The organism is Streptomyces sp. NPDC025793 (assembly GCF_055558375.1).
Window position 1 is genome coordinate 1 of sequence record NZ_JBVHMR010000048.1, and the last position, 45,430, is coordinate 45,430.

Annotated in this window: 43 protein-coding genes and 5 pseudogenes; 15 read left to right on the forward strand and 33 right to left on the reverse strand. The window is 72.0% G+C overall.

Going from position 1 to position 45,430, the window contains the following annotated elements:
* Nucleotides 1-141: pseudogene (locus ACZ4MF_RS41985) on the reverse strand (IS701 family transposase); the annotation flags it as partial.
* 518 nt (nucleotides 142-659) lie between these two features.
* On the opposite strand from ACZ4MF_RS41985, the gene ACZ4MF_RS41990 reads away from it, so the two are divergent.
* From ACZ4MF_RS41990 to ACZ4MF_RS42000, 3 genes are all read left to right on the forward strand, one after another.
* Nucleotides 660-1,109, forward strand: coding sequence for a DUF4395 domain-containing protein (locus ACZ4MF_RS41990; RefSeq protein ID WP_467498717.1), 450 nt, complete (start codon nucleotides 660-662; stop codon nucleotides 1,107-1,109).
* A 7-nt stretch (nucleotides 1,110-1,116) separates the two neighbouring features.
* Nucleotides 1,117-1,545: a thioredoxin family protein gene (locus ACZ4MF_RS41995; RefSeq protein WP_467498719.1), complete on the forward strand. Its 429-nt coding sequence runs from the start codon at nucleotides 1,117-1,119 to the stop codon at nucleotides 1,543-1,545.
* A 372-nt stretch (nucleotides 1,546-1,917) separates the two neighbouring features.
* On the forward strand, nucleotides 1,918-2,124 hold the full coding sequence (locus ACZ4MF_RS42000) for a hypothetical protein (protein WP_467498721.1): 207 nt from the start codon (nucleotides 1,918-1,920) through the stop codon (nucleotides 2,122-2,124).
* Nucleotides 2,125-2,176: 52 nt separating this feature from the next.
* Here the strand turns inward: ACZ4MF_RS42000 and ACZ4MF_RS42005 are convergent, their stop codons facing one another.
* Entirely contained in the window at nucleotides 2,177-2,701 is a 525-nt protein-coding gene (locus tag ACZ4MF_RS42005; protein ID WP_467498723.1) for a MarR family winged helix-turn-helix transcriptional regulator, read from the reverse strand.
* A gap of 52 nt (nucleotides 2,702-2,753) precedes the next feature.
* On the opposite strand from ACZ4MF_RS42005, the gene ACZ4MF_RS42010 reads away from it, so the two are divergent.
* The gene (locus tag ACZ4MF_RS42010) at nucleotides 2,754-3,674 is read left to right on the forward strand and encodes an EamA family transporter (protein WP_467498792.1); all 921 of its coding nucleotides are present in this window, start codon (nucleotides 2,754-2,756) and stop codon (nucleotides 3,672-3,674) included.
* A gap of 739 nt (nucleotides 3,675-4,413) precedes the next feature.
* Here the strand turns inward: ACZ4MF_RS42010 and sigJ are convergent.
* Nucleotides 4,414-5,367 (reverse strand): RNA polymerase sigma factor SigJ, encoded by a 954-nt coding sequence (gene sigJ, locus ACZ4MF_RS42015; RefSeq protein WP_467498724.1) that lies wholly within the window; start codon nucleotides 5,365-5,367, stop codon nucleotides 4,414-4,416.
* Between the two features lie 151 nt (nucleotides 5,368-5,518).
* Here sigJ and ACZ4MF_RS42020 point away from each other — a divergent pair, with 151 nt between their 5' ends.
* On the forward strand, nucleotides 5,519-6,655 hold the full coding sequence (locus tag ACZ4MF_RS42020) for an LUD domain-containing protein (protein ID WP_467498726.1): 1,137 nt from the start codon (nucleotides 5,519-5,521) through the stop codon (nucleotides 6,653-6,655).
* A gap of 877 nt (nucleotides 6,656-7,532) precedes the next feature.
* Here the strand turns inward: ACZ4MF_RS42020 and ACZ4MF_RS42025 are convergent.
* The 3 genes from ACZ4MF_RS42025 to ACZ4MF_RS42035 all read right to left on the reverse strand — a co-directional run bounded on the left by ACZ4MF_RS42025 (nucleotide 7,533) and on the right by ACZ4MF_RS42035 (nucleotide 11,932).
* A complete protein-coding gene (locus ACZ4MF_RS42025) occupies nucleotides 7,533-9,941 on the reverse strand; it encodes a glycoside hydrolase family 65 protein (protein WP_467498728.1) in 2,409 nt (802 codons plus the stop codon).
* A 59-nt stretch (nucleotides 9,942-10,000) separates the two neighbouring features.
* A complete protein-coding gene (locus ACZ4MF_RS42030; protein WP_467498730.1) occupies nucleotides 10,001-10,876 on the reverse strand; it encodes a universal stress protein in 876 nt (291 codons plus the stop codon).
* Nucleotides 10,877-11,011: 135 nt separating this feature from the next.
* Nucleotides 11,012-11,932, reverse strand: coding sequence for a DUF1918 domain-containing protein (locus ACZ4MF_RS42035; RefSeq protein ID WP_467498732.1), 921 nt, complete (start codon nucleotides 11,930-11,932; stop codon nucleotides 11,012-11,014).
* A 118-nt stretch (nucleotides 11,933-12,050) separates the two neighbouring features.
* Here ACZ4MF_RS42035 and ACZ4MF_RS42040 point away from each other — a divergent pair, with 118 nt between their 5' ends.
* Nucleotides 12,051-12,725: a CBS domain-containing protein gene (locus ACZ4MF_RS42040; RefSeq protein ID WP_467498734.1), complete on the forward strand. Its 675-nt coding sequence runs from the start codon at nucleotides 12,051-12,053 to the stop codon at nucleotides 12,723-12,725.
* 125 nt (nucleotides 12,726-12,850) lie between these two features.
* Here ACZ4MF_RS42040 and ACZ4MF_RS42045 read toward each other — a convergent pair whose 3' ends face one another.
* Nucleotides 12,851-13,669, reverse strand: coding sequence for a universal stress protein (locus ACZ4MF_RS42045; RefSeq protein ID WP_467498736.1), 819 nt, complete (start codon nucleotides 13,667-13,669; stop codon nucleotides 12,851-12,853).
* A 336-nt stretch (nucleotides 13,670-14,005) separates the two neighbouring features.
* Between ACZ4MF_RS42045 and ACZ4MF_RS42050 the strand changes: the two genes are divergently transcribed.
* Complete coding sequence (locus ACZ4MF_RS42050) at nucleotides 14,006-15,076, forward strand: alcohol dehydrogenase catalytic domain-containing protein (protein WP_467498794.1); 1,071 nt, start codon at nucleotides 14,006-14,008, stop codon at nucleotides 15,074-15,076.
* On the opposite strand, the gene ACZ4MF_RS42055 is transcribed toward ACZ4MF_RS42050, so the two are convergent.
* The 7 genes from ACZ4MF_RS42055 to acsA all read right to left on the reverse strand — a co-directional run bounded on the left by ACZ4MF_RS42055 (nucleotide 15,048) and on the right by acsA (nucleotide 23,430).
* Nucleotides 15,048-16,088 (reverse strand): lysylphosphatidylglycerol synthase transmembrane domain-containing protein, encoded by a 1,041-nt coding sequence (locus ACZ4MF_RS42055; protein WP_467498738.1) that lies wholly within the window; start codon nucleotides 16,086-16,088, stop codon nucleotides 15,048-15,050. The genes ACZ4MF_RS42050 and ACZ4MF_RS42055 overlap by 29 nt on opposite strands.
* A gap of 103 nt (nucleotides 16,089-16,191) precedes the next feature.
* Nucleotides 16,192-17,685: an AAA family ATPase gene (locus tag ACZ4MF_RS42060; RefSeq protein ID WP_467498740.1), complete on the reverse strand. Its 1,494-nt coding sequence runs from the start codon at nucleotides 17,683-17,685 to the stop codon at nucleotides 16,192-16,194.
* Nucleotides 17,686-17,729: 44 nt separating this feature from the next.
* The gene (locus tag ACZ4MF_RS42065) at nucleotides 17,730-18,005 is read right to left on the reverse strand and encodes an acyl carrier protein (RefSeq protein ID WP_467498742.1); all 276 of its coding nucleotides are present in this window, start codon (nucleotides 18,003-18,005) and stop codon (nucleotides 17,730-17,732) included.
* 5 nt (nucleotides 18,006-18,010) lie between these two features.
* Nucleotides 18,011-19,498, reverse strand: coding sequence for a 2-oxo acid dehydrogenase subunit E2 (locus ACZ4MF_RS42070; protein ID WP_467498744.1), 1,488 nt, complete (start codon nucleotides 19,496-19,498; stop codon nucleotides 18,011-18,013).
* 1 nt (nucleotide 19,499) lies between these two features.
* A complete protein-coding gene (locus tag ACZ4MF_RS42075) occupies nucleotides 19,500-20,579 on the reverse strand; it encodes an alpha-ketoacid dehydrogenase subunit beta (RefSeq protein WP_467498746.1) in 1,080 nt (359 codons plus the stop codon).
* Complete coding sequence (gene pdhA / locus ACZ4MF_RS42080) at nucleotides 20,576-21,601, reverse strand: pyruvate dehydrogenase (acetyl-transferring) E1 component subunit alpha (protein ID WP_467498748.1); 1,026 nt, start codon at nucleotides 21,599-21,601, stop codon at nucleotides 20,576-20,578. Before pdhA ends, ACZ4MF_RS42075 begins: the two co-directional genes overlap by 4 nt.
* Complete coding sequence (gene acsA / locus ACZ4MF_RS42085; protein ID WP_467498750.1) at nucleotides 21,598-23,430, reverse strand: acetate--CoA ligase; 1,833 nt, start codon at nucleotides 23,428-23,430, stop codon at nucleotides 21,598-21,600. Before acsA ends, pdhA begins: the two co-directional genes overlap by 4 nt.
* A gap of 596 nt (nucleotides 23,431-24,026) precedes the next feature.
* Between acsA and ACZ4MF_RS42090 the strand changes: the two genes are divergently transcribed.
* Together ACZ4MF_RS42090 and ACZ4MF_RS42095 are read left to right on the forward strand one after the other, a co-directional pair.
* Nucleotides 24,027-24,653 carry an Rv1733c family protein gene (locus ACZ4MF_RS42090; RefSeq protein WP_467498752.1) on the forward strand — a complete coding sequence of 209 codons (627 nt, stop codon included), beginning with the start codon at nucleotides 24,027-24,029 and terminating at the stop codon, nucleotides 24,651-24,653.
* A gap of 125 nt (nucleotides 24,654-24,778) precedes the next feature.
* Nucleotides 24,779-25,222 (forward strand): universal stress protein, encoded by a 444-nt coding sequence (locus tag ACZ4MF_RS42095; protein WP_467498796.1) that lies wholly within the window; start codon nucleotides 24,779-24,781, stop codon nucleotides 25,220-25,222.
* Nucleotides 25,223-25,632: 410 nt separating this feature from the next.
* On the opposite strand, the pseudogene ACZ4MF_RS42100 reads toward ACZ4MF_RS42095, so the two are convergent.
* Nucleotides 25,633-26,400: pseudogene (locus tag ACZ4MF_RS42100) on the reverse strand (hypothetical protein); the annotation flags it as partial.
* On the opposite strand from ACZ4MF_RS42100, the gene ACZ4MF_RS42105 reads away from it, so the two are divergent.
* The gene (locus ACZ4MF_RS42105) at nucleotides 26,366-26,524 is read left to right on the forward strand and encodes a hypothetical protein (protein ID WP_467498798.1); all 159 of its coding nucleotides are present in this window, start codon (nucleotides 26,366-26,368) and stop codon (nucleotides 26,522-26,524) included. The pseudogene ACZ4MF_RS42100 and the gene ACZ4MF_RS42105 sit on opposite strands and share 35 nt — an antisense overlap.
* 223 nt (nucleotides 26,525-26,747) lie before the next feature.
* On the opposite strand, the gene ACZ4MF_RS42110 is transcribed toward ACZ4MF_RS42105, so the two are convergent.
* The 6 genes and pseudogenes from ACZ4MF_RS42110 to ACZ4MF_RS42135 all read right to left on the reverse strand — a co-directional run bounded on the left by ACZ4MF_RS42110 (nucleotide 26,748) and on the right by ACZ4MF_RS42135 (nucleotide 28,995).
* Nucleotides 26,748-26,900: a hypothetical protein gene (locus ACZ4MF_RS42110; protein ID WP_467498754.1), complete on the reverse strand. Its 153-nt coding sequence runs from the start codon at nucleotides 26,898-26,900 to the stop codon at nucleotides 26,748-26,750.
* 33 nt (nucleotides 26,901-26,933) lie between these two features.
* Nucleotides 26,934-27,107 (reverse strand): annotated as a pseudogene (locus tag ACZ4MF_RS42115) (cation-transporting P-type ATPase); the annotation flags it as partial.
* Between the two features lie 72 nt (nucleotides 27,108-27,179).
* On the reverse strand, nucleotides 27,180-27,638 hold the full coding sequence (locus ACZ4MF_RS42120) for a CBS domain-containing protein (RefSeq protein WP_467498756.1): 459 nt from the start codon (nucleotides 27,636-27,638) through the stop codon (nucleotides 27,180-27,182).
* Nucleotides 27,635-28,318, reverse strand: coding sequence for a hypothetical protein (locus tag ACZ4MF_RS42125; protein WP_467498800.1), 684 nt, complete (start codon nucleotides 28,316-28,318; stop codon nucleotides 27,635-27,637). The genes ACZ4MF_RS42120 and ACZ4MF_RS42125 overlap by 4 nt, the downstream gene beginning before the upstream one ends.
* Before the next feature lie 318 nt (nucleotides 28,319-28,636).
* Nucleotides 28,637-28,800, reverse strand: a pseudogene (locus tag ACZ4MF_RS42130) (IS256 family transposase); the annotation flags it as partial.
* 51 nt (nucleotides 28,801-28,851) lie between these two features.
* On the reverse strand, nucleotides 28,852-28,995 hold the full coding sequence (locus ACZ4MF_RS42135; RefSeq protein ID WP_467498758.1) for a hypothetical protein: 144 nt from the start codon (nucleotides 28,993-28,995) through the stop codon (nucleotides 28,852-28,854).
* Nucleotides 28,996-29,340: 345 nt separating this feature from the next.
* Here ACZ4MF_RS42135 and ACZ4MF_RS42140 point away from each other — a divergent pair, with 345 nt between their 5' ends.
* Entirely contained in the window at nucleotides 29,341-30,147 is an 807-nt protein-coding gene (locus ACZ4MF_RS42140) for a DUF3050 domain-containing protein (RefSeq protein WP_467498760.1), read from the forward strand.
* Between the two features lie 117 nt (nucleotides 30,148-30,264).
* Here the strand turns inward: ACZ4MF_RS42140 and ACZ4MF_RS42145 are convergent, their stop codons facing one another.
* Nucleotides 30,265-31,644 (reverse strand): nicotinate phosphoribosyltransferase, encoded by a 1,380-nt coding sequence (locus ACZ4MF_RS42145; protein WP_467498762.1) that lies wholly within the window; start codon nucleotides 31,642-31,644, stop codon nucleotides 30,265-30,267.
* 171 nt (nucleotides 31,645-31,815) lie between these two features.
* Between ACZ4MF_RS42145 and ACZ4MF_RS42150 the strand changes: the two genes are divergently transcribed.
* Nucleotides 31,816-32,238 (forward strand): Hsp20/alpha crystallin family protein, encoded by a 423-nt coding sequence (locus tag ACZ4MF_RS42150; protein WP_467498764.1) that lies wholly within the window; start codon nucleotides 31,816-31,818, stop codon nucleotides 32,236-32,238.
* Between the two features lie 61 nt (nucleotides 32,239-32,299).
* Here the strand turns inward: ACZ4MF_RS42150 and ACZ4MF_RS42155 are convergent, their stop codons facing one another.
* From ACZ4MF_RS42155 to ACZ4MF_RS42195, 9 genes are all read right to left on the reverse strand, one after another.
* On the reverse strand, nucleotides 32,300-32,920 hold the full coding sequence (locus ACZ4MF_RS42155; RefSeq protein ID WP_467498766.1) for a V-type ATP synthase subunit D: 621 nt from the start codon (nucleotides 32,918-32,920) through the stop codon (nucleotides 32,300-32,302).
* Entirely contained in the window at nucleotides 32,917-34,320 is a 1,404-nt protein-coding gene (locus ACZ4MF_RS42160) for a V-type ATP synthase subunit B (RefSeq protein ID WP_467498768.1), read from the reverse strand. The genes ACZ4MF_RS42155 and ACZ4MF_RS42160 overlap by 4 nt, the downstream gene beginning before the upstream one ends.
* Nucleotides 34,317-36,113: a V-type ATP synthase subunit A gene (locus ACZ4MF_RS42165; RefSeq protein ID WP_467498770.1), complete on the reverse strand. Its 1,797-nt coding sequence runs from the start codon at nucleotides 36,111-36,113 to the stop codon at nucleotides 34,317-34,319. The genes ACZ4MF_RS42160 and ACZ4MF_RS42165 overlap by 4 nt, the downstream gene beginning before the upstream one ends.
* Nucleotides 36,098-36,607, reverse strand: a complete 510-nt coding sequence (locus ACZ4MF_RS42170; RefSeq protein ID WP_467498772.1) for a hypothetical protein — start codon at nucleotides 36,605-36,607, stop codon at nucleotides 36,098-36,100. Before ACZ4MF_RS42170 ends, ACZ4MF_RS42165 begins: the two co-directional genes overlap by 16 nt.
* Nucleotides 36,604-36,831, reverse strand: coding sequence for a hypothetical protein (locus ACZ4MF_RS42175; protein ID WP_467498774.1), 228 nt, complete (start codon nucleotides 36,829-36,831; stop codon nucleotides 36,604-36,606). The genes ACZ4MF_RS42170 and ACZ4MF_RS42175 overlap by 4 nt, the downstream gene beginning before the upstream one ends.
* Before the next feature lie 2 nt (nucleotides 36,832-36,833).
* A complete protein-coding gene (locus ACZ4MF_RS42180) occupies nucleotides 36,834-37,247 on the reverse strand; it encodes an ATP synthase subunit C (RefSeq protein WP_467498776.1) in 414 nt (137 codons plus the stop codon).
* The gene (locus ACZ4MF_RS42185; RefSeq protein ID WP_467498778.1) at nucleotides 37,232-38,674 is read right to left on the reverse strand and encodes a V-type ATPase 116kDa subunit family protein; all 1,443 of its coding nucleotides are present in this window, start codon (nucleotides 38,672-38,674) and stop codon (nucleotides 37,232-37,234) included. Before ACZ4MF_RS42185 ends, ACZ4MF_RS42180 begins: the two co-directional genes overlap by 16 nt.
* Nucleotides 38,661-39,470 carry a hypothetical protein gene (locus ACZ4MF_RS42190; protein WP_467498780.1) on the reverse strand — a complete coding sequence of 270 codons (810 nt, stop codon included), beginning with the start codon at nucleotides 39,468-39,470 and terminating at the stop codon, nucleotides 38,661-38,663. Before ACZ4MF_RS42190 ends, ACZ4MF_RS42185 begins: the two co-directional genes overlap by 14 nt.
* 116 nt (nucleotides 39,471-39,586) lie before the next feature.
* The gene (locus ACZ4MF_RS42195; protein ID WP_467498782.1) at nucleotides 39,587-40,030 is read right to left on the reverse strand and encodes a hypothetical protein; all 444 of its coding nucleotides are present in this window, start codon (nucleotides 40,028-40,030) and stop codon (nucleotides 39,587-39,589) included.
* A 166-nt stretch (nucleotides 40,031-40,196) separates the two neighbouring features.
* Between ACZ4MF_RS42195 and ACZ4MF_RS42200 the strand changes: the two genes are divergently transcribed.
* A complete protein-coding gene (locus ACZ4MF_RS42200; protein ID WP_467498784.1) occupies nucleotides 40,197-41,069 on the forward strand; it encodes a CBS domain-containing protein in 873 nt (290 codons plus the stop codon).
* Nucleotides 41,070-41,293: 224 nt separating this feature from the next.
* Here the strand turns inward: ACZ4MF_RS42200 and ACZ4MF_RS42205 are convergent, their stop codons facing one another.
* The gene (locus tag ACZ4MF_RS42205) at nucleotides 41,294-41,971 is read right to left on the reverse strand and encodes a CBS domain-containing protein (RefSeq protein ID WP_467498786.1); all 678 of its coding nucleotides are present in this window, start codon (nucleotides 41,969-41,971) and stop codon (nucleotides 41,294-41,296) included.
* 133 nt (nucleotides 41,972-42,104) lie between these two features.
* Nucleotides 42,105-43,817: a SulP family inorganic anion transporter gene (locus ACZ4MF_RS42210; RefSeq protein WP_467498788.1), complete on the reverse strand. Its 1,713-nt coding sequence runs from the start codon at nucleotides 43,815-43,817 to the stop codon at nucleotides 42,105-42,107.
* A gap of 180 nt (nucleotides 43,818-43,997) precedes the next feature.
* Between ACZ4MF_RS42210 and ACZ4MF_RS42215 the strand changes: the two genes are divergently transcribed.
* Nucleotides 43,998-44,903: a universal stress protein gene (locus ACZ4MF_RS42215; RefSeq protein WP_467498790.1), complete on the forward strand. Its 906-nt coding sequence runs from the start codon at nucleotides 43,998-44,000 to the stop codon at nucleotides 44,901-44,903.
* 26 nt (nucleotides 44,904-44,929) lie between these two features.
* Nucleotides 44,930-45,347 (forward strand): annotated as a pseudogene (locus tag ACZ4MF_RS42220) (universal stress protein); the annotation flags it as partial.
* Between the last annotated feature and the right edge of the window lie 83 nt (nucleotides 45,348-45,430).

The following is a 45,430-nucleotide window of genomic DNA, read 5'->3' on the forward strand; positions in this document are numbered from 1 at the left end:
CTTCCGGCGGCCGTCCAGCATCAGACCCCGCAGATAACACTCGCCCCACCGCCGCTGATCCCGCCGCGGCACCGACCCGAAAACATCAGCTACGAACTCCGCCAACTCACCCCGGAGCCGTTCCACTTCCCCCAGCCTCACACCACAAAGATGCCCGCCACCAGGTGAGATCACTCGACGTAATGAAGCAATACTTGGAGCTGTCCGGGCGATCACGCTGGAACTCGCATGACTGCGGACGCAACGGCAGCCGTGACCATGGTGGGTTGGCGGACCGAGGGCTCTCCTCCGCGGCTGCTGGACGAATGGTGCGGGGGCAGGAGTGGCCGAGGGCGTCATCAGGTGAATTCCTTTCGCTGAACGATCGGATACCGGCTTATTCCAATTCGGAAACGACTGCTGCTCGGGCACGCGTACCGGTTACAGCTCACCCCGGTGCTGTGAGGGCCGTTCCCGACCCCCGTCGGTCGGCCCCCGTGTGTCCGGCAGGTGGGCGGTGATTGACCGCGGCGCGGGTGACTGCTGCAATGACGGCATGTTCTCCGCGACGTTCCTGGTGATCAGGGCGCACATCGATTTCGGTCGCGTGTGGTCCGCCGCGTGTCGCTGACCGCGCGCCCCACCTACCAGAATCCGTCCCTACCGTCCCGGAGTTCTTCATGCCCGACCGCACCCCCGGTGTGCCTGTCCGCGTCGACCCGCGTGCGCCGCGCTTCGCCGCCGCTCTCACGACCCTCGTTCTGCTTCTGGTCCTGGTCACCGGCAGCGGTGTGCTGCTCGCCGCGCAGGCTGTCGTCTTCGCCGTCGGCGCGGCTCTGGGCTTGCGCTGGTCCCCGTACGGCTGGCTCTACCGTCGGTTGGTGCGCCCCCGACTCGGGCCGCCGCAGGAGCTTGAGGACGAGCGGCCGCCGCGGTTCGCGCAGGCCGTCGGCCTGGGCTTCGCGGTGGTCGGGGCGGCGGGTTACCTGTCCGGTGCCGCCTGGCTCGGCATCGCCGCGAGTGCGGCGGCACTCGCGGCGGCCTTCCTGAACGCCGCCTTCGGCTACTGCCTGGGCTGCGAGCTCTACCTGCTCGCGGTCCGCAGCCGGGCCCGGCTGAGCCAGGGGTGAGGCGGCCGTGAGCGATCCGACCGGGCTGATCGTGGCCGCCGTCGTGCTGGTGGCCGCGACCGTCTTCGGGCTGGTCCGCGTCCGTCGCGACGGCAGGCTGCGCGACGGTGGCCGGGGCGACGCGCTGCGTTTGTCCGCCGGTGAGCTGGGAGCGGCGCTCGGCGAGAGGGCGACGCTGGTGCAGTTCTCGACAGCCCTTTGCGCCACCTGCCCCGGCACCCGGCGACTGCTGGCCGGCGTGGCCGCCGAGACGCCCGGCGTGCGCCTGGTGGAGATCGACGCCGAGGCACGGCTCGACCTGGTCCGTCGCGTCGAGGTGATGCGCACGCCGACGGTGCTCGTCCTCGACCGCGCCGGTCGGGTCGTGCGCCGCGCCTCCGGTGCGCCGACCCGGGCCGATGTGGTGTCGGCGGTGGAGCTGGCCACGGCGAACTGATCACCGTGTCCGGCGGGTCCGGGCTGTGATGAGAGCTTGAGTGGCCGGCTCGGGTCCGGGGCCGAGGTCGCTGAGGTGTCGTGCCAGGCGGGTGCGGGTGTGCCGGGCCGCGTCGTCGCGCCCGCAGGAGACCTGGTAGAGGCGGATGGCACGCTGGGCCGGGCGTTCGTGGCCGGGTGGATGGTGCCCAGGTTTCCAGCAGTGCCAGGACCGCGTCCCGCTCTCGTGGTGTGGCCTCGGCGCACTCGGCCGTGCGGGGCAGGCGGAGGGCGTGGTCGGTGGCCCTCATGGTGAGGTGTTGGCGGACCGTGTCGGCCCAGAGGTAGTCGCCGCTCTGGGCGAAAGGGCCGCGGGAATGGCCCAGGGCGGCACGTGTACGGCGTCCAGGGCATCGCTCAGGCTCTGCTCGCCGCCGGAGGCGAGGAATGCTTCTCTCAGGTAGCGGCTGAGATCCGCGAGGTCGGTGTCCACGAGTTCCGGGTGAAGTTTGTGGACTTCTCCTCGGAGATGGTCAAGCGGGAGATTTTCGGCCGCGCCGGCTCCGGTCTCCTGCGCAAGCGGGTCCTGCTCTGCTCCTGAGGGCTTCCGTCAGAGCCGACAAGGCGCTGGTCGCAGACCCCGGGCGGGCGGGTCACTCGCCGCGGGAAGGACGCGGATGCTCCATGCGGGAGAGCCAGTTCGTGAGCAGCCCTTCGAGTGCCTCGGTCTCGGCGGGTGTCAGTAGATCCAGCAGACGGCGTTCGTTGCGCATGTGGTCGGTGAACGCTCGGTCGATCAGTTCACGTCCGGGTTTGGTGAGGGCGACGATCCGGCCGCGCTGGTCGTCGTCGGAACGGCGGCGGGTGACGAGTCCGGCTCGCTCCAGGCGGTCGATCCGTTTCGTCATCGCGCCGGTGGTGACCATGGTGTGCGCGGCGAGCTCACCGGGCGCCCGCTCGTAGGGATCCCCGGCGCGGCGCAGTGCGCACAGGACGTCGAACTCTCCCTCGCTGAGGCCGTAGCGGCCGTAGACGAGGCAGAGTTCCTCGGTGAGTCGGTCGGCCAGGCGGTGCAGCCGTCCGATCACTCCCTGTGGGGTGATGTCGACGTCGGGGCGCTCGCGGCGCCAGTCCGCCTGGATGCGGGCCACGCGGTCCATCGGTTCGCCGTGCTCCATGCACCCCATGATAACTTCCCAGGAAGTTATATTAACTTCCATGGAAGCTAATATGCGCTGGGTGGCACTGACCGCAGTCGCACCGGTGGCCTGGGGAACCAACTACTTCGTCACGCACGAGTTCCTCCCGGCCGACCGCCCGCTCTACGGGGCTGCCCTGCGGGCGCTGCCCGCCGGCCTGGTACTGCTCGCCCTGCGCAGACAGCGGCCGCGCGGCGCGTGGTGGTGGCGGTCGGCGGTGCTCGGGCTGCTCAACATGAGCGTGTTCTTCGTCCTCGTCTACGCAGCCTCCCAGCTGCTCCCGACAAGCGTCGCCTCGACCGTCATGGCGGTGTCCCCGCTGACGATGATGCTCATGGCCTGGCCCCTGGTGTCCGAACGGCCCCGGACCGCCCACCTGGCCTGCGCCGCGATCGGACTCGCCGGGGTCTGCCTCATGCTGCTCACCGGGACGCAGGGGGTGAGCGTGCCGGGAGTCCTCGCCTCGACCGCCGCCATGCTGGTGTCGTCCTTCGGGCACATCCTGGCCAAACGGTGGAGTGCCGGTGTCGATGTGCTCGCCTCGACCGCCTGGCAGCTGACCGCCGGTGGTCTGTTCCTGCTCCCGGTCGCCGCCGCGGTGGAAGGCCCTCCGCCCGCGCTCTCGACGCCGACGCTCCTCGCGTTCGGCTACGTCGCCCTGGTCGCCACCGCGCTGGCCTTCACCGCCTGGTTCACCGGACTGCGGCACCTGCCGGCGGGCACCGTCGGGCTGATCGGACTGCTCAACCCCGTCACGGGCGTCCTGCTCGGCACAGCTGTCGCCGGAGAGTCGCTGACTGTTCAGCAACTGTGCGGACTGGTCCTGGTCCTGGCCGGAGTTGTCCTCGGTCAACCCAAGCGCGCGGGCCGACGAGACAGCGGCCAGGTGCCTCCGCATCCGGTAGCCGACGAAGGTCCCGCGCAAGCACCCTCTACGCGCAATGTCCCGTGACGATCAGGGACGCGGGTAGAGGCGCGGGCGGAGCCCGGGCATGGACACGTGCGAGGACGAGTGAAGTAACGCCGTCTCACCACACATCGCCGATATCACGGGCAGTGATCGACTGATCGCCTCACGGCACTCGTGCGGCCGGCCGGGGGCTTGCCCGCGGGAAACACGGCCCGCCTGCGGTGAGTGGGGAGGTCAGCGGCATCTCCTCGGCCGGCAGAGCCCCGACGACTTCGGCCGGGTCCCGCCTGCGGGCCTTGGCGGTGGGGACCGGGTCGGTCAATGCCTGCCGGATGTGGCGGAAGCCGTGTTCGGCACCGTGGGCCTGTTGAACTGCGATCCTGCCGAAGCCCAGCGAGGCATTCTTCAGCGTTCCGTGCCGTGACGCCGAAATCCGGTTCCACAAGGACGACTTGGGCCTGCTCGCCAAGAACGCAGCCGACGACGCCTGGGAGCAGGCGGAGCCTTGACCAAGCCATGGAGACTCCGCCGCCACTTCGGTCACGTGACGCTGCGCTCGACCGGTGTGCCCGCCGTGGACAGCGTGCAGTTGACGGATGGCCGGGTCGGGGTGAGGCCGCGGCCCTGCGGACCTCTGAAGGGTGTCGTCACCCAAGGACAGGCGCCCATGGAGGCGAGGTCGGCGAAGGCCGGGAGGCTTCGGCGTTCGTAGATCCGGATGACGGGGTTATTGACCTGTCGCCGCTGAACCCTGAACACCGTCGTCGGCCCGTGGGCACGGTCAGGACAGCTGCCAGGGGTGGAGCTTGTCCGGGTTGCGTACTGCCCAGATGCGAGTGATCCGGTCGTCGTCGGAGACCTCGAACGCGAACACCGTCTCGATCCGGCCCTCGGACTCGACCACTAGGCCCGGCAGCCCGTTGACCGTGCGCTCCAGGACCGTGCGGGGCGGCGCGTACCGGGCGATCGTGCGGTAGAGGTGGGCGATCTGTTCCGCGCCCTCGATCGGCAGCAGGTGGGCGATGGCGCGGCCACCGCCGTCGGAGATCGCGGTGGCGCCCGGGTCGAGCAGGTTGAGCAGGGCCTCGATGTCCTGTGCCTCCCAGGCCGCCCTGAACCGCCGGACGACGCTCGCCTGCCGGGCCGCGTTCGGGCTCGCCCCGGCCCGCGCGGCGGCGATGCGACGGCGGGCCGAGGACGCCAGCTGACGGCACGCCGCCGGGCTGCGGCCGACGATCCCGGCCACCTCGGCGAACGGGTAGCGGAAGACGTCGTGCAGCACGAACGCGACGCGCTCGGCCGGGGTCATCGACTCGAACACGACCAGGAAGGCCATGGTCACCGACTCGTCGAGGGTGATCCGGTCGGCCGGGTCCACGCCGGCGGCGCCCGCCGCCCCGGCGATCCACTCGGCCGGGTCGGGCAGCGGCTCCGGGATCCATTCTCCGACGTAGGTCTCCCGCCGGGCGCGCGCAGAGCCGAGCAGGGTCAGGCAGATGCGGCCGGCCACCTTCGTCAGCCAGGCACCCGGCGACTCGATGGCCTCCTGCTGCGCCCGGGACATCGCGTACCAGCGGGTGTAGGTCTCCTGGACGACGTCCTCCGCGTCGGCCAGGGAACCGAGCAGCCGGTAGGCGAGATTGAGCAGCTGTCGCCGCTCGCTCATGATCGTGCTCGACCCCGGGTCCTGTTGCTCGTCCGTCTGCCGCTGTGTCTGTTCCGACGGGGTGGTCATACGCTCTCCGGCTCCCTCGTTCACGGTCCCTCTCCCTTACGACGAATCAGAGCGGCGGAATGTGAGGTCGGCGGTGCGCCTCACATTCGGCGGGGCTGCGTCGTCGGACTGGTCAAGAGGAGCGCACCAGCCACAGGACAGGACGCTGAGTATGAACGACTTCCAGGAGATCGCCGACCGCGTCGAGATCGAGGCGCTGCGCGGGGAGTTCACCGACGCGGCGATGATGCGCGACCGTGCCCGCCTCGCCGCGCTGTTCACCCCCGACGGCGTTCTGCGCATGCCCAACGTCCCGGTCGAGCTCATCGGCCGGGAGGAGATCCGGACGGGAGGCGAACGCCTGCAGAGCCAGTGGGACTTCTTCGTGCAGAACAGCCACCCGGGCACGATCCGCATCGACGGCGACACCGCCACCGGGCGCACCTACATGCAGGAGATCGCGCGGGTGCTCGACGGCCGCTCGGGCCTGAACTTCGCCGTCTACCACGACACCTACCGGCGTACACCGGAGGGATGGAAGTTCACCGAGCGGGTCTACGAGGTCAGGTACGTCGACACCACCCCGCTCCGGGGTTCGGCGCCCGGCCCCGACGCTCAGGGGCATGGCTCCGGTGAGCCCGAGGATGCAGGCCGGGCGCCGGGCGCTGGTGAGGCGGACGCGTCGGCCACGGGTGCGGCCGACGACTTCGACGCACCGGCGTCCGCCGAGCGGCTGGACCGGGCGGTCGCGGCGCTGCGGGCGAACGGCTTCACCACCGAACTGCTCGACGACGCCGCGGCGGCCCGCGCCCGCGTCAAGGATCTGATACCGGAGGGCGCGGGCGTGTTCACCGGGGCCAGCGAGACGCTTCGGCTCTCCGGTATCGCGCAGGACATCGAGACGGGCGACCGTTACCAGGCCATCCGGCCGCGCGTGCTGACGATGGACCGCGCCACCGAGTTCGACCAGATCCGCAGGCTGGTGGCCACCCCCGACGTCTTCGTCGCCAGCGTCGCGGCCGTCACTGAGACCGGCTCGCTCGTCATCGCCTCGGGCAGCGGCAGCCAGCTGCCCGCCTCCGCCGGCGGCGCCGCAAGGGCGATCTGGGTCGTCGGGGCGCAGAAGGTGGTGCCCGACCTGAGCAGCGCTCTGCGCCGGGTCGAGGAGCACGCCCTTCCGCTGGAGACCGCGCGCGCCCAGGCGGTCTACGGCCAGCCGAGCGCGGTCAACCGTCTGCTCGTCCTCAACACGGAGCCGCAGCCCGGGCGTGGCACCGTCCTGCTGCTGCGCGAAGCCATCGGATTCTGAACCACCAGGAGTCGTCTGAGGGCTGGTCCCCGTATGGCGTACTTCCAGTGCGGTGCCGTGCCGACGACGAATCGATGCCCGGCCGGGCCCGGCCACGCCGGGGCGGAGAGGACCCGCGTGTCACTCGCTCTTGAAGATCGCAGCCTCGATCGGTGGAAGGTGTTGTTCACCTCCGACGTTGTCCACGATCCGTTCCGGCAAGGCCATGGGCCTGGCAGGTCTGCCGCTCACAGCGGTGGCAGATCAACACGGGCTGGATGCTCGCCGCGAACCTCGCCGCCGATGGACACCTGGCTGCGGCTGCTCACCCTGCATGACCAGGACGGCCCCGAAGACGCCGGGCCGGACACGATCGCCTGTGCCTCTGTCACCTTCCGGCCCGCCTCGCAGCCCACGCACGCCGCCTCCGACTCGCCGTCTCCCCCTGCTCCACCACGTGTTTGTGGAAGGCATACCCGTCGGCGCCCGCGAGTTCCTCGGCGGCCGCCGTACTGCCACCGTCGGCAAGCGGCGCCGGAGTGCTCACCGGTGCCTTCCGTGAGGAGTGCCAGGCGGTGCTGAGACTCCGCCGTGTCGATCTCCCTTCAGCCGTGCCAGGGAGCGGTGAAGGAGGACTCCCAAGGTGATGAGCAGAGCCAACAAGACGATCACGCCGATGGACGTACCGAGCCATCCCCACCAGCCGGGATCGTGGTCGTACCAGAACATCACGACCGTTCACTTCCTCGACGCGCCAGAGGCGGGACCATCGGGCGCACTCGGGCTTTCCTGACCGTCTCCGACTGTCCCCCCGCTCCGTGGAGCCCGTCTTGAGCCGACAGGGCCAAGGAGCAGGTCCATTGGGACCATCAAGGGCGGACGGGAGCTCGTCGTCGTGTCAGGTCTCCGGTAGGACGAGCGTGCACGTCTCTCCTGGGGCGATGGTCACCGCGCGGTCGGCCAGCACGACGCGGATCGGTGACTCCTCCGAGTCGGGTACGGCGATTTCCAGATGCCCGCTCCGGCGTCGTACGCCGACGCCCCAGTGACCGCGATAGTGCAGGGTGAAGCCGTACTCGGAGAGCGCCGGAAGAGGGACCGGGTCCAGCCACAGGGCGTCCTCGCGGGTCTCCAGGCCCGTCAGCCCGCGCTGGACGAGGCCGAGGGTTCCGGCCATGGCTCCCAGGTGGATGCCCTCGCCGGTGGTGCCGCCCTGGATGTCGGCGATGTCGGCCTCCAGGGCCTCATGAACGTACTGCCATGCGTCCGCCCGTCTGGCTCTGGCGAGGACGAGGCCGTGCACAAGCTCGCTGAGGGTGGAGCCGTGGCTGGTACGCCGCAGGTAGTAGTCCACGGTCCTGCGCCACACGTCGTCGTCCAGGCCGTACCCGAGACGCCGGAACAGAGCCCGCAGCTCGGCGGGGGAGAACAGGTAGCCGAGCATCAGGACATCGGCCTGCTTGGACGCCTTGTAGCGGTTGACCGTGTCGCCCTCGGCCTCAAGGATCCGGTCCAGGCGGCGGATGGTGCCGTAGTGCCTTCGGTAGCCGTCCCAGTCGAGTTCGGCCAGGTCGTCGTAGCCTGCGAACTGGCTGATGACGCCCTGGTGGAAGGGGATCCGCAAGCGGCGGGAGACCTCCTCCCACTCGGGCAGTTCGCCGGCGTCCAGGCCGGTTCGCCGGAGCAGTTCTTCGCGGCGCCAGGCAGGAAGGCGCCGCAGGAGTTCCAGGGTGCGGGCAAGGACCCAGGCGGCGGTGACGTTCGTGTACGCGTTGTCGTCCAGCCCGGGCCGATCGCCGCCGGGGTACCTGTCGTGGTACTCGTCGGGACCCACGACACCGCGGATCCGGTAGCGGCCCAGGCCGGGGTCGAAGTCGGCGCGGTCCGCCCAGAAGCGGGAGATCTGGAGCAGCATCTCCGCGCCCCTGGTGTGCAGGTACTCCGTGTCGCCGGTGGCTTCGCAGTACTGCCACACGTTGTAGGCGATCGCCGAGCCCACGTGGTGCTGGAGGCGGGAGTGATCCGGCAGCCAGCGGCCCGAGGCGGGGTTGAGATGCCACTCCTGGGACTCCTCGCGGCCGTCGCTGCCGCTCTGCCACGGATACATCGCCCCGTTCCGGCCGTCTGCTCTCGCCGCTCTGCGAGCACGTGGGAGGCGCCGGTAGCGGTAGTTGAGCAGCGCCCGGGAGACGTCCGGGAAGTGCAGATTGAGATACGGCAGGACGAAGAGCTCGTCCCAGAAGACGTGACCTCGGTACGCCTCGCCGTGCAGCCCCCGTGCGGGCACGCCCACGTCCAGGTCCGCGGTGTGCGGTGACAGTGTCTGCAGGACGTGGAAGAGGTGGAAGCGCAGGATGCGGCCGGCCTCGCCGGGCACCTGTATGTCCGTGCGCCGCCACAGACGTTCCCACGCGGCGGCGTGGGACTCCAGAAGGGCCGGGAAGTCCCCTGCCGTGCTCACTCGGTCGATCGCTGCGCCGAGTGGGTCACTGATTGCCGTGTCGCGCGAGGTGTGCAGTGCCACGATCTTCTCCACGGCGACGGGGTGGTCCGGCGAGATCGGGACGACCACGCGGTGGACGGCACGGTGACGAGCCGGACGCAGCTCCGAGGAGGTCGGAACCCGTGCGGTGACCACCTTCGTCCGCGCGGCCAGGGCGACGGCGATGTCGGATGTGCTGGTGCGGCAGCTGAGCCAGACCGTCCGGGGCTCGTGTGTCCCGGTCCGGACGTGGGTCACATGGCGGCGGTTGAGGGTGCGGTAACGGTGCACGTTGCCGTTGATCACCTCCCCGTCGAGGCAGCTCTCGATCTCGATCTCTCCTGACCAGTTCTCAGCGGTGAAGCGCGTCCGCAGCGCGGCCAGGTGGGCATCCTCCATGTGCACCAGGCGGGTCTGCTCGACGCCGAGCACGCCCGTCTCGTCGGTGCGGTGACGGGAGGCGCGGGTGAGCGTGGCGTGGCGCAGATCCAGGGTGTGGCGGTGGTCGAGGAGGGCGTGCGTTTGGGGGGAGAGCCATGGACCCCAGTCCCCCTCGGCACGGCGCGGCCGGAATCGGAGGAGCAGCCAGTTGGGGAGGTTGACCAGGTCCTCGTTCACCACGTGCCGTCCCGCGACGGTCGACTCCAGGCGGTTGTAGCACCCGGCCGCGTAGGTTCCCGGGTAGTGCACCAGGCCGGCCCGGCACTCGGGCAACGCTCCTCGTGTGGCGAAGTAGCCGTTGCCGAGCGTACAGAGCGATTCACGCAGTCGTTCGCCGGCGGGGTCGTAACCCGTCCACTCCCACGTCCACTCCGACTCTGACATCCGCCACCCTTCCCTCTCCTCCGGAGAGGACGTGGAGGTTCAGCCCCGCTCGGTCGGCCTCAGACCGGCTGGGGCACGATGGCGACCGGGCACTGCGAGTGATGAAGCAGAGTGTGGGCGACTCTGCCGAGCTGCAGACCGAAGCGGCCGTGTCGGCGAACCGCGCCGACGACGATGAGGTCGGCCTCTGCCGTCGCGTCCAGCAGGACGCGGTGGGCTGGGCCCTCGACCGTCTGGCGACGGATGACGACCTGAGAGTCTGCCCGTACGGCCGCGCGCAGTGCCTCCTCAAGGCCGGCCGAGGCCCGCTCCTCGCGCAGCCGGGCGGCGTCGTCGGCGATCAGCATGTGGTCCACGGGCTCGGCGGCAGGGGTGCGCCAGGACCGTACGGCGGTCAGGCCGCAGCGGCGTGCCTCGGCCTCGCGGACGGCGAACCGCACGGCACCCGCGCTGCCTGTCGAATCCCCGACCCCCACCACGATCCGGCCGAGCATCCCCTCGCGGTTGCGCTCCGCGCCACGGACCACGACGACCGGGCACACGGCGCGGGCCGCGACAGCGAGGCTGACCGAACCCAGCAGCATTCCGGCGATCTGGCCACGCCCACGAACGCCGGTGACCACGGCGGACGCGTCGGCTCCCGCCCGCAGCAGCACCGGGACGGCGTCATCGGCCAGTACCTCGCCCGACACCTTGACCTCGGGGTTGCGAAGTCGGGCACGTTCCAGGCAGGAAGCGATGATGTGCTGCGCCATGACCTCCTCGGCGGGACGGCCGGTGCTGAAGGAGGGCCGGACGGCCTCGTAGCGCTCCCACAAGGAGGCGTGGACCAGACGCAGCGGCAGCCCATGGCGTGCCGCCTCGTCCACCGCCCAGTCGACGGCCAGCAGACTGGAGTCCGATCCGTCGACGCCCACGACCAGCGGGAGTTCCATCGCCGCCACCGCCTTCCCCGTCGGGCTGCAGAGAGACCACCTGTGAATACCGTCGCACGGTCCGCGCACCCCTGCGACACACCGACCGGCTGTCGGCGCGGGTGGCGTGGCCGGTGCCCCATGGCTGGGGGCGGGCTACTGATCGGCCGGTGTGATCCGACGGCCCGTGAGGGTCGCGGGGCGGATCGACACCCACATCTCGCGCTCGCCGCCCGCCCACGGCCTGGTGTGTGCATGGTGAGTGAGCCGGCGTACGGCCTCGGGTTCTGTCACGACGTTCGCGGGGCCGACGGCGAGTACGCTCCAGCCCTGGCTCATGTCCTCGTCCACATGGTCCACCTCGAAGGCCACCTCCCTGCCTGCGGCTGATGCGGCCACGGAGCCGGGCGCGGTCCGGAAGGCGATGGCGTCGTCGACGATCTCGTAGTTGACCGGGACGACGGCAGGGCGACCGCCGGATGCCGACACCGCGACGCGCCCCACGCCGTGCGTCGAGAGCAGGGTGCGGCATTCCTCCGGGCTGAGATCCCGCAGCCGAGGGTGCAAGAGCGCGTGTCCCTGGCCTGGCGGGAGATCCATGCCGCCGCCGCGCAGAGCGGCCACGGAGGTGCCCAGCGCGTCGGCCAGCCTGATGAGAGTCGCGAAGGTCGGATCTGCGGGACGTTCCTCAAGGTAGGCGAGGTAGTCGGGGGACATCCGGGCGCGGCCGGCCGTCTCCTCCCGGCTGAGCCCCTGCCTGCGGCGCTCGACGGCCACGCGCCGGCCGATGTCGCCGGGGCCCGCCGTCCCGGTCGGCGGGGCGACCGCGGACGCGATCTGCGCCTCACCCGCGTCCGGCGGTGACTCGCGCCTGGACCGGGGCTCGGCGGACTCAAGGTGGTGGATGTGTGCGTCGGGCCCGGGGAACACAAGGGTCACCTCGTCGGTGTCCGACCAGCGCACGTCGTAGGGCGGTGTTCCGTCCTCGTGGTGGAGGCCGACGATCTCGCCGTCGCGCCTGGCCGTGCCGGTCTTCGTACTGTCGATGACGAGTTGGTCGCCGAGGTGAGCTCGCATGATCGCCGCCCTCTGCTCAGAATGGTGCTGTATCCAACCTGCCACGCGGGACACACCGTCGCACGGGGGCCGCGAGCCCCGTGTCCGCGAGGCGGGCGGCCCGCATCCGGGAGGCACCATGCACCACCGAACGGTCGAGGAGCTCATGTCCCGGGACGTCGTCCGAGCCCGGCGCGACACGCCGTTCAAGGAACTCGTCAGACTCCTGGCGGACAACGACGTCACCGCCCTGCCCGTGGTGGACGACCTGGACCGCCCCGTGGGGGTGGTGTCCGAGGCCGACCTGTTGCGCAAGAGCGCCGATCAGACAGACCCGTCGGGCAGGACTCCCGTGCCGAATCTGGAGGCGTGGGAGCGGGCCAAGGCAGAGGGCTCCCGCGCCGAGGAGCTGATGTCGGCTCCCGCGGTGTGCGCGCGTCCGGAGTGGAGTGTGGTCGAGGCCGCGCGGCTCATGGAGACCCAGCACGTCAAACGGTTGCCCGTGGTCGACGAGGCGGACCGGCTCCTGGGCATCGTCAGCCGGGGTGATCTCCTGCGGGTCTTCCTGCGTCGTGATGATGCCATCCGTGAGGAGATCACCGGCGATCTCCTGCGCCGAACCATGGGACTCGATCCACGAGAGGTGTCGGTCGAGGTGCGTGACGGACGGGTCACCCTCGGCGGCACCGTGGAGTACAAGAGCCTGATTCCCGTCATCGAACAGCTGTGCCGTGGCGTCGACGGCGTTGTCTCGGTCGGCGGCCGCATCGCGTGTCGCACGGACGACGCGCGGAGTTCCGTCGATGACACCTGAGGTGTCGCGCGCGGTCGGTGGTGGGACCGGCGGACTTCGCGGACCCGGCCGACGGCCATGGGCGTCATCCCCTCGGGAGTGGGCGTGCCGACGCTAGAGCGCCAGGTGCCTCTTTCCCGTGGCCGTCACAGCTGGGGCACGACCACGACCGGACACGGCGCGTGATGGAGTACGGCGTGATTGATCAAGCCCAACTGCAGACCCGGATGCCCGAGCCGACGACGGCCGCCCACGATCAGGAGATCCGCCCCGGACGCGGCCTCCAGCAGCGCCTGGCGAGCCGGGCCCTCGATCACCTCCCTGCTCACCAGGGTGTCGGCGTACTGTCTGGCAGGGCCGCGCAGCGCGTCGTCGAGCACCTGTGCGGGCGGGCGCCGGTGGGCCTCCAGCGGCCACGACGGGGCCTGAGCCGTCGTACACGCCCCGGACGGTGCGCTCCAGGCGTGTACCGCCACGAGCCGGCACCGCCGAGCCCGGGCCTCGCGGAACGCGACGTGCACGGCAGTGCCGCTGGTCTTCTCATCCTTGACACCCACGACGATGCTCCCGAACCGGGCCTCGCGGTGCTCGGCCGCGCCGCGGATCACGAAGACCGGACAGTCGGCCCGTGCCGCGACCGCGAGACTCACCGAGCCGAGGAGCAGGCCGGTGAGGTCCCCGAGCCCGCGGGATCCCAACACCAGCGCGAAGGCGTTGCGCCCGACGCCGACCAGGGCCGTGGCCGCGTCCTCGTACGACACCTCGCTGGACAGCCGTACCGCGGGTGATCTCTGCTCGGCACGTGCGGTGGCGGCGCTGATCACCTGGGACGCGTCACGCTCCCCGCCCGCCGCGTGCAGGAGGTGGAGCGGCACGCCGTGCCGGACCGCCTCGTCAGCCGCCCAGCCGACCGCATCGAGACTCGCCTCGGATCCGTCGACGCCGACCACCAGGGGTATCGTCACCGCACCCCTCTCCTCTCGCCCGGGATACAGGCCTCCGGCTCCTCCGCCCCAGGACCTGTGCGCCGCGGCCGGGAGCAGGACCATCCCCGAGGCGGAGACCGCAACACGCCCGGGACGCGGGCGAGGCCCGGACCGGCGCTCGGTCCTGCGTGCTCCTCGGACCTGTGCGCGGTCGTCTCCAGCTTCGTACGGGACGGAGACCGCCGCCATGCAGCGAGTCCTCCCGCGCGCATCGGGGGCATGTCCGAAGGACCGGCCGACGCGGCCTGCCGGCTCGGGCTTGCCCGGTCTGCGCTCGGGGGTGACCGTGAAGGTGGGGAGCGAGGAGTGAGTACCGTGCGAGCGCTCGTCTATCACGGACCGGCACAGATCTCCTGGGACGCCGTCCCGGACCCCGGGATCGAGGAGGCCACCGATGCCGTCGTGCGCGTCGACGCCACGACCATCTGCGGCAGTGATCTGCGCATCCTGCGGGGAGACCTGCCGGAGGTGAAGCCGGGGGCCGTCCTCGGCCACGAGGCCGTCGGTGAGGTCGTCGAGGTCGGTGACGAAGTGCACCGTCTGCGCCCCGGGGATCAGGTGATCGTGTCGTCCGTATCTTCGTGCGGCCGCTGCCCGGAGTGCCGTGACGCGAGGTTCGGACAGTGCCGCGGGGGCGGCGGATGGATACTGGGGAGCCTGATCGACGGGACGCAGGCCGAATACGTCCGGGTGCCCTTCGCGGACCACTCCACCACCCGACGCCCCTCCGCCCTGTCGCTCAACGACGCGGTGCTGCTCGCCGAGTTGCTCCCCACCGCCTACGAAGTCGGAGTGCGCAACGGACACGTGTGCCCCGGAGACACCGTCGTCGTGGTGGGTGCGGGACCTGTCGGTCTTGCCACGGTGATCGTCGCGCGCCTGTACTCGCCCCGCCGCATCATCGTCGTGGATCTGGCCCGAGCCCGGCTGGAGACCGCGCTCCGTGTGGGAGCCGATGCCGCCGAATCGCCGGGGACAATGATCGCCGAGCTGGCCGAGGGGCCGGGCGCCGACGTGGTCATCGAGGCCTCGGGCGACCCGGAGGGCTTCGTGCTCTGCACCCGTGCCGTCCGCGCGGGAGGGCACATCGCCAACATCGGTGCGCACGGCGGACCGGCGACGCTGCATCTCGAATCCCTGTGGCGCAAGAACGTGACGATCAGCACGGGGCAGGTGGACACGTCGTCCACCCCGTGGCTGCTGGAGCTCATGGGGTGCGGACGCCTGCCCGTCTCCGGCCTGGTCACCCATACCTTCGGGCTCGACCGCATGGAAGACGCCTACGAGGTCTTCGCGGGCGGCACCGTCTCGGGAGCCCTGAAAGTCGTTCTGCGCGGCGAGCGAACCCAGCAGAACCTCAGCGAAGCCAGCGAGCCCGCGGTCTGACCTTCCGGCCCTCAAGGGCGGATTCGAACGTGAGGCCGATCCAGCAGGCCCAGCCGATCGGCTGCAAGGCCCAGTAGCTGACGACGCGGTAGAAGAACGTGGCGGCGATCGCCTGTCCGGGCTGCATGCCGTACACGACGAGCAACGCCGACAGAGTCACTTCGGCGATGACCAGGTTTCCAGGGGTCAGGCGCAAGGTGCTCGCGATCTGTGTCAGCGCGTAGACGAAGAGCAGTCCGTGCCAGGGTACGCCGACGCCCAGCGCCCACATTCCAGTGGCCAGGCATGCTGCATCGAGCACCCAGTTGAGAACGGCGAAGGTGAACGGCCGCAGCCAGGGAAGCAACCGGGGCTGCACGTCCCGGACTTGTTCCGCCAGCTGGATCAGGGCGTCCTCGGCGTTCACCACTCGCCTGGACCGCCGACCCGTGCGGGCCCACACACCTCTCAGCACACGGCGGAAGCCGGTGAAGCGCGACAGACCGAGGATCACCAGACCGCACACAAGAGCCCCCACCAGCCCACCGACCACGGGACGAACGAAAGCGTCGGGACCGCTCGGGCCCGCCACGAGCACACCCGTCACCAGCAACAGGAACAGGCTCAGGGCCGACAACGCGCCCGCGGTCACCAGGACGGCGGCCGCGAGCGCCTGACCAGCGCCTCGGCGGGACAAGTACCGGAACATCCAGGCGGCCGAGAACGCCGCACCACCCGGCAGCGCGCCCGCCACCGCATTGCCGGCCATCGTGGTGCACGCCGTCCTGCCCATGCTCCACCGCGAGCCCCCCGTCCGCAGCAGCCAGCGGGGCACGGCGGCGAAGCACAGGACGGACATCGCTTCGAACACTGCGGCGACCACCAGGCCCGGCAGGCGTACCCGGGTGATCAGGTGGTACGCCTCCACCAGCTCGTGACGCCGGGAGAGCGCGACCAAACCCGCGGCCACCAGGACGAGCCCGGTGCACAGCCACCAGAGCCGGCCCGGCCCGGCCGCGGCGCCCGGTGTCACGGCGGCCCGCCGAGCCCCGGGAACCTGACCGCGCGACGGCTCGTCCCCTTCGAGGGGCCGCTCGGTCCGCGATCGTGGCTGCCTCAAGGCGCCCCGAGCCCCCTTACCGAACTCCGTACAGCCGGTCGAGGCCGACGAGGAGCACGTGCCCGGCGGCTTCATCGGCGCGCAGTTCCGCGCTGAATCCGGCGCCGCTGTACAGCGCGGGCACGGTGTGCGTCACGTCCTCGCCGCGGTCGGCGAGCAAGGAGAGCAGGTAGCGGATCCGTTGCAGGTGGTTCTGATTCATCACCTCGTCCCAACAAGCCTGACCCACTGACAGCAGAACCCCCGGCGAGGCGCCGTCGTGACCTCTGACGACCACTTCCGCGGCCAGGTCCACACCGTCCGGATGCTTGGGGTCGGGCAACGACCCCTTGGACGCGACCACGGGGCGCGCACCGAAGACCGCCGGGCCGGCGAAGCCGACGGCCCAGTCCCGGCATATCTGCGCGAAGTGCGGCCGTACCACGGAGTCGTCGAAGGCCGGGCGGATCGTCTTCCAGACGTCCACCGTGGCCTGCTGCTCCAACTCGGCCCGGTGCGGGCGTACTGCCGCGTGCTCGAAGGCGAGCAGCGACTCGCAGACCCGCAGCCGGATCAGGTTGGGCCGGAACGCGTCAGGCTCACCGCGCAGCAGACCTACGTCCCGCAGCAGTGCCAACGAGCGTGCGGTGTCCGTCAGCGGGGTGCCGAGGCAGTCGGCGACCTCGCCCTGGGTCGCGCAGCCGGAGGCGACGGCGGCGAGGGCGGAGTGGCACACCGCGCGGTCCGCGTGGTCGATCTCCTCCTGCATCAGGTGATAGGGCTCCCGGAACAAGGGGGTGCGGGGATCGAGTACGCTCCGGCACACCCACGCGTCGAAGTCGTCCGGCCCGCTGGGCGAGTCGTCCGACACGTATGCCCGGCGATACGCCGGCGTGCCACCGACCACGGCGTGCGTCAGCAGGGCGAGGGCGGGGTCGCGGATGCCCCAGAACCGTGCTGCCTGCCGGAAGTCGAAAGGGCGGACCGAGAGATGGAGATCGGCCAGTCCGCGCAATGGCGAGGACGCGCCGAACAGACGCCGCATCATGGGCAGGGAACTGCCGCTCAGCAGCAGGCGTGCACGGTTGGGCAGCCCCGCTTCATGCCTTCGCCGACAGGCGCGGTGCAGGACGGAGGGCAACGACGGGCTCTGCCGTACGAGTTCGGGGAAGTCGTCGAGGACGACCGGCACGCTTCGCGTGTCACCCAGCGCCAACAGGGCGTCGACGGCATCCTCCCAGCCGTGCCACGTGCGCTGCGGGGGTGCTCCGGTGAACCGGGCGAGCACGTCGCCGAGGCGGCTCAGCGATTCGGCCTGTGTCATCTCCTGCGCGTCGAAGTAGAAACCGTTCAAGGCGGAGCTGAGGGCTTCCAGCAACAGCGTCTTGCCCTGCCGGAGACGGCCCGACACCACGCCCAGCCGGGTGTCGGGTCGCAGGTCGCCGACGAAGTCGACGAGCGCTTCCCACTCTGCCTGGCGGTCGAAGATGCTCTCGGGTTTCACGGTGCTGGGGACCTGGGGCAGTGACATGGCCGCTCCTCCTCTTCTTCGATACGGCTCCCCTTCGCGGCCCCTCACGTCGCAGGGCCGGCGCTCGCCCTCGATCTGCCGACCAGGAACCGCGTGGCGTCGGACAGTGTGGTCAGCTCCGGGTAGTCCTCTTCGTCGATCCGGATCCCCGTGCGTTCGTGCAACTGCTCCACCAGGCTGAGGAAATCGAGCGAATCGAGTTCGAGCACGTCACGGAACTTGTCGTCCGGCTCGACCCGGGTGAAGTCCGCGTCGGGGACGATCAGGGTGATCGACTCCTTGACCACGGACAGAGCTTCCGCATCGTCCAAGGGCTTCATCCCACTCACAACTCCTCGGGTTTCTGCAGCAGTCGGTCGACCGCCGTGAGGTAACGGGCGCCGACCGCACCGTCCGTGGCGCGGTGGTCGGCCGCCAGGGTCGCGGTCACCACGGGACGCACGCCGACATTGCCGTCGGCAGCCCAGGGCCGTTCGACGACCGTGCCGAAGCCGACCAGGGCAACCTGGGGCGGATGGATGACGCCGAACACGGCCTCCACGCCCTGATCGCCCAGGTTGGTGACGGTCAGGGTGGCGCCGGACAGCTCGCTGCCGCGCAGCCGTCCTCGGCGCGCCCGTTGCACCAGGTCCTTGAGACGGGCCATGAGAGCGTCGGGCGACAGGGCGTCGGTGTGGGCGATCACGGGCGCGAGCAGTCCGCCCTGTCGGAGGGACACGGCGACGCCCAGGTTGATCGCGGGGCCGGGGACGAATCCGCCGTTCTGCCAGTAGCCGTTGAGACTCGGTACCTCCCTCGCCGCCATGGCGGCGGCCTTCAGCAGCAGAGCGGCCGGGACGAGGCGGTGTGTGGGTGGACGGCCACGATTGAGCCGGCGCAGCCAGTCCATGGCCGCCATGAGGTCGATGGTGGTGGACAGGTAGTAGTGCGGGATCTCCCGCGTGGAGCGGCTCACGAGGTCGGCGACGGCACGGCGCATGGCGTCCGTACGTTGATCCCCCCGGCTGTCGCTCGCTCCTGCCATGCGGGAGCGCTCTTCCGCGTCCCGTCGCCGCGGAGCAGGACGCCCGAGTCCATGCGGCCCGGAGCGCGCCGGAACGGCCGCACGTACGTCCGCCGCACGTACGTCCGCCGCCCGGACGGCTCCGCCGTCCCCCGTGCCGCGTACCGCCGTCAGGTCGACGCCCAGGTCGAGGGCGAGCCGCCGGGCGTAGGGAGTGGCCCGCACTCTGGGGGCCCGTTCCGGCCGGGCGTTCTCCACATCGGCGCGCGTGATCCGTCCTCCTCGCCCGGTGCCGTGCAGCGCCGTCAGGTCGACGTCCCGCAGCACTGCGAGGTGCCGCACGAGCGGTCCGGCCCCGAGCGCCGCGTCGGTCTCGGCCGAGACACTCATCGGGGAGTGGCCTGAACGGGCTGACGCGTGTGCCCGCGGCCCGTCCGGCTCCGCCTTCGCTTCCGCGCGTACCGTCTCCAGGACCGACTGGGGCTCTTCGACCTCCTTCCCCCGACGATTCGGGTGTTCGTGCCGCTCGGCCGGTCTCTGACCGGCCTTCGTACGCGTGGGCGAGCCGTTCGCCCGCCGGCCCTCGATCACCGCCAGCGGCGCGCCCACCGGTACCCGGGTCCCCGGTGACACGAGCAGCCGTCCCACGGTGCCCGACTCGAAGCACTCGACCTCGATGGCCGCCTTGTCGGTCTCCACGACGGCCACGACATCGCCCTTGCGTACACGGTCCCCTGGGCCCACGAGCCACTCCTGGAGCACACCCTGGTCCATGTCCGCCCCCAGCGAGGGCATCGTGAACTCGGCCATCTCAGCCCGCCCTCCCGGTGACCGGCTGCGGGAGCGCCGCATCGGCTCCGCCGGGTACGGGCTCGCCGACGGCTCGGCGTGCGGCAGCCACGATTCCGGTGACCTGGGGCAGCGCGGCCTCCTCCAGCCTGCGTGCGTACGGTATGGGCACCTCGGCGCTGCAGACCCGCTCGACAGCGGCGTCGAGATCGTAGAAGTGCCGTTCGGTGAGGCGCGCGGAGATCTCCGCGGCGAGGCTGCCGGTGCGCCAGCCCTCGTCCACGACGACCGCGCGATGGGTACGCGCGACCGAGCCGCCGATGGTGGTGTCGTCCAGGGGACGAAGGGTACGCAGGTCGACGACCTCGGCGCTGATGCCGTCGCCCGCGAGGTCGTCGGCGGCGGCCAGCGCCTTCGGGAGAGAGCCGCCGTAGGTGATCAGGGAGACGTCCGTGCCGGGGCGGCGGACGGCCGCGTGGTCGATGTCGACCGGGCCGGCGCCGGCCGGCAGGTCGCCGGACGCGTTGTACAGGCTGCCGTGCTCGAAGATCAGTACGGGGTCGGGGTCGGCGAGCGCGGGCGCCAGCATGTACCGGGCGTCGGTGAGGGTCGCCGGGGCCAGGACCCGCAGGCCCGGGATATGCGCGTACCAGCCCTCCAGACTGTGCGAATGCTGAGCCGCGAGCTGGCGTCCCGCCCCGGTGGTCATGCGGATCACGATCGGTACGGACAGCTGGCCGCCCGACATGTGCAGGAGGGTGGCCGCGTTGTTGAGGATCTGGTCCAGGGCCAGCAGGCTGAAGTTGACCGTCATGATCTCGACGATCGGCCGCATGCCCGCCAGGGCGGCACCGATGCCGGCGCCGACGAACGCGGACTCCGACAGCGGGGCGTCCCGGATCCGTTCGGGCCCGAACTCCTCCAGCAGACCGAGGCTCACGCCGAAGCAGCCACCGTACCGGCCCACGTCCTCACCCATCAGAAACACCCGCTCGTCGGTGCGCAGGGCCTCACGCAGGGCCTCGCGCATCGCCTCCCGGTACGTCGTCTTGCGCTCTGAGGGGGCCGTCGGTCCGGCGGAACGCGTGTGGGTCGCGGTCATGACGGGCTCGCCTCCACCGGGCTGGTGACGTACTTCAGCAGATCCCCGACGGGCTCTTCCGCAGCCTGCTCGGCGGCTTCGACGGCAGCGTCGATCTCGGCGGACAAGCGGTCCTCCATAGCCGTACGGGCTCTGTCGGTCAGCTCCTCGGCCTCCCGCAGCCGCAGGGCGAGCCCCTCGACCGGGTCCCGCTCCTTCCAGTGCTCGATCTCCCCCTTGTCGCGGTAACGGTCGGAGTCGTACATGGAATGGGCGCGGAAGCGGTACGTGCGCATCTCCAGGAAGTGCGGCCCGCCACCGGCACGTACCCCTTCGGCGGCCCGACGGGCGGCGTCCTCGACGGCGAGTACGTCCATGCCGTCGACGGCCCAGGAGACCATGCCGTACCCGGCGGCACGCAGCGCGAGGTCGGTCTGAGCCTGGTGCCGGGCCAGAGCCGTACCCATCGCGTACAGGTTGTTCTCGCAGACGAGCAGCAGGGGCAGTCCCCAGAGCGCGGCCAGGTTGGCCGTCTCATGGAACTCACCCTCGGCGAAGGCGCCGTCGCCGAAGAAGCAGCAGGTGACGCGGTTGCGGTCGGCCATGCGGTCGGCGAGCGCGAGGCCGGCCGCGAGCGGCAGCCCGCCGCCGACGATCGCGTTGCCGCCGTAGAAGCGACGGCCGACGTCGAAGAGGTGCATGGAGCCGCCGCGGCCCCGGCTGCACCCGGTGACCTTGCCGAACATCTCCGCCATGATCGCCTCGGCGGGAACACCGCGGGCGAGCGCGTGACCGTGTTCGCGGTACGTCGACACGACCGCGTCGTCGTCCGTGAGGGCCTCGTTGACGCCGACGGCGACGGCCTCCTCGCCGATGTACAGGTGCATGAAGCCCCGGATGCGGGCGGCGCTGTACAGCTCCACGCAGCGTTCCTCGAACCGCCGGACGCGCAGCATCGACTCCAGCAGGGCCAGACGGTGCGCGGCCTGGCGGTTCGGCCGGGTGGCGGGCCGCGCGGTGCGCGGGGCGCGGGTGGTGCTCATGCGGACTGCTCCGTCCTCTCCGTGGAGGAGTCCTCCGAGGCGGAGTCCTCCAGGGTGGAGATGTCGCCCTCGGGCAGACCGAGTTCACGGGCCCGCAGCAGGCGGCGCATGACCTTGCCGCTACGGGTGTGCGGCAGATGACGGTCGAAGTCGATCTCACGGGGGGCCACGGCAGGCCCCAGCCGGCGCCTTGCGAACGCCAGCAGTTCCCGCCTGGTCTCGGGGGTCGCCTCGAAGCCCGGCCGCAGCGTGACGAACGCCTTGACGATGTTCCCGGCGACCGGATCGGGCCGGCCGATCACCCCGGACTCGGCGACCGCCGGATGCTCGATCAGGGCACTTTCGACCTCGAACGGCCCGATGAGGTGTCCTGCCGACTTGATGACGTCGTCGGCGCGCCCGACGAACCAGCACCAACCGTCCGCGTCGCGCCGCACCAGGTCGCCGGTGAGGTACCAGCCGTCCGCGAAGGCCGCTGCCGAACGTGGCTCGTCGTGCAGGTAGCCGCGGAACATGGACGGCCAGCCGGGCCGGAGCGCCAGCTCACCCTCCACACCGGGCTCCTCCAGCACGGTGACCCGACCGCCGACGACCCGGGCCCGGCCGTCCTCCCCGCGCCGCAGCACCGCCGCTTCGACACCGGGCAGCGGCCGTCCCATCGAACCGGGGCGGATCTCGCAGGCGGCGAAGTTGGCGATCATGATGGCGCCGGTCTCGGTCTGCCACCAGTTGTCGTGCACGGGAAGACCGAGCACGTCCCGGCCCCACACCACGGCCTCCGGATTGAGCGGTTCACCGACCGACGCGATGAACCGCAGTGCGCTCAGGTCGAAGGAGCGGGGCAGGTCGTACGGCCCGGTCCGCGGTGTCGTCCGCATCAGCATGCGCAGGGCCGTCGGCGCCGTGTACCAGACGCTCACCCGCTGTTCGGCGAGGATCCGGTACCAGCGCCGGGCGTCGTAGTCGCCCTCGTCCACCACGACCGTCACGCCGTGCATGAGCGGCGCCACGATCCCGTAGGACATGCCGGTGACCCAGCCCGGATCGGCGGTGCACCAGAACACGTCGTCCTGGTGGAGGTCGAGGGCGTACAGCGCGGACGTGTAGTGCGCCACGGCGGCCTCGTGGACGTGTACCGCGCCCTTGGGGATGCCTGTCGTGCCGCTCGTGAAGTGCAGCAGGGCCATGTCGTGAGGCGAGGTCGGCGCAATGGTGAAGGTGTCGGCCGCGTCGGCCATCAGCGCGGTGAACGACACGGTGCCGGGCAGTTCGTCCGCGCCCTCGCCGACGATCAGCACGTGGCGCAGACCGGCGAGTGCGCCGCGTCGCCCGGCGACCTTCTTGCGGTACAGATCAGCCGTGGTGACCATGACCTGCGCGTCGCTCAGCGTGACACGCTGGAAGACCGGATCCGGTCCGAAGGCGGAGAACAGCGGGCACAGGACGCTGGTGTTCTTCAGAGTGCCCAGGACCACGGTGTACAGCTCCGGACACCGGCCCAGCAGCGTCACCACCCGGTCGCCATGACCGATCCCGAGGCCACGGAGCACGTTGGCGAACCGTGCCGTGGAACGGGCCAGCTCCTCGTACGTCACCGAGGTGACCGAGCCGTCCCGCCCGACACACCGCAGCGCGATGACCGTCGCACGGGCCGACGCCGCGTGCCGGTCCACGGCCTCGTGCGCGATGTTCAGTCCGCGCTCGCCGGGCAGTCCCTGCAGTCCGGCCCGCGCGTCGGACCACGAGAAGCCCGCGCACTCCTTGTCGTAGTCGCCCAGATTGGGGGCGACGGGAGGAAGGGTGCCCTTCTGGATGGTCTCCCACGGCATGCCGGATCCTCCTTCCCTCGGGTCTGCTTCGAGCCTCCGTCCCGGCCGCGCCGGCCACACTGGGTCGAACGGCCTTCGCTCGTGGCCGGACGGCTCAGGCCCGGGGCCATCGCGCGGCCGAGACGACGACGGGGGCGCGTTCCCGACGGGCGACGGCTCGCCGGAGCGGCTCTTCCACGGGCCGGCAGTGCTGAGACCACTTCGTCGGTCCCGTAGCTGGACGGGAACGTGGCGCAGCGCGGTGCGGAGGCCGGCGTACGCCCTCCTCTTCCACGAGGCCGAGGTGCGCGGTGGCGCCCTGGACGCGGTACACGCCTGGCGAACGCGAGTCGCCCTGCCTGCTGCGCGCGGCAACCGCGGCACCCGGCTGCCTGCGGCGCGTCGTGACGATCCGTGTGCGGAGTCTGCTCGGCCGAGAACGAGAGGCACGGGTCGAAGCAGTCGACGACACGCCCGCCGGACAGTGCCCCGAGCCCCCTGTCTCTTGGGGGCCGAACGGCACTCACGGGGACCGTGGGGCCCCTACCGCGCTGATCTGCGGCACTGGACGGTGGAAGACGTACGGAACCGGCGAATCAGGAGCGGAGGGCCGTGCCATGTGGACACCGGATCTCCCCGGCGACCAGCCCTCCTTCGGTTCGCCCGGTCAGGGAGCCCCGCACGGGCGTGACGATGGCCGGAACCCCCTCGAACGGCCGGTGGACAGACTGGAACGCAGGCTTCGCGTCTTCCTGACGGCGCTGGCCCTGCTGGCCCTGCCACCCGCGGTGTGGGGTGCCGGACAGGCGACTTACAGCCACCACATGCATGTACGACGGACACAGCTGGCCCGGTTGCATCCCGTCACCGGGCGTCTGCTGACGGACGCGCGGTCCGACAGCGACCGTCCCGGCGCGCAGTCGGGCTTCCACGCGCTCGTGCGCTGGAGCGACCACAACGGCGCACACACAGGAGTGGCGCCGGTGCGGCCCTGGAGCCACCGGGGGGCTACCGCGGCCGTGTGGCTGGACGCCCGCGGCGTCATCGCGGCCCCGCCGGAGGGGCGGGATGTCGCGGCGACCGTCGGCGTGGCGGTGGGCTGTGGGACCGCGCTCGCGGTCGTCGCCGGCGCGTGCGGTACGCGGTGGGCCGTCGGACGGTGCCTCGCACGCCGCCGCGCGGTCCTGTGGACCCGCGAATGGGAACGCGTCGAGCCCGAGTGGACGGCGCGTCGTCGAAGCTGAGCGCGGCTCCGTGCGGCCATGCGCTCAGTGGCGTAGGTCTGGCGTTGTTGCCGCGCCTCGCGCAGCGTGGGAGACGAAGGCGCGACCGCCCGAGCGGCGTGAGAGCCATGGGAGAGGTGGACCAGATGGACAAGGACGTCTCCGGACCGAAGGTCGTGGTCGGTGTCGACGGATCGCCGTCTTCGTACGCGGCGCTGCGCTGGGCCGTGCGCTACGCGGGCCTCGTGGGCGGCGCGGTGGACGCGATCGCCGTGTGGGAGCTGCCGGGCCTGTACGGCTGGTCGGCGCCCGCCGTGGACATGGACGTCGACGAGGACGAGACCAGGCAGAAGATGAGGCAGGAACTGGCCGACGTGCTCGGCGAGAACGCGGCGGACACCGTACGGACGCACGTGGTGCACGGCAACGCCGCCGACGTCCTGTTGCGGGCCTCCGAGGGCGCCGAGGTCCTGGTGGTCGGCAGCCGGGGCAGAGGCGGTTTCGCCCGCGCTCTGCTCGGTTCGGTCAGCCAGCATGTGTCGCAGCATGCCGGCTGCCCGGTGGTGATCGTGCGCGCCGAGCCGTCCTGAGCCTTCCGCCGAGGCCCGGGTGCCCCCGGCGGAATCACGGTAGGACCGCTCGGAGGGATCACTGGAAGGCAGCGTGGATCTCCTGCTCGGTGGCCTCGTGCGATTCGAGCAGGAGTTCGTCGCCCGGCAGGAGCCTCACGTCGGGGCTCGGCACCGTGGGACGTCCGGCGCGCACGACGGTGCCGGCCGGCAGTGTGATCTCGCCCAGCGCGCGGTCCGCCGCCCCGGGAGCCCTCGGTGATCGCGGTCTCGATGACCTCGACACCCGCCTTGCGCAGCCGCGGGAGCGCCACCGTGTCCGTGGCACCGGTGGCCTCCTCGATCAGGGAGATCGGCGGGGTGGCCGCGGGCACTGCCGTGTCCACTCCCCACCGCCCCTCGAAGAGCCAGGCGTTCTCCGCGTCGCTGACGCGCGCGGCCACGCGTGCCACCCCGAACTGGCGCTTGGCCAGCAGGCTGATGACGAGGTCGGCCTCGTCCCGGCCGGCGGCGGCGATGACGAGGTCGCAGGTCAGCGCGCCCGCACGCGCCAGGAGTACAGGTCCGTGGGTGCGGACCGGCGACCGGCCGCCGGTCGACCGCCAGCACGCGCAGACCGCGCCCGGCGGGCCCTCCCCGTTCATGGCGTCACAGCGAGCGAGAGGCTCCAGCGGCGCTTCCTTCACGCACGCGAAGTAGGTGCCGTCTCCGGCGCGGTGCACGGTGCTCATCAGCTTGCGGGCGGAGTCGAAGGGATGTTCCGCCGCCCTTGGCGTACGGGCCTCCTCGACCGCCGGATCCGCGCCCGCCTTGATGGCGGTCACCAGCAGGGCGCCCTCGGTGGTGTCGCCGAGCACCCGCCACCCGTCCCGGCCGGCCGGGGGCACCAGCCGGGCGTTGCTGCACAGAGCCGCCGTCCGCAGCAGTTCCCGCACCGGTCCGGCATCGGCGATCTTCCCGACGGGGGCGTGCCCCACCCCGGACACGGCGTGCGGCCGCCGTTCGACCACAGCTGTACGACGGTCATCTCGGCCTGCGTGAGCGTGCCCGTCGTGTCGGTGCACACCACGCTGGTCGAGCCGAGCGCCTTCACCGCGAGCAGTCGTTCGACGAGCGTGTCGGCGGGCCATGCGGCGGACGCCGATGGCCGGGGAGACGGAGTGCGTGGCCGGCAGACCTTCGGGCGCGAGCGCCACCATGACACCGAGCGAGAAGACGAACGTGTCCACGAACGGCTGCCCGCTCGGCCGGCGCACCGCGAACAGGGCGGCCCCGGTGGCGAGCGCGGCGCCCGCCACTCGGCGGGCCATGACCGCGACCTGACGTTGCAGCGGGGTCTTCTGCCGGGGTGCCGCGGCGGTGAGCCGGAAGATCCGCCCGAGCTCGGCGGCCGTCCCGGTGGCACGTACGACGGCCCTGCCCGTGCGCGCCACCACGTCCGTGCCCATGAACACGAAGTTGCGCACCTGAAGCGACGGTCCGGTCGGCACCGGTCCGCGCGACGGCATCGCTCTCGCCCGTGGGCGCCGCGTTGTCGACGGCGACCTCATGTGCCTCGACCAGTCGGCAGTCGGCCGATGCCGGCGTCGAGCAGGGCCACGCCGAGGATGGCGAGCGCCGGCTGAGGTGTGGCCGAATCCCTGGGGTGTTCCGGGGCGTACGCGAGGAAGGTGATCACCGAGGAGACGAGCAGGACCACGGCGAAGAGGTCGCTGAACTGGGCGACCAGCCTCCGCCATACGTGCCCGCGGCTTGCGGCGGGCAGTTCGTCGGAGCCGTATCGGGCTTGCCGTGCGGCGGCTTCGGCCGGAGTGAGACCACGCGGGGAACTTTCCAGAGCGGCGAAGACTTCCCGGCACCGGCAGCGAGGGGACGGGTCCAGCGGGGCACCTGGCGGGTCCCGCAGCGGCCCGGCTGGACCGCGGTATGTGCCGGTGGGCGGCTCTCGCGCAGCGCGGCCGTGGCCCGGCGGGCCCGATCAGGGCACATGCGGACCTCCGGACGCCGATGACGGCCCGGGCGGCTCTTGCAGCACGCTCCAGGCGACCGCTCCCAGGAGGTCACCCAGCCGCCGGAAGACGTCCAGGAAGAGGTCGTCGATCGTCAGCACACCGACCACCCGGCGCCCGTCGAGAACAGGGAGGCGGCGCACCCCGGTGCTGCGGAACGCCCGGTAGGCCACCTGGAGGTCGTCGTCGGCATCGACCGTGACGACCTCGGTCGACATCAGCGCGTCCACCGGTGCTTCCGGGGCCAGACCGCCGCCCATGCCGCGCAGGGCGAGGTCGCGGTCGGTGACGATGCCGCGCAACGAGTCGTCCTCCACGACGAGGACGGAGCCGACGGCGCAGTCGGCCATCCGCCCGGTCACCTCCCGCAGGGAGACGTGGGGCGTGACGCACACCGGCGGGGTGGTCATCACCTCGGAGACCTTCATGTGACTCCTCCTCGCCGTCCGGGCCCGGACCGCCCGGCTGCGCCAGGGACCCGACGGACGGCCTCAGACGCGTCCAGCACGCCGTCGACCGGTCGGCGCGGGCTCGGCCGGCCTTCGGGGCCGTAGCCGAGCCGGAGCACCCTCTGCACACGGGCCGGGGCCGACAGCGGGTCGCGTGCCGCCCACCACAGGTCCGCCCATTCCAGAGGCTGGGAGATCATCGCGGTGACCTGCCCGTCCACGGCGGCCCGGAGCAGCACCCGCTCCAGCGCCCGCCCGGCACGCAGCCGGTCCGCGGGCCCGTGACCTGTCGTGCCCGGCAGGGCGATCTGCGGGTGCTTTTCGCAGGACGCCCAGGCACGGCCCGGCATCGGCCGTCCGACGGCGACGTCACGAACGAGAGCGGCGGTACCCCGTGCGGCGGGGCCGAACGCCTCGGCCGGGATGCCGTCCGTCGGCCCTCTGCCGGCCGACGCTGCGTAAGTGTCCACTGCGCCGTCTCCACACGAATCCGTGGGGTCCAGCGACTCCCACCCCTCGGCGTCTCGCACCATCTCCAGGACCGGCCGCACGTGCCAGACCCCCGGGAACAGCAGGTGCGCCCCCTCGGCGCCGACCGCGTCGTAGGGACGCTCGCCCACAACGGCGGGGAACTCCGTGCCGGCCGGGTCGGGCAGCACCTGGACGAGCGGCCCCGGCCCCCGGTACGGCGGCCGCCGCCCGCAGCGGCGTCTGCCACGAGGGCCTTGACGGTGCGTTCGGCAACGGGTTCCGCAGACACGGCGGCCTCCCTTCGCTGCGGGGCGTGCTGGTCCCACCCGGGGAGACCGCTGCCCGTGCCGCGGACGCCGGGCCGGGCACAGCTCCCGCCACCAGCCTGTGCTCTGCGAGTCGCTCCGGGGCAGGGGCCGACCGGGCCTGACACGGGGCCGAGCGGACTTGCCTTGTCCTGCGAGGCTGTGGCCGGAACGGCGATCACGGGGCGGCGCGTCAGGTGCATCCCCCACCCTCAGCTCGGGGTTCCGCATGCCGCGCCGGAGGCAGTCGCGCAGCAGGTCAGGCCGGCGCGGATCAGTTCCTCGGTGCCGTCCAGCCGCATCCCGAGCACGACGAGTACGCACGACTGCGCCTGGCCGAGCCGCACCTTCGCATGTACCCCATCCATCTGCCCACACAGAGACGCCGTCGCGGTGTTCGTTTACGCGCCGCGCGGTCAGCCCGACGGGACCGGCTGCCCCTCGGACTCGGTCGCCAACTCGGCCGTGCACTGGTGGACTTCCGCCTCCAGGGCCGCGCCGGGCAGGTTCCAGTCGGTTTCACCGCTCTCGACGGAGGCGACGGCATTGCCGACGATCACGCAGCAATGCACGCTGCCGGTGTCCTGGGCGCTTCCGATCGGCGCCTTTGCCCTGGCGCCGTGACCGGTGTATCTGCCCGGGAGCCTGTGGGACGAAACACCGGGCGAGGGGCGGACAGGGGTTGCTGGGCAACCAGTTGACGTGCTTTCCGTTCTGTCCGATCTGGGGTACGCCCCGGCCGCTCCTCGGCTTCCGTACGCCTGGCTCCGGCCCTTCTTCTTCCGCTGTCCGGCCTGGGACGCTCCTGGGCGGAAGCGTCCTCGGAGCCGCTGCGCGGGCGGCCCGAGCCCTCGTTCCGGGGACGCTCCGCCCAGTCGCCGGCCAACCCGAACCAGGAGCATCCCATGGCGGTGTCCCGTTATCACTCCTCCGTCGACCATCTCGGCGTCACCACGCTCAAGGACAACATCGCGCCGGTCCGCGCCAGTGTGACCAGCCACCCCATCTACACGAGCTTCGGCAGCCGCCGCGACGTCGCGGTGTTCATGGAGCACCACGCATTCGCCGTGTGGGACTTCATGTCATTGCTGAAGAGCCTCCAGCAGCAGCTGACCTGCACCAGCGTGCCGTGGGTACCCAAGGGCCCTGTCGCTTCCCGCCGCCTGATCAACGAGATCACGCTGGTGGAGGAGAGTGACGAACTGGGCGAGGGATTCATCTCCCACTTCGAGCTGTACCGGGCGGCGATGGACGATGCCGGCGCCGACCCCAAACCGCTCGATGCCTTCCTGGCCCTGATCGAATCCGGAACCCCAGTCCCACGAGCCCTCGTGGACGCCGGCGCACCGCAGCCGGTGCGGGACTTCGTCGGCGCGACCTGGCACGTCATCGAGACCGCTCCGGTGCACGTGCAAGCCGCGGTGCTCGCCTTCGGGCGCGAAGATCTGATCCCGGAGATGTTCGAACAGGTCATCCGTATCCATGACGGCGACGGCATGCTGGCGAGGTTCAAGGACTACCTTCGGCGGCACATCGAGGTTGACGCCGACGAGCACACCCCCATGGCCATGCGCATGCTGGTGGACCTGTGCGGTGACGACGACCGCAAGTGGCAGGAGTGCACCCACGCAGTCCGTGAAGCTCTGCACGAGCGGGCCCGGTTCTGGAGCGACATCCTGCAGCAGATCCGCCAGGGCCGGGGCACTGCCTGACCGCGAGGACCCACCACGGCCGCGGCCGGTGACGTTCCGGCCGCAGCGCGAGTAACTCCACACTGTTCGGAGCGATGATGGACACAGCCGCCTCGCCGTCGCGTCCGGACCCTGACTTCACCGTCGAGCGGTTCGGGCCGGGGACCCGGGGGAGGGGGGAACAGCGGTGTGACGGGGCAGTCCGGCTTCGATGTCGGAGCGCACCGAGGTGGTCAGCCGCTCAAGAGCCCGGGACCGGACCGGCTGGACCGGCACGGGGTCCCAGATCCGGCGTGCCGGTTCGGGAAGTGCCGCGATGTCCTCGCGGAATCGCTCGCGGGCGTCCTGCAGGCGGTCCGGCGGACCGGTCCGCCGGCCGCCGGCCATCACCGTGTGCAGTAGTGGTCGCGCCGAGTCCGGCGGTTCCTCGCTTGCCAGCGCGATGATGTCGGGTCGGCCGGCACACCGGAAGACCTGTTTGCGGCCCGGGGCCGTGACTTTTGCCGAGGAAAGCTTCATGACCGGGCGGCCGGCATACTCGACGAGCTTGTACGCGGCGTCCAGGTACGGGGCGTCCGCGGCCACGCCCACCCGTGTGCCCACCGCGTAGATGTCGACCGGGGCGCCGGAGCGTACCAGCCGGTCCACGCCGTACTCGTCGAGTCCGCCGCTGGCCACGATCCGTACACCGGCCAGCCCGGCGGAGTCCAGGATCTCCCGCGCCCGCCGTGCGAGCGCGTCGAGGTCGCCGCTGTCCAGGCGGACGGCGCAGCCCGGGCCGAGCCGGAGAGCGGTCAGGACCCGGGCGGCCACGCGCACGCCTTCCTCGGTGTCGTAGGTGTCGACGAGGAACGTGACCGGACCGGGATGGCTCCGCGCGAAGGCACGGAAGGCCGCCTCCTCGCTCGGGAAGGCCTCGATGTACGAATGGGCCATGGTGCCCGACGCCGGGATGCCCAGGGCGGTGGCGGCGGCGACGTTGCTGGTACCGGCGAAGCCCACCAAGGCTCCCAGCCGGGCCGCCTGACAGCCGGCCCACGGACCGTGCGTCCGCCGCAGCGAGAAGTCCACGACAGACCTTCCGGCCGCGGCCAGGACACAGCGCGCCGCCTTCGACGCCACGGCCGTCTGGTGACAGACCTGGTTCAACAGGTACGTCTCGACGAGCTGGGCCTGCGGCAGCGGGGCGGTCACCTCCAGCAGCGGTTCTCCGGCGAACACCGTGTGCCCCTCCGGCACCGCCCGCACCTCGCCCTCGAAGGTGAGTCCGAGGAGCGGTTCGACATCCCGCAACGGGCGGTGCAGGGCGGCCGCGAACTCCTCGATGTCGTTCCGCTCCACGCGGTAGTCGGCCAGGAAGTCAAGTGCCGGCTCCAGACCCGCGGCGACGAGGAAGCCCCGGCCGGGTGGCAGGTCGCGGACGAAGAGGCTGAAGGTGGCCGGTGCGTACATGTCCTCCCGGAGGTAGGACAGAGCCATGGTGACTTCGTAGAGATCGGTGGTCGTGACGTCGGACATGGTGATCGCCGCCGAGCGTGGTCGTCCCTCGGTCTCCAGTCTGACCACGGGCGGACTGGGCGAAAGGGACGGGAGGGACCCCGGCATGGGCCGTTCGGCCTCAGCAACCGGGACGCGGGCGCGCTGGACTGGAGGTGCCGGCATCGGCGACCACATCGAGGAGGTACCGCGATGGCCACACTGAGACGCGCGCAGAGGTTCCCGTTCCCGGACATCCCGGACTGGTTCGAGAACCTCCCCGCCCGGTTCGCGATGCCCACCATGGGCGAGCTGTACACGGTTCGCGTCGAGGACTACACGGAGGACGACCGTTACGTGATGCGGGCGGAGCTTCCGGGCATGTCGCCCGAGAACATCGACGTCTTCATCAGCGACGGGGTGCTCACGGTCCAGGCCGAACGCACCGAGAAGGACGTGGCGAAGAACCACAGCGAGATCCGGTACGGCGTGATGAGCCGCAGCGTGACGCTGCCGCCCGGCGCCGACGAGGACGACGTCACGGCCGACTACGCCGACGGCATCCTCACGGTCCGCGTGGGCATGGGCGCCGAGAAGCCGTCGGCCAAGCACGTCGAGATCAAGCACAGCGGCTGACCGGAGCCGGCTGGACACGGCGGGCCCGGTCACGGGCCCGTCGGCGCGCGCTCGGCGGCGGTCACCCGCCTCCGTGCGCGGCGGCCCAGCGCCGCCGCACCGCTTCCTCGTGCTCGGCTTCTTCCAAGGCCAGTTCCACCGACGACAGCTCGCTCTCCAGCCGGGGGATCCAGTGGTGGCGCAGGGCGCGGACCCGCTGCCGGGTCCGTACCGCTTCGGCGGCGAGCAGTTCGGCGGCCGCCTCGTGCGCGGCGTGCTCCGCGGCGGCGCCGACAGCAGCACGGTAGGCGTCCTCGGCGTGCGCCAGCGCCGTGTTGGAGGGTGTCGGCTCCGCGGCGGAGCGAACGGGGGCGGTCCAGGCCACGGCCGCGGGATGGCGCACACCCATCAGCGCGTCCCATCGGACCTCGACGGAGGCCCGGTCTTCGGGAACCGCCTCGGCCAGCGCTCGCTCACCGCCGAGCAGCACCCCGCGCACCAGCCACGCATCGGCCTCGGCCAGCCGCTCCCGCCATGCGCGGCCGGCTTCCTCCGCCGCCCGACGCTCCACGCGCTCCCGGTCCAGCAGCAGCCGGAGCTTGCGTTCCAGCAGATCCGCTCCGCGCAGCGCGGTGGCGAGGCTGCGGCGAAGCCGCAGTCGGCCGGCGCGTCCCGCCGGTGCCCGGCGTCCCCGCTCGCTCACGTCGGCTCCTTGTGCCGCGGCGGCACGTGGGCGTCGACCAGCTCGGCGGGGATCATGCCCAGCTGGCCGGCAGGAAGGGCCGACAGGACCTCCCACGCCCGCTCCAGGGCCTCGTCCAGCGACCGGTTCTCGTCCGGTCCCTGGGCGAGGAACCGGTGCCGGAAGCCGTCCTCCAGGTCCAGAAAGCGCACGTCGGTCGGACTGAGCGCGGGCCGTCCGATCAGGTCGGCGAGCTCCCGCACCTGCCGGGAGCGGGCCAGGGCGGCGATCAACTGCGCGGCGACGGAAGGGTGATCCGCACGAGTACGCCCCGGCCCCGTTCCCTTGCGCATCAGCCGGGACAGTGAAGCCAGCGGGTCGACGGGGGGATACGTGCCGGAGGCGTGAACCTCGGCGGAGAGCACGATCTGCCCCTCCGTGATGTAGCCCGTGAGGTCCGGCACGGGGTGCGTGATGTCGCCCGCGGGCATGGTGAGTACGGGCAGGACGGTCACCGATCCGGGGCGGCCCCTGACCCTGCCGCAGCGTTCGTAGAGGGACGCGAGGTCGCTGTACAGGTATCCGGGGTACGCCCGGCGCGCCGGTATTTCGCCGCGCGCTGCGGACACTTCGCGCAGCGCCTCCGCGTAGGCCGTCATGTCGGTCATCACGACCAGGACGTGATGGCCCTCCGCGAAGGCGAGTTGCTCCGCGATGGTCAGCGCGAGCCGTGGGGTGAGCAAACGCTCGATCACCGGGTCGTCGGCCGTGTTGACGAGGAGGGCCAGTTCTCGTGCGGCGGAGCGGGCGGCCAGCCCGTCCTGCACGAACGCCGCGTCGGCGTGTGTGAGTCCCAGGCCGGCGAACACGACGGCGAACGGCTCACCACCGCACGTCGCCTGGGCCGCGATCTGCACCGCCAGCTCCAGATGCGGCAGGCCGGCCGCCGAGAACACCGGCAGTTTCTGGCCCCGTACCAACGTGGTGAGCACGTCCACGACACCGACTCCGGTCAGCACCGGCTCGTTCGGCGGTTCCCGGCGCACCGGGTTGATCGGCGCGCCGCCGACCGGCGCGTAGGCGTCGCCCAGCACCGGCGGCCCGCCGTCGGCCGGTTCGCCGCGCCCGTTGCACACCCGTCCCAGCCAGGCGGTGCCCACCGGTATGCGCAGCGGCGTCCCGGCGAAGGCGATCCGCGTGCCGGTGCGGTCCATGCCGGCCGTGTCCTCCAGCACCTGCACCACGGCGAGGTCCCGGTCCACTTCGAGGACCAGCCCGTGCCGTCGTTCACCGGAGTCGAGCACGATCGTCGCGAACTCGTCCCAGCCCACTCCCCGCACGCCTTCGACGACCACGAGCGGCCCGCGCAGTTCCCGCACGCCCGTGTACTCGACGCCCACCACGTTGTCCGTGCCGCTCATGTCACCCCCGTGAGCCTATCCAGCACGGTGTCCCGTGCGGCCGCCACCGGTGCCGTCTCGGTGGGGCCCGCGACCTCGCGGGCACGCAGGAGCGGGGTGAAGTCCACCGCTTCGACCGCGTCCGCCGGGACACCGGAACCCACCAGTTCCAGACAGCGGTCGATCACCGTCAGCGCGGCTTCCACGAGCGCGGCGGTCTTCTCGGGGGTGCTGTAGGCGTCGGCAGGTGACAGTGCGTTCTGCTGGATCACGGCCTCGCGCAGCAGCCGCCCCGCGAGCACGCTGATCCGTTCCCGGGGCGGCAGCGCCGTGATGCCCACCAGTTCCACCAGATCGGCCAGCCGGTCCGCCTCCGCCAACAGGTGCGCCACCCGCCCACGCCGCTCGGCCCGTTCGGGGTCACCGGCCCGGGCCTGCGAGGCGGTGAGCATGGGCGCATCCCGAGAGAAGGAGTCCGCCCAGGAGACGGCGGGGTAGTGCCGTGCGTAGGCGAGGTCGCGGTCCAGGCTCCACAGGCACCGTACGAAGCGTTCGGTGTGCGCGGTGACCGGCTCGGTGCGGTCGCCGCCCGGCGGGGACACGGCACCGATCACGGTGACGGAGCCGGTCGCACCGCCCAGGGTGCGTACCGCGGCGGCCCGCTCGTAGAAGGCCGCCAGTTGGGAGGCGAGCCCCGCCGGGTAGCCCTCCTCGGCGGGGAGTTCGCCCATCCTGGAGGCGAACTCGCGCAGTGCCTCCGCCCAGCGGGAGGTCGAATCGGCGATCAGGACGACGTCCAGGCCCATGTCGCGAAAGTACTCGGCGACCGTCGCGCCCGTGTGCACGCTCGCTTCGCGGGCCATCATCGGCATGTTCGAGGTGTTCGCGATGGTCACCGTGCGATCGGCCAGCCGTCCTCCGGTGCGGGGGTCGATCAGTCCCGCCAACTCCGCTATGACGTCCGCCATTTCGTTGCCGCGCTCGCCGCAGCCGACGTAGACGATCACGTCGGCGTCGCACCACTTGGCGATCTGCTGCAACAGCATGGTCTTCCCGGTGCCGAAGCCGCCCGGCACGGCGACCGTACTGCCGTGGGCCACCGGGAAGAGGAGGTCGACGGCGCGCTGCCCCGTGTGCAACGGCAGTTCCGCGGCCAACCGTGCCGCGACCGGCCGCGGCCTGCGCACCGGCCAGGACCGCGCCATCCCCACCTCGTGTCCGTCCACCACGGCGAGTACGGTCTCCGGGCGGTGATCGCCCGCTGCCGTGATCCGGTTCACCGTGCCCGAGAGGCCGGGAGGTACCAGGAGGCGGAGAGGCACACTCGCTCCGATCTCTCCGAGCGTGTCCCCGGCCGAGACCTGTGCCCCCTCGGCCACCCGGGGAGTGAACGGCCAAGTGCGCCTGTCCCGCACGGTGTTCGGTCCACCCGTCAGGAAGTCACCGGCCTCGGCCAGGGGGCGCAGCAGACCGTCGAAAACGCCGCCGAGCAGATCCGGGGCCAGCCGAACCGACAGCGGTCGTCTCTGGGGCTGCACAGGATGTCCGGGGGCCAGTCCGCCGGTGTACTCGTACGCCTGGACGGTAGCTGTGTCGCCCCGGATGGCGACCACCTCGCCCGGCAGTTCGGCGGAGCCGAGCGTGACCAGGTCGTGCATGGCGACCGAGGCGGGGCAGACGATCTCCACAAGGGGGCCGGCGACCCGAAGGATCCGTGGGTGCGATGCGTCGTCGCTCCGCGAGGGCGCCGGTCCCGTGCCCGGGGGCCGTGCGTCTGCCCCGTGGCCGCGTCGTGTGGTCACGTCGGTGCCCACAGTGACTCGGCTCGCGCACCCAGCCGGTCCAGGGCGCGGTGGGCGAGGGCGTCCGCCGAGAGATCGACCCGGCGGCCGGGCACTTCGGCGGTCACCCCGCCCTCCGCGGCAACCGAGACCTGTGCGTGCGGGCCCAGTACGGCTCGTGCCGTCTCGGCGAGCCGGGCCTCAAGCATGGCGTCCTCCGCCAGCGCCCGACCCACGCCGGCGCGGACCGAGGTCCTCAGCTCCGCGTAGGCCTCGGCTCGCGCCGCGAGCTCCACCGCCCAGGCCTCCCGCACCGCCCGCACCCGCTCCCGCTCCGCTGCGGCGGCGCCGTCGCCCTCGCCGAGTTCCCGCGCCCGTGCCAGCACCTGCTCAGCCGTCGCACGGGCGGTGCGCAGGGTCTCGTCCGCCTCGGCCCGTGCACGATCCCGGACGGCGTCGGCCGAGGCGCGTGCAGCACGCAGCAACTGCGCGCGCACGGGGTCCAACGCGTCCACCGGCGCGGTCATCCGGGCATCACCACCGTCAGCGGCCGCGACGGGGCAGGGCCGATGGGCCCGGCCCCCAGCGCTTCGGCGGCCTCCGCGGTCAGAATCACGAGGCCGGCCGTGCCGGGAAGCCCCCGCCAAGCCTGCCGGACGGCCTGCGCATCCTCCGCGACGAGGACGTCGACTCCTGCCAGGGCCAGCCCGCACACGCTGGTCCATGCCCCGATGGCGGCCACGGTGCCCATCGTCAGGCCTTTCCGATCAACAGGATCGCGACCACCAGCCCGTACACGGCGATGCCCTCCGCCAGACCGACGATCACCATCGCACGACCGAACATCTCGGGGCGTTCGCTCAGCGCCGCCAGTGCCGCGGCGCCCGTGTAGGCCACGGCGATGGCGGCCCCGATCGAGGCCCCGGCCACCGCGATGGCCGCCCCGATCAGCGCGGACCCGTTGACCCCGCCGGACGTCGCAGCCTGCGCCGACGCCCGCGCGGGGCTCGCCAGCGCCGTGGCCAGGACGACACCGGCGCCGACCAGAAGGGCCAGGTTCGTCGCCAGGAGCCAGCGGAAGGCGTGTCTGGCCCGGCGCCGCCGCAGGAGCCGGGAGGCGACGAGCACCGCGACCAGGACCGGCAGGACGATCAGCCAGGTGAGCATGGGATCACCTTCGCAGCGTGGGCGGCGGGCTCCGCCGGAGGAACGTGCCAGGGACGGAAGGGACGGCCCTCGGTGCCGAAGACCCGGGAGAAGAGCTCGTAGAACTCAAGCCGCAGGGCCTGCACACCGGCCACGAGGGCCTCCAGGCCGAACGAGACGGCCGTACCCACCGTGAACAGCAGGACGGCGCCGACGGTTCCCGCGGCGCCGCGCCCGGCCAGCCCTGCGGTGCCGCGCCACACCAGACCGGCGAGCGCCGCGTGGGTGAGACCGAAGGCCGCGAGCCGGGCGAACGACAGAGTGTTGGTACCTGTGCGCACGACGACGTCGAACAGCTGGACCGCCGTCTCGGCACATCCCGCGCCGCCGCCCGCCGTGGCCCTGAACAGTCCGAGGGCCACCAGCGTCAGCCCGGCCAGGGCGACAGCGGCCCCGGCGAGGGCCGCCGCCGGCCGGTGCAGGAGCAGGCCGGCCGCGACCGAGGCGAGCCCCAGGTAGAACAGCAGGCCGGCGCAGCCCGAGGCTGCCAACAGTGCTGCCCCCCAACCGTCCTCACGGACACGGTTGGCCGCGCCGGCCGCATGCGCGGCGGCGAGCAGTGCGGCCCCGAAGACCACGGCGGCGGCCAGCAGGCGGGCCGGATCGGTCAGCGGGCTCAGCCACAGCACCGGCAGCAGCCCGGTCGGGCCGAAGAACTCCCCGTAGGCGGCGCCCGCGAGCATGGACGCGACACCCGCGCCCGCCAGGAACGGCCAAAGCCGCCTCAGCCCGGCCAGGCGGCGGGGCCACCCGTGGCGGAGCCCGAGCGCGCCGAGCAACAGCAGCGCCCCGTGCCCCACGTCGCCGAACATGATTCCGAACATCGCGACGTAGCAGAGACCCGCCGGCCACGAGGGGTCCAGGTCCGCGTACGCCGGTGTGCCGTAGGTCGTCACCAACGGGGTGAAGGAGACGGACCGGCCCGGCCGCAGCAGCGTCGGCGGATCGGTGCCGCGAGGGAGCGGCAGCGGCAGCAGCGCGCCACCCGCGGCGGCCAGTCGGCCGGCGACGCGGGGTACTTCGGCGGCGGGGCACCACCCGGCCAGCGCGGCCACCTCTCCGCGCCGTACGGCGCCTTCCGCGCGCTCCTCCAACTGGGCCTCCCCGGCGAGCAGTTCGACATCGCGGCGCTGTTCGAGCAGGTCGAGGTCGGGCGCGGTGGCGGTCAGTGCGGCCGAAGCGGCTGTTTCGGCCCCGCCCGTCGTGGCCGCTCCGCACAGCCGCCGCAGTCGCATCGCCGCCGCGCCCGGAACCGGCTCCTCGACGCGGTCCAGTTCCACGCAACCGGTCTCGGCGATCCGCACCAGGGCGGCACGCAGAGCCTCCTGTGGCACGATCACCGCCACCCGACGCATCCGGACCGGTGTCATCGCCTCAGACCAGGGCATCGAACGCCTCCCCGAGCCGTCCTCCCCGGGCCGCCGACTCCAGGGCCGCCCGCACCTGCCAGGCGTCCACGGAGAGCACCGCGATCGCGCCGACCACGACTCGGGGTCCGTACCCGCCGTCGCGCAGCATGGTCGCGCCGTCGGCGCCCATGGTCCGCCACCAGCGGGCCTCGGCCTTCCACAGCGCGGCCGGCTCCGCCACGTCCGCCAGGACCCAACCGGCCGCGGCGGGCAGATGCTCACGGAACTGCCGATACGAGGCGGCGGTCGACGCCCGCGCCCCGAGGAGCCGTGCCGCGTCACGCCGCACAGGTCCCGGCAGGGAGCGCTGATGTACGAACAGTTCACGGGCCGTCAGCAACGCCGCGCGACCCTGGGCCCAGCGGCGTGCGGGCGGTACGGCGACGGCGGTGCGCCTCGCGGCGGCCATGCGCAGGCCCGTGATCAAGGCCCATGACGTGTCACCACCCGGATCGCCCCAGGGCGAGGAGGTGAGTGCGGCCCTCAGTTCCGCCGGCGTCCCGGCGCGCTCCAGAATCCGCCAGGCAGTCTCCAGCGCCCCGAGCCGGTACGGCTCCGGAGCCTGCGCGCGGTAACCGTACAGCGCGGGCAGCAGGGAGACCACGTTGGCGATCTCGAATCCGGCGGCCAGCGGAATGAGCAGGCGGGCACCGCCCCGGGGCAGCCAGCCGGCCAGCACCCGCAGATGCCACACCAGAGTGGCGGTCACCGCGCGCTGGGCCCCGGGCAGGCCGACCGCCGTCCGCGAGTACCGCGCGTACGGAGTCGCCGCCAAGCTTCGCAGCGCATCGTCGAGCGTGCGACAAGACGCGATCTCCCGTGCTCCGGCCGCACCCGGGTACCGGACGACGAGAGCCTTGGCCCGCACCGCCCCGGCGACCCACCCGGCACTCACGGCGCCTCGCCTGTGCCCCGGCCGCCGGCCAGGCGCAGCACGTCGGCCACCGCACGGTCCACCAGACCCGGCATTCGCTGCCGGGCCCGTTCCCTGACCGCCGCAGCGGCCCGTTCTCCGGCGGCGCGTACGGCGTCTGCTTCCGTCCGGGCTTCGCGGAGGCGGGGTTCCGCGGCTCGGCGGCGGACCTCGGGAGCACCTTCCTGAGCGGCCGCAACGATGCATGCCGCCTCCCGTGCGGCATCCTGCCGCACGGTCTCGGCCGCCTCGTCCGCCGCGGCCCGGATCCGTGCCGCCTCCCGCTGCGCATCCGTCAGCTGCGCGAGGGCGGGCTCCAGTTCGGCGGCGCGTTCCGCCGCACGGTCGGCGGGTACGCCGGTGGCGGACGCACCTGGTGTCCCCGCCGGACGGAACCGCTCCAAGAAGTCCCGCAGGCTCATCGGCGGCCTCCCGCGGTCGGCTGCTCCTTCAGTCTCGCCGTTCCCGCCCCGCTTCGCACCGGAAGGGGCCGTCACGCCGTTCCACCAGGGCCGTTCGGCTCTTGGCAGGGATGGCAGGAGAGCAAGACTGGGACGGTAGGCGATGCGACGGAGTCGGGAGGCCGCCGTGAACAAGCACGAGAACTTCGCCGCGGAGGCAGCGGCCCGGCGAGCCCTGCCCTCCCGCCGCTGGAGCCCCGGCGAGACGGCGCGGCAGGACATGCTGATCCGCTACCTGGGCGCCGTGGCCGCCGCCGCGGCCGCACAGGCACGCGCCGAGGGGCAGGCCCCGGCAGACGCCGCCGCCCGCCCGGCGCCGGTGGCCGCCTCGCCCCCGCAACCGCCTTCGCCGCCCGAAGCAGGGATCCCCTTGGTGCGGGACGTGATGGACGTGCCCGCCGCCTCCGTGCCCGACGACCTGCCGTACCGCGAGGTCGCCCGCCTGCTGGCCCGCGAACAGGTCGGGGCCGCCCCGGTCGTGGATCCCGAGGACCAGGTGATCGGCGTCGTCTCGGAGTCCGATCTGCTCGCGAAGGTCGCCTTCGAGGCCTCCGGCCACCGGGTCGGACGTATCGGCAGGCTGCGTGAGCGACGGCTGGAAGGCAAGGCCCGCGGCGAGACGGCGGCCGACCTGATGACGAGCCCCGCGATCACGGTGCTTCCCGGTGCGACCGTCGCCGAGGCCGCCTGGCTTGCCGCCCTGTCCCGGCTGAAGAGGCTTCCGGTCACTGACCGCGAGGGCCGTCTGGTCGGGGTCGTGCGCCGCAATGCACTGTTGCAGGCCCTCATCAGGGACGACGCCGGAATCCGGGCGGAGGTCGAGGCCAGGATCGAGGCCTGCTGTCCGCCGGGCGACCGGGAGGCCGTGTCGGTGGCCGTGCACGACGGCATCGTGGAGCTGACGGGCCGGATGCCTCCGGCCGGCTCGGCGCGGCTGGTGGCAGAGGTGGAGAACATCGCCGACGTCGTCGAGGTGAAGAACCTCATTAGCGCCGTCTGACCCTCGACCGCCGTCCGCTCCCTCCCCGCGATCAGCCCTCGCTGCCGGGCAGGCGGATGTCGAGGCCAGAGCAGGACCCGCTCCGCGTGTTCCTCTCGTCCCTCGGACGATCACCACGCGCCCGCACACACTGGGGCCTGTCGTCATATTCCCGTCGTCCGCCCGAAGGGCGGGCCGCGTGCCAGACGTCGCACGGCAGGCGGGAATCTGACGACAGGCCCTAGCTAGGGCCGACCGGCTCCTCCACCCACCCCACGGTCGTCGCGCACCACGTCGAACTGAACGTCCACGACGCCCTCGACGGCCCGCACCAGACGCGCTGCCACCGGGACCAGAGCGCTGTCACGGACGCGGCCCGTCAGGGTGACGACACCGTCGTGCACCTCCACCTGCACGGCCGCGGACGGCAGGGGGAACAGGTACGACACGATCTCGCGCCGGACCTCCTCGGCGATGTCCTCGTCGTCGCGCAGGAAGACCTTGAGCAGGTCGGCCCGGCTGACGACGCCCGCCAGCAGACCGCCCCCGTCCACCACGGGCAGTCTCTTGACCCCCGCCCGCGCCATGATGCGCGCGGCCTCGGCGAGGGTGGCGCCGGCCCGGACCGTGACAGCGGGGGAGGACATGAGGTCGCCCGCGGTCAGGGCGTCGGCCTTCGCCACGTCGACGGGCTGACGCAGCCGCAGGTAGCCCGCATCGGGGTCGTCCCGGAGCTCCTCCTTCGTCAGCAGATCGGCCTCGGACACCACACCCACCACCCGTCCCTCGCCCTCGATCACGGGGAGAGCGCTGACCTGCCGGTCCTGCATCAGCTGCGCCACCTCCTTGAAGGGAGCCCGTCGGCCGACGGCGGCGACCGTCTGGGTCATGACGTCGCTGACGATGTGCGGGGTGCCGTACATGATCCCTCCATGAGCTCTGCGTCGGCCCTGCCATCACCAGCCTGTGCCGGAGCGGGAGTGGCGGCCAGGGGCCATCCGACCCGGGCGAGCCGTGCGACTTCGCGACGTCCGGCTGCCCGGACATGGGCGATGGTCAGTGGTCGCGGCACCACGTCCGGTACGCGGCCACCGCCGTCGGCATGGTCGGGAAAATGCGGTCGGCGCCGACGGACTCGGCGAGGCCGTACGCCTCCAGGTCGTCCAGCAGGTCCTGCTTGACGCGGGCGAGGGCGAACACGATGCCGCGGCCCGTGAGGTCGCGGCGCAGGGCGTCGACGGCGTCCAGCGCCGTGATGTCCACCTCGACATTGGCCTCGGTGTTCAGGACGAACCAGCGAACCGGCTCGGTCTGTTCGTCAACGGCGGCCAGCGCCCGGCGGTGGAAGTCCTCCGCGTTGGCGAAGAACAGGGGCGAGTCGTAGCGGTACACCAGCAGGCCGGGGATCGTGCGCGCCTGCGGATAGTCGTCGACGTCGTGCATGCCGGCCACCCCGGGCACCAGCCCCTCGATCGCGTCGTGCGGCCGGGCCACCCGGGTCAGCAACTCGGCGACCGACAGGCCGACCGCGACGAGCACGCCGTAGAGGATGTCCAGGGCGAGCACGCCCGCGAGGCAGCCGAGGGCGAGGAGCAGCTCGCGGCGGCGGAACGACGCGAGTCGGCGGAAGCCGGCGAGGTCGATCATGCGCGCCGCGGCATAGACGACGAGTGCCCCGAGGACAGCCGCCGGGGTACGGGTCAGCAGCGGGCTGAGGAACAGCAGCACGGCCAGGACGACCGCACCGGCGACCAGTGAGTACGCCTGGCTGCGAGCGCCCGCGGAAGAAGCGAGCGCGGTGCGGCTGGCGCTGCTGCTGACGGGGAAGCCGTGCAGCACGCCGGCGCCCAGGTTGGCCGCGCCCAGGGCCAGGAACTCGCGGTTGGCGTCGAGCGGGCCCGGCGCGCCGCCGGGATCCGAGAATGCCCGAGCGGTGAGGATGAAGTCGGTGTACGCGACGAGCAGCACGCCGAGGGCGGGCAGCACCAGGCGCGGCAACACGGTCAGGTCGGGGAGGGCCGGGGACGGAACACCGGACGGCACCGTACCGATCACCTCGACGCCGTACCGGCGGTCGAGGCTGAGGGCGACGACGACCGCCGTACCGAGAATCACGGCGATCAGGGGTCCGGGAAGCCCGGGGACGAAGCGGGCCACGGCCACGAGAAACCCCAGCGCGGTGGCGGAGAGGATCAGGGTCGCGGGGTGAATCTGCGACAGGTGCGTGAAGAACGACCACAGCTGCGGAAAGAACTCCGAGCTGTTGGTCCGCACGCCCGTGAGCCGGGGCAACTGGTCCACCGCCATGATCAGCGCCACGCCCGCGAGATAGCCGATCAGGACCGGGCGCGAGAGCAGATCCGCGAGAAAACCCAGCCGGACCGTCCGGGCCGCCAGGCACAACATCCCCACCGTGACGGCGAGGCCCGCCGCCAGCGAGGCGTAGCGACCGGGAGCGCCGCCGGCGAGCGGGCCGACCACCGTGGCCGTCATCAGCGCTGTCGTGGACTCAGGGCCGACGGACAGCAGACGCGAGGAGCCGAACAGCGCGTACATCGCCAGCGCCGGAAGGATCGCCCAGAGCCCGGCGACCGGCGGCAGGCCGGCGACGCCCGCGTACGCCATGACCTGCGGCACCAGGTACGCGGCCACCGTCACGCCCGCGATCAGATCACCTCTGAGCCCACCCCGTGGGCGGACGCACAGCGTGCCGAGCCGGGGCATCAGGGAGGCCCTCCCCGGCAACCGTCTGCCCGAGCCCTCGGTCATGCGCTCGTCCTCCGCCGTTCGCTCCCAGGATCCACCGTCGCACGGACCTCGCAAGCCGCCGCCTCCGCGCCTTCCTCGCCCCGTAGGTCGATCGGTCCCGTTCAGGGTCGTCCGGCCCATGACCCGAGCCGCGACCACGTCGTCACGCTGGAACCGAATCCTCACCGGGAGGTGGAGGCCATGTCCCGTACCGTCACCGTCGGTCTCGACGGATCGCCCGAGAGCCGGGCCGCCGTCGAGTGGGCGACGCGCGAAGCGCTGCTGCGCGGCCTGCCGTTGAAGATCGTGCATGTTCAGGAGCCACTGCCCAGGCACGTGGCCCAGGCCCCGCCGCCGGGTTCCGAGACCCACCGGCGCTGGAGCGAACAGCTGCCGGTCCAGGCCGCGGAAGGCGTCCGTCTCCAGCACCCGGGCATCGAGGTGCGCACCGAGCAGCTCACCGGAACCGTGGCCGACATCCTGTGCGAGGCGGCCGGCTTCGCCGATCTGCTGGTGCTGGGCTCGCGCGGCTTCGGCGGCGTGGGCGGGTTCCTGGTCGGCTCGGTGAGCCTGGCCGTCGTGGCGCGCGCGGAACGGCCGGTGGTGCTCGTGCGGGCCGGGGAACAGGCCGCCGACGAACACAGGACCGACCCTGCGGGTGTGCCGTCCGCTGCGACGCCCTTCCGGCCTGTCGTGCTCGGCCTCGACGTCGATCACCCGGACGACACGCTGCTGGAATTCGCCTTCGACGCCGCAGCGCGCAGGCAAGCGCCTCTGCGGGCCGTGCATGTCTGGCCCGAGCCGCCCACCTCGTTCTACCGCTTCCCCGGCGACGCCGAACTCTACGACTCGCTGGAGCGGGAGCAGGCCGCAGCCCTGACCGACGCCCTGCGCCCCTGGCGGCAGAAGTTCCCGGCCGTCGAAGTGATCGAGGCGAGCCGGTGCGGCAGCGCCGCGCAGGTCCTCGTCAACGCCGCCCGCGACGCCTCCCTGGCCGTCGTCGGCCGCCGCATCCGCACCGGTTCCTTCGGCACGCACATCGGCCATGTCACCCATGCCGCCCTGCACCACATCACCGCCCCCGTCGCCGTCGTCGCGCACGGCTGACGCATCCCGCAAGGGACGTGAGCAGGATGGACCTCTCGATCGTCGTCGGCGTCGACGGTTCCGAGCCGAGCCTGAGAGCGGTGGACTGGGCGGCCGAGGAGGCCGCCCTGCGCGGAGCGGAGCTCCGACTGGTGTACGCGTCCTTGTGGGAGCGCCATGAGGGCGGGCTCTTCGCACATGACGAGGGCAAGCCGTCGCAGGACGTGACGGGGGAGGACATCGTCGCCACCGCCGAGAGCCGGGTCCGTCGTCGTCGGCCGGATGTGCGGGTCGCCACCGACCTGCCTCCTGAGGCCCCGGAGTACGCGCTCGTGCGGGAGAGCCGGAGGGCCCCTCGCGGTGGTCATGGGCTGCCGTGGCCGCAGCAGCGTGACGGAGGCGGTGCTGGGCTCCGTCAGCGTCATGGTGGCGGCGCACGCGCACTGCCCGGTGCTAGTACTGCAACCGCATCTGGGGGTTGTGCCCTCGACGTTTGTAGTGGGAGCGGCGGGCTCGTGCCTGGCTGTGTCTACGGAAGTGTGACCAGC

Excerpts from the sequence above, each read along its gene's own strand:
- ACZ4MF_RS41990 (WP_467498717.1), top strand. The coding sequence starts at position 660 with ATGCCCGACCGCACCCCCGGTGTGCCTGTCCGCGTCGACCCGCGTGCG.
- ACZ4MF_RS42005 (WP_467498723.1), bottom strand. The coding sequence starts at position 2,701 with ATGGAGCACGGCGAACCGATGGACCGCGTGGCCCGCATCCAGGCGGAC.
- ACZ4MF_RS42010 (WP_467498792.1), top strand. The coding sequence starts at position 2,754 with ATGCGCTGGGTGGCACTGACCGCAGTCGCACCGGTGGCCTGGGGAACC.
- sigJ (WP_467498724.1), bottom strand. The coding sequence starts at position 5,367 with ATGACCACCCCGTCGGAACAGACACAGCGGCAGACGGACGAGCAACAG.
- ACZ4MF_RS42020 (WP_467498726.1), top strand. The coding sequence starts at position 5,519 with ATGAACGACTTCCAGGAGATCGCCGACCGCGTCGAGATCGAGGCGCTG.
- ACZ4MF_RS42025 (WP_467498728.1), bottom strand. The coding sequence starts at position 9,941 with ATGTCAGAGTCGGAGTGGACGTGGGAGTGGACGGGTTACGACCCCGCC.
- ACZ4MF_RS42030 (WP_467498730.1), bottom strand. The coding sequence starts at position 10,876 with ATGGAACTCCCGCTGGTCGTGGGCGTCGACGGATCGGACTCCAGTCTG.
- ACZ4MF_RS42035 (WP_467498732.1), bottom strand. The coding sequence starts at position 11,932 with ATGCGAGCTCACCTCGGCGACCAACTCGTCATCGACAGTACGAAGACC.
- ACZ4MF_RS42040 (WP_467498734.1), top strand. The coding sequence starts at position 12,051 with ATGCACCACCGAACGGTCGAGGAGCTCATGTCCCGGGACGTCGTCCGA.
- ACZ4MF_RS42060 (WP_467498740.1), bottom strand. The coding sequence starts at position 17,685 with ATGTCACTGCCCCAGGTCCCCAGCACCGTGAAACCCGAGAGCATCTTC.
- ACZ4MF_RS42065 (WP_467498742.1), bottom strand. The coding sequence starts at position 18,005 with ATGAAGCCCTTGGACGATGCGGAAGCTCTGTCCGTGGTCAAGGAGTCG.
- ACZ4MF_RS42070 (WP_467498744.1), bottom strand. The coding sequence starts at position 19,498 with ATGGCCGAGTTCACGATGCCCTCGCTGGGGGCGGACATGGACCAGGGT.
- ACZ4MF_RS42075 (WP_467498746.1), bottom strand. The coding sequence starts at position 20,579 with ATGACCGCGACCCACACGCGTTCCGCCGGACCGACGGCCCCCTCAGAG.
- pdhA (WP_467498748.1), bottom strand. The coding sequence starts at position 21,601 with ATGAGCACCACCCGCGCCCCGCGCACCGCGCGGCCCGCCACCCGGCCG.
- acsA (WP_467498750.1), bottom strand. The coding sequence starts at position 23,430 with ATGCCGTGGGAGACCATCCAGAAGGGCACCCTTCCTCCCGTCGCCCCC.
- ACZ4MF_RS42090 (WP_467498752.1), top strand. The coding sequence starts at position 24,027 with ATGTGGACACCGGATCTCCCCGGCGACCAGCCCTCCTTCGGTTCGCCC.
- ACZ4MF_RS42095 (WP_467498796.1), top strand. The coding sequence starts at position 24,779 with ATGGACAAGGACGTCTCCGGACCGAAGGTCGTGGTCGGTGTCGACGGA.
- ACZ4MF_RS42120 (WP_467498756.1), bottom strand. The coding sequence starts at position 27,638 with ATGAAGGTCTCCGAGGTGATGACCACCCCGCCGGTGTGCGTCACGCCC.
- ACZ4MF_RS42140 (WP_467498760.1), top strand. The coding sequence starts at position 29,341 with ATGGCGGTGTCCCGTTATCACTCCTCCGTCGACCATCTCGGCGTCACC.
- ACZ4MF_RS42145 (WP_467498762.1), bottom strand. The coding sequence starts at position 31,644 with ATGTCCGACGTCACGACCACCGATCTCTACGAAGTCACCATGGCTCTG.
- ACZ4MF_RS42150 (WP_467498764.1), top strand. The coding sequence starts at position 31,816 with ATGGCCACACTGAGACGCGCGCAGAGGTTCCCGTTCCCGGACATCCCG.
- ACZ4MF_RS42160 (WP_467498768.1), bottom strand. The coding sequence starts at position 34,320 with ATGAGCGGCACGGACAACGTGGTGGGCGTCGAGTACACGGGCGTGCGG.
- ACZ4MF_RS42170 (WP_467498772.1), bottom strand. The coding sequence starts at position 36,607 with ATGACCGCGCCGGTGGACGCGTTGGACCCCGTGCGCGCGCAGTTGCTG.
- ACZ4MF_RS42175 (WP_467498774.1), bottom strand. The coding sequence starts at position 36,831 with ATGGGCACCGTGGCCGCCATCGGGGCATGGACCAGCGTGTGCGGGCTG.
- ACZ4MF_RS42180 (WP_467498776.1), bottom strand. The coding sequence starts at position 37,247 with ATGCTCACCTGGCTGATCGTCCTGCCGGTCCTGGTCGCGGTGCTCGTC.
- ACZ4MF_RS42185 (WP_467498778.1), bottom strand. The coding sequence starts at position 38,674 with ATGCCCTGGTCTGAGGCGATGACACCGGTCCGGATGCGTCGGGTGGCG.
- ACZ4MF_RS42195 (WP_467498782.1), bottom strand. The coding sequence starts at position 40,030 with ATGAGCCTGCGGGACTTCTTGGAGCGGTTCCGTCCGGCGGGGACACCA.
- ACZ4MF_RS42205 (WP_467498786.1), bottom strand. The coding sequence starts at position 41,971 with ATGTACGGCACCCCGCACATCGTCAGCGACGTCATGACCCAGACGGTC.
- ACZ4MF_RS42210 (WP_467498788.1), bottom strand. The coding sequence starts at position 43,817 with ATGACCGAGGGCTCGGGCAGACGGTTGCCGGGGAGGGCCTCCCTGATG.
- ACZ4MF_RS42215 (WP_467498790.1), top strand. The coding sequence starts at position 43,998 with ATGTCCCGTACCGTCACCGTCGGTCTCGACGGATCGCCCGAGAGCCGG.